The organism is Halomonas korlensis (genome assembly GCF_900116705.1).
GTDB lineage: Bacteria > Pseudomonadota > Gammaproteobacteria > Pseudomonadales > Halomonadaceae > Halomonas > Halomonas korlensis.
Genome location: NZ_FPBP01000010.1, coordinates 1 through 55,290, shown reverse-complemented (window position 1 = coordinate 55,290; position 55,290 = coordinate 1). Strand labels below are relative to the sequence as shown.

The 55,290-nt window shown below is 64.5% G+C and carries 56 protein-coding genes and 1 pseudogene (1 of these 57 only partly in view); 37 read left to right on the top strand and 20 right to left on the bottom strand.

What is annotated here, in order from left to right; translation table 11 throughout:
* A protein-coding gene (locus tag BM341_RS13560) for a 16S rRNA (uracil(1498)-N(3))-methyltransferase (protein WP_089796611.1) crosses the window boundary here: on the bottom strand, positions 1–461 show its 5' portion. The gene continues 253 nt to the left of window position 1, outside the view; 461 of the gene's 714 nt are visible here — the first part of the coding sequence; its start codon is at positions 459–461; its stop codon lies off the left edge, out of view.
* 100 nt (positions 462–561) lie between these two features.
* Here BM341_RS13560 and phaR point away from each other — a divergent pair, with 100 nt between their 5' ends.
* The 6 genes from phaR to coq7 all read left to right on the top strand — a co-directional run bounded on the left by phaR (position 562) and on the right by coq7 (position 4,824).
* A complete protein-coding gene (gene phaR / locus BM341_RS13555; protein ID WP_089796610.1) occupies positions 562–1,089 on the top strand; it encodes a polyhydroxyalkanoate synthesis repressor PhaR in 528 nt (175 codons plus the stop codon).
* A gap of 83 nt (positions 1,090–1,172) precedes the next feature.
* A complete protein-coding gene (purD, locus tag BM341_RS13550) occupies positions 1,173–2,459 on the top strand; it encodes a phosphoribosylamine--glycine ligase (RefSeq protein ID WP_089796609.1) in 1,287 nt (428 codons plus the stop codon).
* A 10-nt stretch (positions 2,460–2,469) separates the two neighbouring features.
* Positions 2,470–2,910, top strand: coding sequence for an acyl-CoA thioesterase (locus BM341_RS13545; protein ID WP_089796608.1), 441 nt, complete (start codon positions 2,470–2,472; stop codon positions 2,908–2,910).
* Positions 2,910–3,782 (top strand): phosphoribulokinase, encoded by an 873-nt coding sequence (locus tag BM341_RS13540; protein WP_089796607.1) that lies wholly within the window; start codon positions 2,910–2,912, stop codon positions 3,780–3,782. Before BM341_RS13545 ends, BM341_RS13540 begins: the two co-directional genes overlap by 1 nt.
* Positions 3,783–3,818: 36 nt before the next feature.
* Complete coding sequence (locus BM341_RS13535; RefSeq protein ID WP_089796606.1) at positions 3,819–4,160, top strand: histidine triad nucleotide-binding protein; 342 nt, start codon at positions 3,819–3,821, stop codon at positions 4,158–4,160.
* A gap of 19 nt (positions 4,161–4,179) precedes the next feature.
* Positions 4,180–4,824, top strand: a complete 645-nt coding sequence (gene coq7, locus BM341_RS13530) for a 2-polyprenyl-3-methyl-6-methoxy-1,4-benzoquinone monooxygenase (protein WP_089796605.1) — start codon at positions 4,180–4,182, stop codon at positions 4,822–4,824.
* A gap of 81 nt (positions 4,825–4,905) precedes the next feature.
* Here the strand turns inward: coq7 and BM341_RS13525 are convergent, their stop codons facing one another.
* The 3 genes from BM341_RS13525 to BM341_RS13515 form a co-directional block, all read right to left on the bottom strand.
* Positions 4,906–5,325: an OsmC family protein gene (locus BM341_RS13525; RefSeq protein WP_089796604.1), complete on the bottom strand. Its 420-nt coding sequence runs from the start codon at positions 5,323–5,325 to the stop codon at positions 4,906–4,908.
* Between the two features lie 68 nt (positions 5,326–5,393).
* Positions 5,394–6,065 (bottom strand): N-acetylmuramate alpha-1-phosphate uridylyltransferase MurU, encoded by a 672-nt coding sequence (gene murU / locus BM341_RS13520; RefSeq protein WP_089796603.1) that lies wholly within the window; start codon positions 6,063–6,065, stop codon positions 5,394–5,396.
* Positions 6,062–7,102, bottom strand: coding sequence for an aminoglycoside phosphotransferase family protein (locus tag BM341_RS13515; protein WP_175507872.1), 1,041 nt, complete (start codon positions 7,100–7,102; stop codon positions 6,062–6,064). Before BM341_RS13515 ends, murU begins: the two co-directional genes overlap by 4 nt.
* 159 nt (positions 7,103–7,261) lie before the next feature.
* Here BM341_RS13515 and BM341_RS13510 point away from each other — a divergent pair, with 159 nt between their 5' ends.
* From BM341_RS13510 to BM341_RS13475, 8 genes are all read left to right on the top strand, one after another.
* The gene (locus tag BM341_RS13510) at positions 7,262–9,706 is read left to right on the top strand and encodes an LPS-assembly protein LptD (RefSeq protein WP_089796601.1); all 2,445 of its coding nucleotides are present in this window, start codon (positions 7,262–7,264) and stop codon (positions 9,704–9,706) included.
* 57 nt (positions 9,707–9,763) lie between these two features.
* Positions 9,764–10,441, top strand: a complete 678-nt coding sequence (locus BM341_RS13505; RefSeq protein WP_089796600.1) for a SurA N-terminal domain-containing protein — start codon at positions 9,764–9,766, stop codon at positions 10,439–10,441.
* Positions 10,441–11,490, top strand: a complete 1,050-nt coding sequence (gene pdxA, locus BM341_RS13500; RefSeq protein ID WP_089796599.1) for a 4-hydroxythreonine-4-phosphate dehydrogenase PdxA — start codon at positions 10,441–10,443, stop codon at positions 11,488–11,490. The genes BM341_RS13505 and pdxA overlap by 1 nt, the downstream gene beginning before the upstream one ends.
* 114 nt (positions 11,491–11,604) lie before the next feature.
* A complete protein-coding gene (gene rsmA / locus BM341_RS13495; protein ID WP_089796598.1) occupies positions 11,605–12,423 on the top strand; it encodes a 16S rRNA (adenine(1518)-N(6)/adenine(1519)-N(6))-dimethyltransferase RsmA in 819 nt (272 codons plus the stop codon).
* Positions 12,420–12,818: a Co2+/Mg2+ efflux protein ApaG gene (gene apaG, locus BM341_RS13490; RefSeq protein ID WP_089796597.1), complete on the top strand. Its 399-nt coding sequence runs from the start codon at positions 12,420–12,422 to the stop codon at positions 12,816–12,818. The genes rsmA and apaG overlap by 4 nt, the downstream gene beginning before the upstream one ends.
* Positions 12,819–12,855: 37 nt before the next feature.
* Positions 12,856–13,686 carry a symmetrical bis(5'-nucleosyl)-tetraphosphatase gene (locus tag BM341_RS13485; RefSeq protein WP_089796596.1) on the top strand — a complete coding sequence of 277 codons (831 nt, stop codon included), beginning with the start codon at positions 12,856–12,858 and terminating at the stop codon, positions 13,684–13,686.
* A gap of 32 nt (positions 13,687–13,718) precedes the next feature.
* Positions 13,719–14,048: a thiosulfate sulfurtransferase GlpE gene (gene glpE / locus BM341_RS13480; RefSeq protein ID WP_089796595.1), complete on the top strand. Its 330-nt coding sequence runs from the start codon at positions 13,719–13,721 to the stop codon at positions 14,046–14,048.
* A 3-nt stretch (positions 14,049–14,051) separates the two neighbouring features.
* A complete protein-coding gene (locus tag BM341_RS13475) occupies positions 14,052–15,203 on the top strand; it encodes a tRNA nucleotidyltransferase/poly(A) polymerase-related protein (RefSeq protein ID WP_089796594.1) in 1,152 nt (383 codons plus the stop codon).
* A gap of 3 nt (positions 15,204–15,206) precedes the next feature.
* Here the strand turns inward: BM341_RS13475 and folK are convergent, their stop codons facing one another.
* Together folK and folB are read right to left on the bottom strand one after the other, a co-directional pair.
* Complete coding sequence (gene folK / locus BM341_RS13470) at positions 15,207–15,725, bottom strand: 2-amino-4-hydroxy-6-hydroxymethyldihydropteridine diphosphokinase (protein WP_089796593.1); 519 nt, start codon at positions 15,723–15,725, stop codon at positions 15,207–15,209.
* Positions 15,725–16,090, bottom strand: a complete 366-nt coding sequence (folB, locus tag BM341_RS13465; protein WP_089796592.1) for a dihydroneopterin aldolase — start codon at positions 16,088–16,090, stop codon at positions 15,725–15,727. The genes folK and folB overlap by 1 nt, the downstream gene beginning before the upstream one ends.
* A 531-nt stretch (positions 16,091–16,621) precedes the next feature.
* On the opposite strand from folB, the gene BM341_RS13460 reads away from it, so the two are divergent.
* Both BM341_RS13460 and plsY read left to right on the top strand, forming a co-directional pair.
* Entirely contained in the window at positions 16,622–17,050 is a 429-nt protein-coding gene (locus BM341_RS13460; RefSeq protein ID WP_089796591.1) for a hypothetical protein, read from the top strand.
* Positions 17,051–17,203: 153 nt separating this feature from the next.
* The gene (plsY, locus tag BM341_RS13455; protein ID WP_089796590.1) at positions 17,204–17,803 is read left to right on the top strand and encodes a glycerol-3-phosphate 1-O-acyltransferase PlsY; all 600 of its coding nucleotides are present in this window, start codon (positions 17,204–17,206) and stop codon (positions 17,801–17,803) included.
* Positions 17,804–17,853: 50 nt separating this feature from the next.
* On the opposite strand, the gene tsaD is transcribed toward plsY, so the two are convergent.
* Positions 17,854–18,891 carry a tRNA (adenosine(37)-N6)-threonylcarbamoyltransferase complex transferase subunit TsaD gene (tsaD, locus tag BM341_RS13450; RefSeq protein WP_089796589.1) on the bottom strand — a complete coding sequence of 346 codons (1,038 nt, stop codon included), beginning with the start codon at positions 18,889–18,891 and terminating at the stop codon, positions 17,854–17,856.
* A 290-nt stretch (positions 18,892–19,181) separates the two neighbouring features.
* Here tsaD and rpsU point away from each other — a divergent pair, with 290 nt between their 5' ends.
* From rpsU to rpoD, 3 genes are all read left to right on the top strand, one after another.
* Positions 19,182–19,397, top strand: coding sequence for a 30S ribosomal protein S21 (gene rpsU, locus BM341_RS13445; RefSeq protein ID WP_013333229.1), 216 nt, complete (start codon positions 19,182–19,184; stop codon positions 19,395–19,397).
* A 128-nt stretch (positions 19,398–19,525) separates the two neighbouring features.
* Positions 19,526–21,346, top strand: a complete 1,821-nt coding sequence (gene dnaG / locus BM341_RS13440) for a DNA primase (RefSeq protein ID WP_089796588.1) — start codon at positions 19,526–19,528, stop codon at positions 21,344–21,346.
* A gap of 238 nt (positions 21,347–21,584) precedes the next feature.
* Complete coding sequence (rpoD, locus tag BM341_RS13435; RefSeq protein WP_089796587.1) at positions 21,585–23,417, top strand: RNA polymerase sigma factor RpoD; 1,833 nt, start codon at positions 21,585–21,587, stop codon at positions 23,415–23,417.
* Positions 23,418–23,524: 107 nt separating this feature from the next.
* Here rpoD and BM341_RS13430 read toward each other — a convergent pair whose 3' ends face one another.
* Positions 23,525–24,184: a hypothetical protein gene (locus BM341_RS13430; protein ID WP_089796586.1), complete on the bottom strand. Its 660-nt coding sequence runs from the start codon at positions 24,182–24,184 to the stop codon at positions 23,525–23,527.
* 345 nt (positions 24,185–24,529) lie between these two features.
* Entirely contained in the window at positions 24,530–25,453 is a 924-nt protein-coding gene (locus BM341_RS13425; RefSeq protein WP_089796585.1) for a LysR substrate-binding domain-containing protein, read from the bottom strand.
* Positions 25,454–25,633: 180 nt separating this feature from the next.
* Here BM341_RS13425 and BM341_RS13420 point away from each other — a divergent pair.
* The 6 genes and pseudogenes from BM341_RS13420 (at position 25,634) to BM341_RS13395 (ending at position 32,042) form a co-directional block, all read left to right on the top strand.
* A pseudogene (locus tag BM341_RS13420) lies at positions 25,634–26,975 on the top strand (L-serine ammonia-lyase).
* A 317-nt stretch (positions 26,976–27,292) separates the two neighbouring features.
* Positions 27,293–28,066, top strand: a complete 774-nt coding sequence (locus tag BM341_RS13415) for an ABC transporter ATP-binding protein (protein WP_089796584.1) — start codon at positions 27,293–27,295, stop codon at positions 28,064–28,066.
* Positions 28,063–28,809, top strand: coding sequence for an ABC transporter ATP-binding protein (locus tag BM341_RS13410; protein WP_089796583.1), 747 nt, complete (start codon positions 28,063–28,065; stop codon positions 28,807–28,809). Before BM341_RS13415 ends, BM341_RS13410 begins: the two co-directional genes overlap by 4 nt.
* 86 nt (positions 28,810–28,895) lie before the next feature.
* Complete coding sequence (locus BM341_RS13405; RefSeq protein ID WP_089796582.1) at positions 28,896–30,113, top strand: ABC transporter substrate-binding protein; 1,218 nt, start codon at positions 28,896–28,898, stop codon at positions 30,111–30,113.
* Between the two features lie 55 nt (positions 30,114–30,168).
* Positions 30,169–31,056 (top strand): branched-chain amino acid ABC transporter permease, encoded by an 888-nt coding sequence (locus BM341_RS13400; protein WP_089796581.1) that lies wholly within the window; start codon positions 30,169–30,171, stop codon positions 31,054–31,056.
* Between the two features lie 2 nt (positions 31,057–31,058).
* A complete protein-coding gene (locus tag BM341_RS13395; protein WP_425431999.1) occupies positions 31,059–32,042 on the top strand; it encodes a branched-chain amino acid ABC transporter permease in 984 nt (327 codons plus the stop codon).
* 68 nt (positions 32,043–32,110) lie between these two features.
* Here the strand turns inward: BM341_RS13395 and gfa are convergent, their stop codons facing one another.
* The 8 genes from gfa to pqqA form a co-directional block, all read right to left on the bottom strand.
* The gene (gene gfa / locus BM341_RS13390; protein WP_245784274.1) at positions 32,111–32,824 is read right to left on the bottom strand and encodes an S-(hydroxymethyl)glutathione synthase; all 714 of its coding nucleotides are present in this window, start codon (positions 32,822–32,824) and stop codon (positions 32,111–32,113) included.
* 215 nt (positions 32,825–33,039) lie between these two features.
* Positions 33,040–35,607, bottom strand: a complete 2,568-nt coding sequence (locus BM341_RS13385) for an insulinase family protein (protein WP_089796579.1) — start codon at positions 35,605–35,607, stop codon at positions 33,040–33,042.
* The gene (locus BM341_RS13380; protein WP_089796578.1) at positions 35,594–37,438 is read right to left on the bottom strand and encodes an alpha/beta hydrolase family protein; all 1,845 of its coding nucleotides are present in this window, start codon (positions 37,436–37,438) and stop codon (positions 35,594–35,596) included. Before BM341_RS13380 ends, BM341_RS13385 begins: the two co-directional genes overlap by 14 nt.
* Complete coding sequence (pqqE, locus tag BM341_RS13375) at positions 37,435–38,586, bottom strand: pyrroloquinoline quinone biosynthesis protein PqqE (RefSeq protein WP_089796577.1); 1,152 nt, start codon at positions 38,584–38,586, stop codon at positions 37,435–37,437. The genes BM341_RS13380 and pqqE overlap by 4 nt, the downstream gene beginning before the upstream one ends.
* A complete protein-coding gene (pqqD, locus tag BM341_RS13370; protein ID WP_089796576.1) occupies positions 38,579–38,869 on the bottom strand; it encodes a pyrroloquinoline quinone biosynthesis peptide chaperone PqqD in 291 nt (96 codons plus the stop codon). The genes pqqE and pqqD overlap by 8 nt, the downstream gene beginning before the upstream one ends.
* The gene (gene pqqC, locus BM341_RS13365) at positions 38,866–39,645 is read right to left on the bottom strand and encodes a pyrroloquinoline-quinone synthase PqqC (protein WP_089796575.1); all 780 of its coding nucleotides are present in this window, start codon (positions 39,643–39,645) and stop codon (positions 38,866–38,868) included. Before pqqC ends, pqqD begins: the two co-directional genes overlap by 4 nt.
* Before the next feature lie 105 nt (positions 39,646–39,750).
* On the bottom strand, positions 39,751–40,680 hold the full coding sequence (pqqB, locus tag BM341_RS13360) for a pyrroloquinoline quinone biosynthesis protein PqqB (RefSeq protein ID WP_089796574.1): 930 nt from the start codon (positions 40,678–40,680) through the stop codon (positions 39,751–39,753).
* Positions 40,681–40,778: 98 nt separating this feature from the next.
* Entirely contained in the window at positions 40,779–40,850 is a 72-nt protein-coding gene (pqqA, locus tag BM341_RS13355; RefSeq protein WP_081786101.1) for a pyrroloquinoline quinone precursor peptide PqqA, read from the bottom strand.
* Between the two features lie 362 nt (positions 40,851–41,212).
* Between pqqA and BM341_RS13350 the strand changes: the two genes are divergently transcribed.
* The 8 genes from BM341_RS13350 to BM341_RS13315 all read left to right on the top strand — a co-directional run bounded on the left by BM341_RS13350 (position 41,213) and on the right by BM341_RS13315 (position 49,239).
* Complete coding sequence (locus tag BM341_RS13350) at positions 41,213–43,039, top strand: methanol/ethanol family PQQ-dependent dehydrogenase (protein ID WP_089796573.1); 1,827 nt, start codon at positions 41,213–41,215, stop codon at positions 43,037–43,039.
* A gap of 170 nt (positions 43,040–43,209) precedes the next feature.
* Positions 43,210–43,716 (top strand): c-type cytochrome, encoded by a 507-nt coding sequence (locus tag BM341_RS13345; protein ID WP_089796572.1) that lies wholly within the window; start codon positions 43,210–43,212, stop codon positions 43,714–43,716.
* Positions 43,717–43,803: 87 nt separating this feature from the next.
* Positions 43,804–44,664, top strand: a complete 861-nt coding sequence (locus BM341_RS13340) for a substrate-binding domain-containing protein (protein WP_089796571.1) — start codon at positions 43,804–43,806, stop codon at positions 44,662–44,664.
* On the top strand, positions 44,654–45,301 hold the full coding sequence (locus BM341_RS13335) for a carboxymuconolactone decarboxylase family protein (protein ID WP_089796570.1): 648 nt from the start codon (positions 44,654–44,656) through the stop codon (positions 45,299–45,301). The genes BM341_RS13340 and BM341_RS13335 overlap by 11 nt, the downstream gene beginning before the upstream one ends.
* Positions 45,302–45,432: 131 nt before the next feature.
* Complete coding sequence (locus BM341_RS13330; protein ID WP_245784273.1) at positions 45,433–46,620, top strand: ABC transporter substrate-binding protein; 1,188 nt, start codon at positions 45,433–45,435, stop codon at positions 46,618–46,620.
* A gap of 59 nt (positions 46,621–46,679) precedes the next feature.
* Positions 46,680–47,639, top strand: coding sequence for a PQQ-dependent catabolism-associated beta-propeller protein (locus tag BM341_RS13325; RefSeq protein WP_089796569.1), 960 nt, complete (start codon positions 46,680–46,682; stop codon positions 47,637–47,639).
* 8 nt (positions 47,640–47,647) lie between these two features.
* Positions 47,648–48,433 carry an ATP-binding cassette domain-containing protein gene (locus BM341_RS13320; protein ID WP_089796568.1) on the top strand — a complete coding sequence of 262 codons (786 nt, stop codon included), beginning with the start codon at positions 47,648–47,650 and terminating at the stop codon, positions 48,431–48,433.
* Positions 48,430–49,239, top strand: coding sequence for an ABC transporter permease (locus tag BM341_RS13315; RefSeq protein ID WP_089796567.1), 810 nt, complete (start codon positions 48,430–48,432; stop codon positions 49,237–49,239). The genes BM341_RS13320 and BM341_RS13315 overlap by 4 nt, the downstream gene beginning before the upstream one ends.
* 22 nt (positions 49,240–49,261) lie before the next feature.
* Here BM341_RS13315 and BM341_RS13310 read toward each other — a convergent pair whose 3' ends face one another.
* The 3 genes from BM341_RS13310 to BM341_RS13300 form a co-directional block, all read right to left on the bottom strand.
* Positions 49,262–49,666, bottom strand: a complete 405-nt coding sequence (locus BM341_RS13310) for a c-type cytochrome (protein WP_089796566.1) — start codon at positions 49,664–49,666, stop codon at positions 49,262–49,264.
* 5 nt (positions 49,667–49,671) lie between these two features.
* On the bottom strand, positions 49,672–50,037 hold the full coding sequence (locus BM341_RS13305; protein WP_089796565.1) for a hypothetical protein: 366 nt from the start codon (positions 50,035–50,037) through the stop codon (positions 49,672–49,674).
* Positions 50,038–50,150: 113 nt separating this feature from the next.
* Complete coding sequence (locus BM341_RS13300) at positions 50,151–51,041, bottom strand: LysR family transcriptional regulator (protein ID WP_089796564.1); 891 nt, start codon at positions 51,039–51,041, stop codon at positions 50,151–50,153.
* Between the two features lie 125 nt (positions 51,042–51,166).
* Here BM341_RS13300 and BM341_RS13295 point away from each other — a divergent pair, with 125 nt between their 5' ends.
* The 4 genes from BM341_RS13295 to BM341_RS13280 all read left to right on the top strand — a co-directional run.
* Positions 51,167–52,276 (top strand): S-(hydroxymethyl)glutathione dehydrogenase/class III alcohol dehydrogenase, encoded by a 1,110-nt coding sequence (locus tag BM341_RS13295; RefSeq protein WP_089796563.1) that lies wholly within the window; start codon positions 51,167–51,169, stop codon positions 52,274–52,276.
* Between the two features lie 24 nt (positions 52,277–52,300).
* A complete protein-coding gene (gene fghA, locus BM341_RS13290; RefSeq protein WP_089796562.1) occupies positions 52,301–53,152 on the top strand; it encodes an S-formylglutathione hydrolase in 852 nt (283 codons plus the stop codon).
* Positions 53,153–53,229: 77 nt separating this feature from the next.
* Complete coding sequence (gene mtgA, locus BM341_RS13285; protein WP_217646243.1) at positions 53,230–53,895, top strand: monofunctional biosynthetic peptidoglycan transglycosylase; 666 nt, start codon at positions 53,230–53,232, stop codon at positions 53,893–53,895.
* 61 nt (positions 53,896–53,956) lie between these two features.
* Positions 53,957–55,290 (top strand): NAD(P)H-dependent oxidoreductase subunit E (locus tag BM341_RS13280; protein ID WP_089796561.1); only part of this gene is annotated, 1,334 nt, incomplete at its 3' end.

Genomic DNA, 55,290 nt, shown 5'->3' with positions numbered 1-55,290 from the left:
AAGCCCTTGGCCAGGCTGATTTCCGGCAGGTGGGTATCGCGCGCCTGTTCCAGGCCCAGCACCAGATGATGACGGATCCGGTCGTCGCCAAGCTCAGGTGACTGCCAGTAGCTCTTTTCAACGCGGCGGCTATGCAACAGGGTGATATGCTTCACGCCGAGTGCCGTGGCGTGTTCGAGGCTGCGTGCCAGCATGCGTGGGCGTGGCAGGGCCAGGACCAGATGCACGGGCAAGGCCGGCGGTGGTGCCTGGTCGAGCTCGTCGATGGCAAAGCGTGCTTCCCGGGTGTCCAGCGACAGGAGTTCGCCGCGGCCGATGCCCCCACCCTCGATGCCCAGCGTGAGCCGATCGCCAGGCCGGGCGCGATGTACCCGACCGAGATGGTCGAGACGACGCGGGTCGCGTACCCGGGCGACGCCTTCCGCTTCGAGGTCGTCGGGCGAAAGCAGAATCAGGTTCATTGGGCCTCGTGATGCCGTTTTGCCTTGCATGGCGTGTGTCGCGGTGCACAATACCTGTTAAGAGGGCAAACGCCCACTTGTCATAACAAGGAGCAGCGCCGTGCGCGTGATTCGCAAGTATGCCAACCGTAGGCTCTATGATACCGAACAGAGCCGCTACGTGACCCTGGAGGACCTGCGTGGCTTGATTCTCGAACAAGTCCCGTTTCGGGTCGAGGACGCCAAGAGCGGCGAGGATCTGACCCGTACCATCCTGCTGTCGATCATCATCGAGCAGGAGCAGGCCGACGGCGATTCCGAAGTGTTCTCCAACGATCTGTTGGCGCAGTTCATCCGCGTTTACGACATGGCGCAACCGTTGCCGCTGGCTCGCTACCTGGAGCAGGGCACGCGGCTGATGATGGAGCAGCAGCAGCGCATGCAGGACCGGTGGCAGCAGGCAATGCGTCATTCGCCGATGGAATTGATGCGCGAACTGGCGGAGGAGAACATGCGTTTCTGGCAGAACAACATCAACCAGGCCGGCAAGGAAGAAGCCAGCAAGGAAGAAGCCAGCAAGGAAGAAGCCGGCAAGGAAGAAGCCGGCAAGGAAGGAGCCGAAGACGCGTCGAATGACAAGAAGCGCTAGCCGCGAAAGGCCTGCGGCAAGGCGGTAGCGAGGTCTTTCTGACATAATGCCGCGATGTTACGAGCTGCCAAAGGGCTGAAGGAATGAAGGTGTTGATCATCGGCGGTGGTGGCCGCGAACATGCGTTGGCCTGGAAGGTCGCGCAGTCACCCGAAGTAGGGGGCGTCTACGTGGCACCGGGCAACGCCGGAACCGCCGGAGAGCCGGGTGTGGAGAACGTGGCGATCGGCGTCGACGATCTCGATGGCCTGCTGGCTTTCGCCCGCGAGCATGAGGTGGCGTTGACCATCGTCGGTCCCGAAGCGCCGCTGGTCGAGGGCGTGGTCGACCGTTTTCGTGACGCCGGGCTTGCCATCTTCGGTCCGACCCAGGCCGCCGCGCAGCTCGAAGGCTCAAAGGCCTTCACCAAGGACTTTCTCGCCCGCCATGCCATCCCCAGCGCTGATTACCGTACCTTCACTACCGTAGCGCCGGCACTCGACTATCTCGCCGAGACAGGGGCGCCGATCGTCATCAAGGCCGATGGTCTGGCCGCCGGCAAGGGCGTGATCGTGGCCATGACCGAAGACGAGGCCACGGCGGCGGTTCGCGATATGCTCGAGGCCAACGCCTTCGGCGATGCCGGCGCCCGGGTGGTGATCGAGGAATTCCTCCAGGGCGAGGAGGCGAGCTTCATCGTCATGGTCGATGGCGAAAACGTCCTGCCAATGGCCACCAGTCAGGATCACAAGCGGGTCGGCGATGGCGATACCGGCCCCAATACCGGCGGCATGGGCGCCTACTCGCCGGCACCGGTGGTGACCGACGAGGTCCACGCGCGCATCATGGAACGGGTCATCCTGCCCACTGTGCGGGGCATGGCCGAGGAGGGCCATCCCTACACCGGCTTCCTGTACGCCGGCCTGATGATCGACGCCGCCGGCAACCCCAAGGTAATCGAGTACAACTGCCGCTTCGGCGACCCCGAGACCCAGCCGATCATGCTGCGCCTGAACTCGGATCTCACCACCCTGTGCCTGGCCGGTACTCGGGGAGCGCTCGCCGGCAAGCTATGCGAGTGGGACCCGCGGGCCGCCGTGGGCGTGGTGATAGCGGCTGGGGGCTATCCCGGCCGCTATCGTAAAGGTGATGCCATCGAAGGGCTCGACGCAGTAGAGGAGAGCGGCTGCAAGGTCTTCCATGCCGGCACGGCCGAGCAGGCGGGGCGTGTCGTTACCGCCGGGGGCCGAGTGCTCTGCGTGACGGCCCTGGGCAAGACGGTTGGCGAGGCGCGTGATCTGGCCTACCGCGGGGTGGCGAGGCTTCACTGGCCCGACGCCCTCTATCGTCGTGATATCGCCCACCGCGCCATTGCCCGGGAACCGGGCTGAAGGAGCGAGCATGGAACGCGTCAGACTGGAATTCCCCGAGGCCGACCTGGTGCACCGCCATCCGCTGACGGTGCGCATCACCGACATGAACTACGGTCGCCATCTTGGTCATGATGCCCTGGTATCGCTGCTTCACGAGGCTCGCGGCCATGCCTTGGCGTCGTTGGGTCTCAGCGAGGCGGACCTGGAGGGCCATGCCAGCGTGGTGGCGGATCTGGCCGTACAGTTCCAGGCCGAGGCTCGCTGGCCGGATGCGCTGATGGTGGAAACCGCCATTCCGGCTCCCCACGGCAAGGCGATCACCGCCTATCATCGCGTGCGGCGCGAAGACGATGGCCGCACCGTGGCCACGGCCCGGCTCAATCTCTTGCTGCTGGATCCCGCCAGTGGCCGACCGGCCGTGGTACCCGAAGCCGTGAGCCGGATGATCGCTCGGGCGGGAGGCGTCTGATGTCGCGGGAATATCCGATCATCGCCGTGACCGGCTCGTCGGGTGCCGGTACCACCACGGTCAAGCGTACCTTCGAGCGCATGTTTGCTCGCGAGGACGTGCACGCCGCTTTCGTCGACGGCGACGCCTTCCATCGCTACAACCGGGAGGAGCTGGCGCGGATCTTTCGCGAAGAGCCCGAGCGCAAGGACGAGCTATCGCACTTCGCGGTGGAGGCCAACCTGCTCGAGGAGCTCGAGGCGATGTTTCTCGAGTACGGCGAGCACGGCAGCGGTACCTACCGCCACTACATTCACGCCGAAGACAAGCAGATGATCGAAGGGGGTTACCGGGTGGGTACCTTCACCGAGTGGCAGGCGCTGCCGTATGGCACCGACTTGCTGTTCTACGAGGGGCTGCACGGTGGCCTGGTGACCGCCGAGCACGATATCGCCCGCCATGTGGACCTGCTGGTCGGGGTCGCGCCGACCATGAATCTGGAATGGATCCAGAAGATCGACCGCGACATCAAGATGCGGGGTTACTCCCACGAGGCGGTGATCGATACGATCCTGGGGCGCATGGGCGATTACGTGCGCTATATCCAGCCGCAGTTCTCGCGTACCCATATCAATTTCCAGCGGGTACCCACGGTCGATACCTCCAACCCCTTCGAAGTCCAGGATATTCCTACCGATGCCGAATCCTTCGTGGTGATCCGCTTTCGTGACCCCGCTACGGTGGACTTTCCTTACCTGCTGGTGATGATCCAGGATGCCTTCATGAGCCGGCCGCACACTCTGGTAGTGCCGGGGTCGCGACTGTCACTGGCCATGGAGTTGATTCTGGGACCACTGGTGCGTCATCTCTTGAATCAGCGACGCTTTCGCTGACATGCCACTGCCTGAATCCTCCAAGGAGACTCGACCATGGATTGCCTGTTCTGCAAGATCGTCAACCGTGAGATTCCCGCCGACATCGTCTTCGAGGACGATGAGGTACTGGCGTTCAACGATATCAACCCTCAGGCGCCGACCCACCAGCTGATCGTGCCCAAACAGCACATCGCCACGCTCAACGATCTCGAGGAGAGTGACCTGGCGCTGGTCGGCCGGCTAACGTACACCGCCGCCAAGCTCGCCAGGCAGCAGGGCTTCGCCGATGACGGCTACCGGGTGGTCATGAATTGCAACGACCATGGTGGCCAGACGGTCTATCATATCCACATGCATCTGATGGGCGGTCGGCGCTTCACGTGGCCGGCCGGATAACGGCATTCAAGAGGTTTCCATGACCCGCAAGCTCTCCCGTGCCGACCGCCTTGTCCACCATTTCGATGCCGCGCTTCGCACTCTGGTGCCTGGCGCGGCACCGGCCTCACGCCCTTCGCCGGCCACGCGCGACGTGCGAGACGGCCCGATGGAGACTGAAGAACGCCGTCACGCGGCGGGACTGATGCGCATCCACCATACTGGCGAAGTGTGCGCCCAGGCGCTTTATCAAGGCCAGGGACTCGCCGTCGGGCTGCCCGAACGGCGCGGTCAGGTGGAAGCGGCCGCCCGGGGGCAGACCAATCACCTGGCCTGGTGCTATGCCCGCCTGCACGAACTGCATGACCGCACGAGTCGTCTGACGCCGTTCTTCTATGTTGCCTCCTTTGGCCTTGGCGTTGCGGCGGGTGCGGCAGGTCATCGGGTCGGGCTCGGGGCGGTTGCAGCCACCGAGGAACAACTGGGCAAACTAGTGGATAAGCAGCTGGAGAGACTGCCGCGTGGTGATCAGCGTTCTCGCGCCGTGCTGCGTCAGATGCGTATCGACGAGGCGCATCATGCCCAATTGGCTCTCGAAGCCGGCGCCATGCGCTTCCCGACACCGGTCAAGGCCGGCATGTCGCTGGTGGCCAACGCCATGGCTGCCAGCGCCTACCGGATTTAAGTCGCGGCTTCGCGCGCCTTGCCCTGTAGCTCTCGATGGCCCTGTAGCCCTCGATGAGGCCCCTTAGCCCTCGACGGTCCCTTAGCCCTCGACGATAGTGAACGAGTGGCTGATTTCGACGCCACCCTTGCCGAGCATGATCGAGGCGCTGCAGTACTTGTCGGCGGAGAGCTCCACCGCCCGCGCGACCTGCTTTTCCTTCAAGCCGTTGCCACTGACGATAAAATGCACGTGAATCCGCGTGAAGACACTCGGTACGCTGTCGGCGCGCTCGGCCTCGACCTCGGCCACGCAATCGCTGACCGGCGCGCGGGACTTCTCGAGAATTTCCAGGACATCGAACGACGTGCAGGCGCCGAGCCCCATCAGCAGCATCTCCATAGGGCGCGGGCCGGTATCGCGGCCGCCATGATCGGGCGGGCCGTCGATTACCACGCTATGGCCGCTTCCGGATTCGGCGACGAACTGACGACCATCGGTCCATTTGACGCTGGCTTTCATAGATCGGCTTCCTTCGGTTGAATTCGCTGACAACAGGCCAGGCAGCATACCAGCTGGCGCGACGGTGCTCAGCCCCGCAGGTGGCGGTCGAGGGCGGCCAGACGCTCCGGGGTACCCACGTCGACCCAGTCGCCGCGGTAGTGGCGGCCGGCGACGCGGCCCGCGGCCATGGCATGGCGCAGCAGCGGTGCCAGCGCGAAGGCGCCCGGCGCTTGGTTAGCCACCAGCGCCGGGTCAATGACGCTGAGACCGGCGAAGGTGAGGCGTGGCGCGCCCGAGTCGTGTACCCGGCCTTCGCCGTCGAGACGGAAGTCGCCGGCCGGGTGGTGCGGCGGATTGTCGACCAGCACCAGATGCGCCAGGTCGTCGCCCAGGCCGCTCGGGCCGTCAAGTGCGCTGAGCGCCATGTCACACCAGATGTCGCCGTTGACCAGCAGGAACGGCGCCTCGCCGAGTAACGGCAGCGCGTTGAGGATGCCGCCGCCGGTTTCCAGCGGCGCCGCCTCGTGGCTCCAGGCAATGGTAAGCCCGAAGTCGCTGCCCTCGCCGAGGGCGGCGACGACCTGCTCGGCACGGTAGCTGACGTTGATCACCACCTCCTTGATGCCTGCCTCGGCCAGGCGCTCCAGGTGATGGACGATCAACGGCTTGTCCGCCACCGGCAGCAGCGGCTTGGGGCAGCGATCGGTGAGCGGGCGCATGCGCGTGCCGAGGCCCGCGGCCAGGATCATCGCCTTCATGAGTCTTCCCCCCGCGATGGGGCGGCCAGTCGCCGGGTCAGGGCGGGGCGGAAAACCTCGGCCAGCCAGTGGCGAAAGGCGCGGTGCTCGGGAAGATCCGCCAGGCTGTCGTCGAGATGATCGAGAAAGTGCGGCAGACGCTCTAGGTAACCCTCACGCCTGTCACGCAGCGTGAGCCGACAGAAGATTCCCAGCACCTTCAAGGCGCGCTGGGCGGCCATGGCCTGCACCTGTCGATGAAAAGTATCTTCCGTCACGCTGCCCGGCAGGCGGCCGTCACTTATCGCCGTTTGGCGGAACGCCTCGGTCCAGCCGGCGAAGCGGGCGGGTGCGAAGCGGCAGTAGCGCCCCCGTAGTAGCGAGATCAAGTCGTAGCTGATGGGGCCGGCCACCGCGTCCTGAAAGTCGATCAGGGTGAGCTGGTCGCCGTCCACCATCAGGTTCATGGCGTCGTAATCGCGATGCACCGTGACCACCGGTTGCGCGAGTGCCGAGGCGATCAGCGCCTCGTGCAGCGCGCTCCAGCCAGGCGGAGCGTCAATCTCCAGCCATGCGCCGAGACACCATTGCGGGAAGAGGTCGAGCTCGCGCCCGAGTAACGCCTCGTCGTAGCGCGGCAGCGCTTCGGCGGAGGCGCGGTTCTGCAGGGCGTGAAGCAGTTCAATGGCACGCTCATGCCAGCCCAGGGTGACCGGATGCGCCGCCTCGCGCAGGCAGTGCTGAAGCGGCGTGTCACCGAGATCATCGAGCTCGAGGAAGCCGGCCTCCAGGTCCACGGCATGCAGGCCCGGGACCGGCAAGCCGGCGGCCTGCCAGTGTCTGGCAATGGCCACGAACGGGCGACTGTTCTCATGGTCGGGCGGCGCGTCCATGAGCATGCGCGTTTGGCCATCGGGCAACGTCAGGCGGAAGTAGCGGCGAAAACTGGCGTCGCCGGCGGCAAGCTCCAGCGCGACGCGCCCCGGGGCGAGCGCGTGGCGCGTAGCGGCCCAGTCACGCAATTGTTGCAGGCGCAAGGGGGCAGTGGCGTCGGACATCGTCATCGGGCTCCTGGGTCGTGGTGCGGTTGACGGTTCCGTGGCGTCCCCGCATGCTGATTTGCCGTTCTCGCCGGCGGTGGCAGGCTTGAAGCCGGCGGGACAGGCAGAATGCGGCCTGTATAATACCGATTCATCTCGCCAAGGACATCGTGAAACATGGGCAAGCGACTCTCGTGGACGACCCTGGCAGGACTCGTCACTTCCGGCATGGTGAGCCTGCCGCTGTCGGCGGCGCCACCCGAGCCGTTGCCGGCCGATCAGCTCGATTGGCAACCCTGGGGAAGCGACCGTCCCGAGGGCGCGCTTTGCCGTGGCCGCTACGTGATGCCGGGCTATCGCCTGCCGGTCCCGGCGGACGAAAAGATCGCCAGCGAGGCCGACAGCGCCGATTACGGCGCGGATGGCGAAACCATCCTGGCCGGCGAGGTCGTGCTGCGTCGCAGTGACGCCCAGCTCGAGGCGCCGCGGGTCCGCGTTCCCGGCACGCGCGAGACGGCCTTTGCCGAGGGCCCGCTGGCGCTGCGCGACCGCGGTATCCTGGTACGCGGGGAATCTGCCGAGCTCTCCTTGAACAGCGATGCCGCAAGTATCGATAACGCCCATTATGTTGCCCATGAGCAGCGCTTGCGGGGCGACGCTCAGCGCCTGGCGCGTCTCGAGGATGGCCGCTACCGCCTCACCGAGGCGAGCTTCACCACGTGTGATCCGGGCGATAACACCTGGCGACTGGTGGGCAACGACATCCTGTTGGATCGCGAGACAGGGGTCGGCACCGCCAGGCATGCCCGGCTGGAGGTGGCTAGGGTGCCGGTGTTCTATTGGCCATGGTTGCGCTTTCCCATCGACGAACGACGCCAGACCGGGTTTCTCTGGCCGATGCTGGGCATCTCGCTCGACTCCCTGGACTATGCCCAGCCGTTCTACTGGAACATCGCCCCGAATCGGGATGCCACTATCACGCCACGCTGGATAACGGATCGCGGCCTGCTGATGGGCGGTGAGTATCGCTACCTGTACGAAGACAATGCCGGTCAGATCGAAGGGGCCTATCTTGCCAATGACGATGGCGGCTCCGACGATGATCGTTACGATGAGCCGCAGCGGTTCGAGGGCGAGGATCGCTGGTATGTGGATTACCGCCATGCCGGGCGCTTCGATGCACGCACCCGATATCGGCTGCGTTACGGCGCGGCCAGTGACGGGCGCTACTTCGACGACTTCGGTACCACGTTCGGCGAACAGGAGACCTCCAACCTGCCACGGCTGGCCCAGATCGACCATCGCGGCGACGTCTGGCAGCTTCAGGCGCGGGCTCAGGGCTTCCAGCGTCTCGAGGAGCCGCTGCTGGATCGCGAGAAACCCTTCTATCGCCTGCCTAGCCTGACCGCCAATGCCCGTTGGTCCCAGGACAGCGGCTTCTACCAGCAGTGGCGCTCCAACCTGACGTATTTCTGGCGTGACGTGGATGAAGCGGAGCTACCCGATAACCCCCGCTTCGATCGCGAGGCCGCCGTGGGCACCCGGCTGCATCTCGCGCCGGCCGCGGGCTGGCGCTTCGACGAGACCTGGGGGCATCTGGAACCGCGGGTCGAGTGGCTGGCGACCGCCTACGAGCTGGATTACGGCAACCGCGAGACCGACCGTGACACCACCCTGACCCGCAGCGTGCCGGTGAGTACCCTCGATGCCGGCCTGGCCTTCGAGCGCGAGCTCGACCTCGGGGGCCGGGGCTATCGCCAGACGCTGGAACCCCGCATGAACTATGCCTACGTGCCGGCCCGCGACCAGAGCGAGTTCCCCGATTTCGATACCGCCGAGCGGGCCTTTTCCTGGAACCAGCTGTGGTCGCCGTATCGCTTTTCGGGGTCGGATCGCGTCGGCGATCTCAACCGGCTGTCTTTCGGAGTCGATTCGCGCCTTCTGGAAGACGCCAGCGGACGCCAGCGCCTCGCCCTGGGCATCGGACAAGCGCTCTACTTCGAAGATCGCAATATCGACATGGCGGGCGACCCCGACACCCTGCCGTCCGAGAGCCGCGATGAGGACTACTACCGCGCTACCCGCGACCGTTCGCCGATCGTGACGCGCCTCGACTGGCAGATGACCGATCATTGGCGTTCGCGCTGGCAGTGGCTCTACGACGATGATCGTGAGCGAACCGAGAGCGCATCACTGGCCGTGCAGTATCGCGCCGATGCCGGTCATGTACTGAACTTAGGCTACCGTTGGCAACTCGAAGGCTTCGACCCCGGCCTGGAAGATGAGGACGTGCTCACTTACAACCGCGAGGAGTACGACCTGTCGTTCGCCTGGAAGGCCAGCCGGCAGGTTGATCTGATCGGTCGCGTGCTCTACGACAATACCAACGACCGCGCCCTGGAGCAGCTGGCGGGTGTTCAGTGGAACGACTGCTGCTATGGTCTGCAGCTGGTCTGGCGCGAGTGGGTCGATGACCGCGACACCGCGAATACCATCGAAGACGATTATGTCGACCGCGGTGTCTTCCTGCGTTTCGTGTTCAAGGGCCTGGGCGGGGTCGGCGGCGAAGCCGATAGCTATTTCGAGCAGGCCATTCCGGGCTATCGCGCCACGGCGTTCTGACGCGAGATGAGAGCGACTATTCAAAGACAGCACGATTCAACGAGAGGAACCAACGCTATGCCGAGTCGACGTACCTTGCGCAGTCGACGCATCGCCAAACTAGGCGCCAGCCTGGCCCTGGCGTTGTGCCTGGGCGCCTTGCCGCTTGCCAGCCAGGCACAGAGCAACTATCAGCCGCTGGAGCGCCAGTCGCTGGATCGCATCGTGGCGGTGGTCAACGACGGCGCCATCATGGCCAGTGATCTCGAGGAACGCGTCGCACAGACACGCAGCCAGCTTGAGGCTCGCGACGAGTCATTACCCCCGGAGCGCGTGCTGCGTGAGCAGATGCTCGAGCGCATGATCATCGAGGAGATCCAGCTACAGATGGCGCGTGACGCCGGGCTGTCGGTGGACGATACCGATCTCAACCGTCAGATGAGAAGTATTGCCGAGAGCAATGGCATGAGCCTCGAGCAATTCGCCGACGCCGTGGAAGCCGATGGCCTGGCCTTCGCCGACGTGCGCGAGCAGATTCGCCGCGAGATGCTGTTGAGCCAGGTCCAACAGCGTGAAATTGGCAGCCGCATCAACATCTCCGATCGAGAAGTGGAGCAGCTCATGGAAGAGCAGGGCGCCAGCCGGGAACAGGCGCGTCAGGCGCTGTTTCAGCGTCAGGCCAATGAGGAGTTGGACATCTGGATGCAGGAAATCCGCTCCCGCGCCTTCATCGATAATCGGCTCGCCGAACGCTGATGGCGGACGCTGGCGGTCCGGTACTCGCGCTGACCACCGGCGAGCCGGCGGGTATCGGGCCCGAGTTGGCCGTGATGCTGGCCGCCGACGCCGCACCGCCCGCGCGGGTGGTGGTCGTCGGCGACCCGGCACTGCTGGCCGAGCGCGCCGCCATGCTGGGTCGCAAGCTCGAGCTGGTCACGCTTGCGCCCGGTGATCCGATCCCGGCCCCACGGCAGGGGTTGCTGCCGGTCTGGCCGGTGGCGCTGCGGGCGCCTTCGCACCCGGGGGTGCTGGATGTTGCCAATGCCGGCTATGTACTCGAGACCCTCGACGCGGCGGTCGCCGCCTGTCATGCCGGTCACGCTGTTGGCATGGTCACGGCCCCGTTGCACAAAGGGGTGATTCTGGATGCCGGGCATGTTGGCTTCAGCGGTCACACCGAGTACCTGCGCGACCGCTGTGGCGTCGACGAGGTGGTGATGCTGCTGGCGACCGACAGCGCCCTGCATGCCCGCACGCCAGAGTGGCGGGGCGGCGGTGCGCTGCGCGTGGCGCTTGCCACCACACATCTTGCGCTGCGTGAGGTGAGCGACGCCATTACCGGGCCGCGCCTTGCGCGGGTCCTGCGCATCCTGCATGCCGATCTGTCTCGCTGGTTCGGGGTGAGCGCGCCGCGCATCGCCGTGTGCGGCCTCAACCCTCATGCCGGTGAGGGCGGTCATCTGGGCCGTGAGGAGCTGGACGTGATCATTCCCGTGCTGGAGGCTCTGCGGGCCGAGGGCATGGCGCTCGACGGGCCGCTGCCCGCCGATACGCTGTTCACCCCGCGCCACCTCGACGGCGTCGACGCGGTCCTGGCCATGTATCATGACCAGGGGCTGCCGGTGCTCAAGTATGCCGGCTTTGGTCGCGCTGCCAATATCACGCTGGGCCTGCCGCTGGTGCGAACCTCGGTCGACCACGGCACCGCGCTGGACTTGGCCGGGCGTGGCCTTGCCGATCCCGGCAGCCTGGAAGTGGCGGTGCGTCTCGCCGCTGACATGGCCCGCCGTGGCGGCTTGGCCTGAACGGGCCGGAGACCAGCCTCGCTGCTTTTATCAAGACCACCCATCCTCAAGCACCCCCATCGATTGCTCACGATCACCGTATACTCGTTCACTGCAATAAAAGGATCCGCCTGCATGGCCTCTCGCCCCCCGATTCATCGGGCCCGTAAACGCTTCGGCCAGAATTTCCTGCGTGACCCGGGCGTCATCGCGCGCATCGTGCGTGCCATCGGCCCGCGCGAGGGCGACCGGCTGGTGGAGATCGGCCCCGGCCAGGGGGCGTTGACCGAGCCGCTGGTCGAGGCCGCGGGCGGACGGCTCGAGGTGATCGAACTCGACCGTGACTTGATTCCCGGCTTGCGCGTGCAGTTCTTCAATTATCCGAACGTCGTGATTCATGAGGGCGATGCCCTCAAGGTCGACTACCGGTTTCTGCGTGGCGAGGGCCCGGCGCTGCGGGTGGTCGGCAACCTGCCCTACAATATCTCCACGCCGCTGCTCGTGCGCCTGCTGGAGGCAGGTGATGCCGTTGCCGACATGCATTTCATGCTGCAAAAGGAAGTGGTCGACCGGCTCGCCGCGGTGCCAAGCAGCACCGACTGGGGGCGGCTTTCGGTCCTGGCGCAGTATCACTGCCGCGTGGAGTCGCTGTTCACCGTGTCGCCCGCCGCTTTCGTACCGCGTCCCAAGATCGATTCCGCTATCGTGCGCCTGACGCCATACGCTGCACTGCCGCACCCGGCACACGACGAGGCGCTACTCTTCGATGTGGTGCGTCAGGCCTTCGGTCAGCGACGCAAGACGCTGCGCAACAACCTCAAGGGCCGCATCGACGCTGCGGCGCTCGAGGCGCTGGACATTGAGCCGGGACGTCGTCCCCAGACGCTCACGGTCGAGGAGTTCGTGCGCATCGCCAATCACCTGGTGGAAACCGTTACAGGAGAAACGTCATGACGCCGACGCCTTCCGAGCCGCTCGACCACGCCGTCCGTGTCGATGTCGAGCCGTCGTTCCGCCTGGACGAATCCGCTCCCGATGACCAGCGCTACGTGTTCAGCTACACGGTCACAGTGCACAATCATTCCGGGCATAGCGTCCAGCTGCTCGCCCGCTACTGGAAGATCACCCAGGGTAGCGGCAAGGTGCAGGAGGTGCGCGGCAAGGGCGTGGTGGGCCAGCAGCCGATGATTGGCCCCGGCCAGACCTTCCGTTATACCAGCCGGGCGATTCTCGACGGTCCGGTGGGCGTGATGGAAGGCGCCTATACCTGCGTGGAAACCGCTAGCCAACGCCCCTTCGACGTGGCCATCGCGCCTTTCCGGCTGGCCGGTCCCAACCAGGTTCACTGACCTTATCGTCGACCGACAAAAGCACAAGGATGCTGCCATGACGACCTATGCCATCGGCGACCTTCACGGCTGTCATGCCGAATTCGTCGAGCTTCTCGGCCGGCTCGACTTCGACCCGCGTCGCGACCGCTTGTGGTTGACCGGCGACCTGGTCAACCGCGGGCCCGAGTCGCTGGCCTGTCTGCGCGAGGTCATGGCGCTGGGGGAGGCCGCCGTGACGGTGCTTGGCAACCATGACATGCACCTGCTGGCCGTGGCCCGTGGAGGCGGCTCGCCGCGCGCCAAGGATACGTTGGCCGCTACCCTGGCGGCCCGCGATCGGGAGACATTGCTCGATTGGCTGCAGACGCGCCCCTTCATGGTCCAGGAAGACGGCCCGGGTGAGCGCGAGATCGTGATGACCCACGCCGGGCTGCCGCCTCGCTGGTCGCTGCACGCTGCGGCCGAGCGTGCCGGTGAGCTGCAGTCTCGGCTGGGCGGTGAGCGCGCCGGTGAGTTTCTCGAGCGGATGTACGGGAATGAGCCGGCCTGCTGGCGCGACGATCTCGAGGGGATCGACCGGCTGAGACACCTCATCAACGTCTTTACTCGCATGCGCTTCATCGATGCCGAGGGGTGCCTGGAGTTCGCCGCCAAGGAAGGACTGGATAGCGCGCCGGCGGGCTTTGCGCCATGGTTCCAGTACCCCCGCGATGACGACCCCTGGCTGCTGTTCGGCCACTGGGCGGCCTTGCAGGGCGAAACACCCGAGCGACGGGTGTGCGTCGAGGCGCTGGATACCGGCTGCGTCTGGGGGGGAGAGCTCACCGCCATGAACCTCGCCAGCGGGGAGCGCTTCAGCGTGCCTAGCCGGCAGCGCCATGACTGACGTGACCATGTCTCGATGAGGAGCAACGCACCATGATCCAGCCAAGCTTTCAACATCTCGATATTCCCACCCTGGGTGACTGGCTAGGCGGCGGCCAGTCACTCACCTTGGTCGATATCCGCGACCCGGTAAGCTTCGCGCAGGGACATATTCCCGGCAGCCGGCATCTGGACAGCGACAGCGTATCGACCTTGCTGGCGCAAGCCCCGCGGGAGCAGCGGCTGGTGGTGGTCTGCTATCACGGCCATTCCAGTCAGCAGGCCGCCGCTTGGCTTGCGGGACAAGGCTTCGCCGAGGTGTACAGCCTGGATGGCGGCTTTACCGACTGGGCGCACCGGCATCCCGACCGCGTGGAATCCTGAGCGATGAACATCGGCGAGGATCCACGCCTGCAGGGGCTTGAGGTCTATCGGGTCGGCGGGGCGGTGCGCGATGCTCGTCTTGGCTGGCCGGTCAAGGATACCGACTGGGTCGTGGTGGGGGCCACGCCCGATGCCATGCGACGCCGTGGCTTCAAGCCGGTGGGGCGCGATTTTCCGGTTTTTCTGCACCCCGAAAACCACGAGGAATTCGCCCTGGCGCGCACCGAGCGCAAGTCGGGCCACGGCTATACCGGTTTCGAGGTGCATGCCAGCCCCGAGGTGACCCTGGAGGACGATCTCGCACGTCGCGACCTGACCATCAACGCCATGGCCGAGACGCCCGAGGGCGAACTGGTCGACCCCTACGGTGGCCAGGCGGATCTCCAGGCCCGGTTACTGCGCCATGTCTCACCGGCCTTCGTCGAGGATCCCCTGCGGGTGCTGCGCACCGCGCGCTTCCTGGCCCGCTACGCCGGGCTGGGGTTCGTGGTGGCCGACGAGACTCGGACGCTGATGGAGCGGCTGGTACGCAGCGGAGAGCTTTCCCATCTGGTCGCCGAGCGAGTGTGGACGGAAACCGAGAAGGCGCTTGGCGAACCCTGGCCCGAAGTCTACTTCCAGACCCTTGCCGAATGTGGCGCCCTCGCGGTGCTGTTGCCGGAGCTTGCCGCCGACGGCACCGCCCTGGACGAGGCGCTGGGGCGACTGCACCAGCTGCCGGAAGACATGGATGCCGAGCCCGTTACTTGCTGGCGGTGGGCGAGGCTGGTGGAGCATCTTGGCGAGCCGCCCCGTCAGGCGCTGGCCGAGCGCCTTCGCCTGCCCAAGGCCCATGCGGCCTTGGCCCGCCAGGCCGCGATAACACGCAGGCTGCGCTTGGATACCGCTGCCGGCTGCCCGCTTGATGGGCAGCGGGTGATGGGTTGGCTTGATGCCATCGATGCATGGCGCCGAAGCGAGCGGGTGCCACCCTTGGTCAGCCTGGTGAGTCTGGATGACGCCGAACTCGCCCATGACTTGTCGCTTGCCTGGCGACTGGCCGCGCAAATTCTGCCCAAGGCGCTGTTGGCGGAGGGCTACCAGGGACGGGCGCTGGGCGAGGAGCTTGCTGCTCGGCGCCGGGACGCGATCGACGGGGCACTCGGTAACGGGTGAGCGTCAGCCCGCGCGCGAGATGAGTCGCCCATTCCAGACGAAATCGACCGGCCACAGTCGCTGGTCCTTTGCGGCAAAGGCGGCCCAGTGATCAAGGTAGGGCTTACCGGTGAGTGGGTGGTGGTCCTCCGGCAGCAACTCGGCCATGGGCTGCAGTACGAAGGCATGGTGAAGAATTTCGTCGCGGGGTAGCTCGACCCCGTCATGCCGGCCGGTCAGGGTGCCAACGGTCAGGATGTCGATGTCCAGCGTACGGGGGCTGTACTTGGGCCCGTCCTTGACGCGTCCATTGGCGGCTTCCAGGCGCTTGCACCACGCCTGCAGCGCGCCTACCGCCCAGCGACTCTCGAAGGCGACCACCAGGTTGTAGAAGTTGCGGCCGTCTTCGAAGCCTACCGGTTCGCTCTCGAAGACTCGCGAGACGGCGAGCGTACCGAAGGTCTCCGACAGGGCGTCCAGGCAGGCGCACACATGATGCTCACGCTCGATATTACTGCCGATGCTTACACTGATACGGCCCATCACTGGGTCTCCGGCTGGCGGCCACGCTGGATGCTTACGCCCACCGCGGCCGCTGCCGGCACGGCACCGGGCTTGCGCACGGTCAGGCGTAGCCAGGCGATAGCGAACTCCTCACGCAGCGTCTCGGCGAGGCGCTCGGCAAAGGTTTCGACCAGCGCAACGTCATGCTCGGCGGCGAAAGCGATGATGCGCTCGCAGATCGCCGCATAATCGAGGGTCAGGGCGATGTCGTCGCTTGCGGCGGCCGGGCGGATATCCGTGGCAAGCTCGAGATCGAGAAGTAGTCGCTGGGTAATGGTGCGCTCCCAGTCGTAGACCCCGATCACGGTATCGACGCCAAGCGACTCAATCAGTACAAGATCCATGGAGGTCAGGTCCCATCGTAACGGCATTAAATATGGTTTAAAGGCGATTGTACGTTACCCGATCGCTGGACGACAGACAGGGGGTTTCGGCCCAGCCGCCAGGATAACTAGCGGCGTTCACTTGATAATTCGTCAGGATTGGTTGTTTGCTGAATACTCACATTATGACTACTAAATAATGCAGGCGGTAAGGCGTCAAGGTTAATGCAAAGCTCCTGTTATCATAATGCCTTAACGATGATTTAATTATATAGGTGTATAAAATAATGCATTCTTAATTTTATAAGTTAACCGCGTTATTTTATGGATTTCTTCATATTTGTTTGTCGTGAATCAATTAAAAGTGGTGTTTCGTTGTTCGAAATTGGGTCTGTATGTAAGTTTGTTTTTATATAGCTATGTTTTTTGGTTATGTATTTCTTTAAGGCTAACAAAACAAAGGGACCCGGCTGGTAGTTAATGAGAACCCTGCTACAGTGCAAGTTCCCGGCGTAGGTTCTCCGGCCGTTAGCTACACAGTGAAGGTGTTATATGAGCAAAGAAACCATGGAAAAAGTTGTCGAGCAGTTTCAAAGCGCTATCGTGGAGCCGATGCGCGCTTATGGCTCGCTAACAACCGACTATTACGCCAGGCTCTTCGATTCCCAGTTTGATACCGCGCGCACCGTCACCGGGATAAGCCTGGATCAGTCCTGGCGGTGGGTCGGCATGGATGGCTTACCCAGCCCCCGGATATTATTGGAAGAGCAACAGCGAGCCTTTCAAGCCATCAGTGAATGTTTGCAAGGCGATGCCGAGACGCTGGTCGACCTGAACCAGGAATACCTAAGCAAGTTTCATAAGCTCAGTGAAGAAAGCATGCAAAAGAGCCAAGGCTTGGCTCGAGATAACACCCAGCTGATGACTGAAAATTTCAAGGAGAGCCAGAATTTCTTCGATGATACACGGCCGGCGGACTAGCCTCGGCCCCAGGTTGCCGCAACGCAATAGAATGAGGCAACATCCATTGCGGCGAGTGGGCAGGCCGACACATCTGCACTCGGCCTTCTTCGCTAAAAGTGACAGAATTGTACTCTCTGAGCACTGATGACGTTGGCGTGCAGGAGAGGGGCCATGGAAGCGCGATTTGACGTGATCCTGTCGCTGATGGCGGCTGGATATTTAAGCGGTACCTGGCTCGGTGCGTTGAGTGTCTGCCGTTGGGCCGGGGTGGGAGACCCGCGGTTGATGGGTTCCGGCAATCCGGGGTTTTCCAATGTGCTGCGTCTTCATGGTCGACGCCTGGCGCTGGCTACTCTGGTGGTGGACGTGGTCAAGGGCATGCCGGGGCTGTGGCTGGCGATGGCGCTCGGTTTGCCGCCCTGGGCGCAGGGACTGGTTGGCCTGGGCGTGCTGTTGGGGCATAGCTACCCGGCCTGGCACCGCTTTCAGGGAGGCAAGGGGGTGGCCAGTGCATTCGGCGTGATGCTGATTCTCACCCCTGAGGTGGCACTCATTTGCGCGGCTATCTGGGGGCTGCTGGCCTGGCGAGTCAACACGGCCGCTATCGCATCACTGGCCAGTGCCATGGCGGCGCCGCTTACCAGCGTTTGGCTGGCGCCGGAATATACCGGGGTGGTGATTGCCTTCACGATGCTGGTGCTGGTGCGCCACCTGCTCAATATCCGTCGCCTGGGGCGCGGCGACGAGCCGCGGCTGGATCGCTATCATTAGCCAGGGCTGGGTCAACCAAGTGGATGCAGCCACTCAACGTCGGCCAATCGTCAGGTACCGGCTGGCGCCGCAAGCGATGCCAGGGGCCAGCGCGGCACGGCCTGCATGATGCCGAGCTCGTCATGCTCGCCGGCAAGCAGGCGCTGGGCGCCTGCATAGGCGATCATGGCGCCGTTGTCGGTGCAGAAGCGCCCGCGCGGATAATAGGCGCGGGCGCCGCGTTTGTCCGTCTCGCGGGCGAGACGCTCGCGCAGCCGTGCGTTGGCGCTCACCCCGCCAGCAACGACCAGGCGCTTGAGCCCCGTCTGGTCGAGCGCACGGCGGCACTTGATGACCAGGGTGTCGACCACGGCTTCTTCGAAGGCACGGGCGATATCGGCGCGTGCCTGCTCGTCGAGGTCGCCGGCCGCCTCGAGCTGTCGGGTGGCGGTCAGGGTGTGGGTCTTGAGGCCCGAGAAGCTGAAATCGAGCCCCGGGCGGTCGGTCATGGGCCGAGGAAAGCGCAGACGCTTCGGGTCGCCCTGCTCGGCGAGGCGTGCGATCAGCGGGCCGCCTGGGTAATCGAGGCCCAGCATCTTGGCAGCCTTGTCGAAGGCTTCCCCGGCGGCATCATCGACCGACTCGCCCAGCAACCGATAGCGGCCGATGCCTTGCACATCCACCAACTGGGTGTGGCCCCCCGACACGAGCAGCGCCACGAAGGGAAAGGCGGGCGGTTCGTCCTCTATCATCGGCGCCAAGAGATGGCCTTCCATGTGATGTACGCCGAGCACGGGTATGCCCAACGCCCGGGCCATGCCGTGGGCCGTGCTGGCGCCGACCATCAGCGCGCCAACCAGGCCAGGCCCGGCGGTGTAGGCGATGGCGTCGAGGTCGGTGCGCGTCAGGCCAGCCTCGTCGAGCACCTGCTGGATCAGCGGCAACAATCGTCGAGTGTGGTCGCGAGAGGCCAGTTCGGGCACCACGCCCCCGTAATCGGCGTGCATGGCGACCTGGCTATAGAGGGCGTCCGCGACAAGGCCGCGTTTGCTGTCGAAAAGGGCGACGCCGGTCTCGTCGCAGGAGGTTTCGATGCCCAGTACGCGCATGAGGAATGGCTCGTCAGTGCTGGAAAGGCCTCTAGTCTACGTGTTTCGCGCGTTCGGCGGCAGGGTTTGCAGCCGCTGACCTATTGATTCGGTTTGCAAAGCCTCGGGGTCGGGTCTAAACTACTGTGCGCTGCAAGACTGGGTCGTGCGCCTAGGAGTATTTTCTCGCAAGTTCATGTATCGTCTCGGCTCGCCTGGCGACTCGAGAATGTCATGCGTTCTGGCGAGCAAGCTCCGGCAAGGCGTGCGTACAAACCGAACTCAAGTTTCCTAAGGTAGGTGAGTGCTTAATGCCTTCTGTTAAAGTACGTGATAACGAGCCGTTTGACGTCGCGCTGCGTCGCTTCAAGCGTTCCTGCGAAAAGGCCGGTGTGCTTTCCGAAGTCCGCCGTCGTGAGCAGTACGAGAAGCCGACCGCTGAGCGCAAGCGCAAGGCGGCAGCCGCCGTCAAGCGTCACGCCAAGAAGCTCCAGCGTGAGCGCAAGCGTTTCGAACGGCTCTATTGATCCGTACTGGGGCCGGCTTTCGCGTCTCGCGTGAGTCGACTCAAGAGGGATGCCAAGCGGCCACCAATCGGTGGTCGCTTGTTTTTGCGTCTCGGGGCATTTGCTAACTACCACGAAGGGTTGCCTGAATGGCCGGTCAGATTCCCCAGCGCTTCATCGATGACCTGCTGGCCCGTGTCGACGTGGTCGAGGTGGTCGGCGAGCGCGTGACGCTCAAGAAGGCCGGGCGCAACCATTCCGGCCTCTGTCCCTTCCATCAAGAAAAGTCGCCGTCGTTCACTGTCAGTGCCGACAAGCAGTTCTATCACTGCTTTGGCTGTGGTGCTCACGGCAACGCCCTGAGATTCTTGATGGAATATGACAGGCTGGGGTTTCCCGAAGCGGTGGAGCATCTTGCCGGCCGGCTGGGCATGGAGGTGCCTCGCGAGGGGGCCGACGATCCGCGTGCCCAGGCACGGGAGCGCAAGCGCAAGGAAGGCGTCAATCTGCTGGAACTATCGGCATCGTTCTTCCGTGAGCGGATGAAGATGCCGGAGGCGGTCGGCGCCCGCGACTACCTATCGAACCGCGGCCTGTCGGACGAGATTGTCGGTGATTTCGGCATTGGCTACGCCCCCGACGACTGGGAGGGGCTCAAGCGTCACCTGACCGAGCGCGGGATCAATGAGGCCGTGCAGATCGAGTATGGCCTGCTGGTACATCGCGAGGACACGGGGCGTACCTACGATCGTTTTCGTGATCGGGTGATGTTCCCGATTCGTGACATCAAGGGGCGCACCATCGCCTTCGGGGGACGTGTGCTGGGCGATGCCAAGCCCAAGTATCTGAATTCCCCCGAGACGCCGGTCTTCCACAAGGGGCGTGAGCTTTACGGGCTCTTTGAAGCGCGCCAGGCAAGCAACCGTCTCGAGCGGCTGGTGATCGTCGAAGGCTATATGGACGTGGTGGCGCTGGCGCAGTTCGGTATCCGCAACGTGGTGGCTACGCTCGGCACCTCGACCAGCGAGGATCATCTCAGCCGCCTGTTTCGGCTGGTGGGCGAGGTAGTGTTCTGCTTCGACGGCGATCGTGCCGGTCGTCAGGCGGCCACTCGGGCGCTGGAAACCGTGCTGCCGTTGATGATCGATGGCCGGCAGGCGCGTTTCCTGTTCCTGCCCGAGGGCGAGGACCCGGACACCCTGGTACGCCGTGAAGGCACGGCCGCCTTCGAGGATCGCATCACCTGTGCAAGCCCGCTGTCCGAGTTTCTCTTCGACCAGGCGGCGAGCGGCCGGGACCTGTCGCGCGTCGAGGAGTGCGAGCGCTACGCCAGCCAGGTCCTGGCAGCACTCGGCAAGTTGCCGGAGGGTGTGTTGAAGTCGTTGATGCTGGGGGAACTCTCCCGGCGCACCGGCGTCGACCAGTCACGCTTCGAGCTTCTGATGGCACGAAACGGATCGACGGCCGACGAGGCGAGCGATGCGTCGTCACCCTTGGTGGGCGAGCCTGCACCACCGCCCCGGGGCAAGGCGCGGTCGGTGCGCGGCGGCTCGTTGAGCCTGGTGGCGCGCGCCCTGCAGTTGCTGGTTCATGAGCCGGGGCTGGTCGAGCGCCTGCCCGACGACGACGCCTGGTGTCCTGCGGATGACGGTGACGGTGGGCTCTGTCGAGAGGTGATCAAGCTCTTGCGGGCGGGCCGTTATCGCAGTGCCCAGGTGCTGTTGGCGCATTTTCATGGCACGCCCGAAGGGGAGCGTCTCGCGGTGCTGGCGCGTCGGGAGCTGCTGATACCCAAGGCGGCACGCGGTGCTGAACTGGATGGCTTGATCGAGCACTTTCAGCGCCATCAGCGGCGCCGGTCGCCTCGCGAAGAGTTCGATGCGCTGTTGGACAAGGAAAAGGCGGGGGAGCGGCTCACCCGTGAGGAAAAGCAGCGTCTGATGATGTTGCTAAGCGAACTGCGAGGGTGATGGTGGCGTCAAAGAAGTAGCAGGAAATTGGCGCAGGGGTTGAAATATCTCCTACCATCACCATTTAGAAGACATTGTCATTATCGGCACAACCGAACAACCTAACACACCTGAATGACCGCGCAAACGGATCGAACTGGCAGCAAGTGGCTTTCTGCCGCTATACTGTTCGGCTTATCGAGTTTCAACGCCTCAGTACTTCAGGTGCTTCATTCTTCTTCGTCGAGATAGGGTTTCTATGGCTGGAAATGCGCAGCAGCAGTCACGTCTGAAGGAGTTGATCGCGCGCGGCAAGGAACAGGGCTACCTGACCTATGCCGAGGTCAACGACCATCTTCCCGAGGATATCGCCGATCCCGATCAGGTGGAAGATATCATTGGCATGATCAACGACATGGGCATCAGCGTCGTCGAGGTGGCTCCCGACGAAGATACGCTCATGATGTCCGATCACTCCACGGACGAGTCTGCTGCCGAGGAGGCCGTGGCGGCCCTGGCGGCAGTCGAAAGTGACGTGGGCCGTACCACCGACCCGGTGCGCATGTACATGCGCGAGATGGGCACGGTCGAGCTGCTCACCCGTGAAGGTGAGATCGAGATCGCCAAGCGCATCGAGGAGGGCACCCGTGAGGTCATGTCGGCGCTGGCCTACCTGCCGGGTGCGGTCGAATCGATCCTCGATGCCTACGACCACACTCAGGACGAAGAGGCACCGGGCCGGCTGTCCGACCTGTTCTCCGGCTTCATCGATCCCGATGAGGGCATCCCCGGGGTGGCCGAGGCCGAAGTGCCCGAACCCGAGCCGGCAAGCGAGCTGGACGACGAAGATGAGGACGCCGAAGCCGAGGAAACCGTCGGTGGCCCGGACCCCGAGGAAGCCAAGGCGCGTTTCGAGCAGATTCGCCAGCAGAACGAAGCGGTTCAGGCGGCCATCGAGACGCACGGGCGTAGCGCCAAGGAAACCAAGGCCCAGCAGGCGCGTCTCGCCGAGCTGTTCTCGCCGATCAAGCTGGTGCCCAAGCACTTCGAGCGCCTGGTCAACCAGGTGCGCATCAGTGTCGAGCAAGTGCGTGCCCAGGAAAAGGCCATCATGCAGCTGTGCGTCAAGAAGGCGCGGGTGCCTCGCAAGACCTTCATCAAGGCCTTTCCGGGCAACGAGTCGCGTCAGGACTGGCTGGATGATTTCCAGAAGGCGAGTCCTCGTTACGCCGACCGTCTGGAGCCGCTGCGAGGCGATATCACGCGTGCCCAGCGCAAGATTGCCTTCGAGGAGGCAGTCGTCCAGTTGCCGGTAACCGAGATCAAGGAGATCAATCGTCGCCTCTCCATCGGCGAGGCCAAGGCGCGCCGGGCCAAGAAGGAGATGGTCGAGGCCAACCTGCGTCTGGTGATCTCGATTGCCAAGAAATACACCAATCGCGGCCTGCAGTTCTTGGACCTGATTCAGGAAGGCAACATCGGCCTGATGAAGGCGGTCGATAAGTTCGAATACCGCCGTGGCTACAAGTTCTCGACCTACGCCACCTGGTGGATTCGCCAGGCGATCACCCGCTCGATTGCCGATCAGGCGCGCACCATCCGTATCCCGGTGCACATGATCGAGACGATCAACAAGCTCAACCGTGTGTCACGCCAGATGCTGCAGGAAATGGGTCGTGAGCCGACGCCGGAAGAGTTGGGCGAGCGCCTCGAAATGCCCGAGGACAAGGTGCGCAAGGTGCTCAAGATCGCCAAGGAGCCGATCTCCATGGAGACGCCCATCGGCGATGACGACGACTCGCACCTGGGCGATTTCATCGAGGACGGCACCATCCTGCTGCCGATCGACCTGGCCACCGGCGAGGGCCTGATCGAGGCGACCCGCAACGTGCTTGGTGGCCTTACCGCGCGCGAGGCCAAGGTGCTGCGGATGCGTTTCGGGATCGACATGAACACCGACCACACCCTGGAAGAGGTCGGCAAGCAGTTCGACGTTACCCGCGAGCGAATCCGTCAGATCGAGGCCAAGGCGCTGCGCAAGCTTCGCCATCCTAGCCGCTCGGAGCCGCTGCGCTCCTTCCTGGACGAATAGCTTCCACGAACCGCGAACGGTTGACGCTCGACCGAAACGACAACGCCCACAGCCTCGGCTGTGGGCGTTGTCGTTCTGGGGTGAGGGTCCGCTCAGACAGTTTACCCTTACGGAGTTGCGAGCCGTGCGAGGTGCCAACGCCTGGCCAGTAAGGCGAGCTCGATGATAGCGATCAGGATCAGCGTATAGCCGAAGAGCTCGACCACCTCCTCGGCGGCATCCTTGAAGGTGCGCTCGTAATGCTCGCCGAGGATCGCCATCCAGACCTCGCTGCGTCCATAGAGCCGCGAGAATACATAGGTCGTCAGAAATCCGGCGGCGAACAGTCCGAAGGAAAGGCTGTTGGCATAGCGTTCGAATTCCTCGATGAAGGCATACCGGCGACGAATTACCAGAAACAGGCAGGGCAGCACAACCAGGCCAACCAGTAACTGCCAGGCGCCATCGAAGACATAGGTGTCGAGATGCGCGTCCTGTTCGCGGATCAGCGAGCTGAAGACGAAGGCGAACAGTAGCAGGGTGACGGTAGGTAGGATCTTGAAAGCCTGACGGGTGTATAACAATAGCGCCGATGCGGACAACAGCACGACCGACTGCGTCAGTTCGGTGAAACCTCGCTCGGAAAAACGTATCTCGGGTTGCTGGAGCGCTTCGTAGTAGACGCCCTGCATCATGCCAGCGACCAGCAGGATGTAGAGCAGGGCGCGCAGGCAGGTGGCACCGAAGCCGATGGGCCAGGACTGGCCGGGAGTGAAGCGATCAGGCATCGATGAGTTCCCTGTATTCAATGACATGCAAGGGCCTGTTGACGTTTCATGCACGGCCGCGCCGGAGCCCGTTTTTGTGCGGGGCAAGGCATGAGGAGAGTGGTTTGATTGTTTCAAATGAACGACGAATAACGCCGCACCGTGCGAAAACGGGCCCGGCCCTTCGAGTTGCGCGGCAAATGGCACCATGCCGCGTTGCGGGATTTGACAAGGGAACCACCCTTCTCTGCATCCCGCGCCTTGCCTGGCGCCATTTGGCGCAGCAACGCGGTTCGCGCTGAAACGTCAACAGGCCCTAGCGTGGCTTCATTGTAGCGTCATCGATCCGTACTGCCCATGCCTCGCTCAATCCGCTGCCGAGCGTCGCGCCTCTTCCACGATCCAGTCATGCACCGCCAATACGCGGCGATCATCCAGGGCGCCAGCGGCGTGCACGAGCCCATAGCGCATCCCTGTAGTCACCCGCTGCGGAAAGGGCGCGATGAGCGCGCCGCTGCCCAGCTCGCCGCTGATCAGCCTCTGGCGGGCGATCGCCACGCCCATGCCGGCAGTCGCGGCCTCCATGATCAGCTGATGCCGGTTGAAGGTGTAGCCACGGTGCACATTGATATGCGCCGCATCGATGGCCTGAAGATAATGCTCCCATTCGGCGTAATCGTGGCTGCCTCGCCAGGCGGTCACGTCGTGCAACAGCGGGTACCAGGCGAGGTCCTCGGCCCGCCGCAGGGGCGGTCGGCCGCGCAGCAGCCCCGGCGAACACACGGGGAAGATCCGCTCCTCCATCAATGGCGTGATCGCAAGCCCTGGAAGATGGCCGTCATTGAGGTCGATAGCCAAGTCGAAGTCGCCATCGCGCAGCGAAATGCTGCTGTCCTCGGCGATAACCTGCAGTTCGATATCGGGAAAGCGCGACTGTAGCCGCGGCAGGCGAGGCATCAGCCAACGATTGAGAAAGGAGGGGATCGAGCGCAGACGAATGACGCCGCTCATGACCCCCGAGCGCAGCCGTTTCACCTCGAGGCCCACAGCCTGGTAAGCCTGGTCCACTACGGCGGCGAGCCGCTTGCCCTCCTCGGTGAGCTCCAGCTGTCGTGGCCGACGGCGAAACAGTTTGAAGCCGAGCCGTTCTTCCAGCTGCTTGATCTGCTGACTCACCGCCCCGGTCGTGACATGTAACTCCTCGGCGGCCCGGGTGAAGGACAGGTGGCGTGCGCTGACCGCGAAAACCTTCAGCCAGGCATGGGTCTGGGCGTTGAGATGACGGCTCATGGTTGAGTTCTACTAAACTTGAGACAAGGTATTATCCATTGTCTCAACAGGCAAGCGCCTTGAACATAGCTTGATGGTAGTTATCAGATAGCCTGTCATGCACGATGCTTTAGCAAGGCTGATGTATCGTGATCGAGCCGTGTGAATGGCGATGCACGTAATCGCCCGGGAGTCAGCAAGATGTCCATCAGTGTGTTTGATCTGTTCAAGATCGGTGTCGGGCCCTCGAGCTCGCACACCGTCGGCCCCATGCGGGCCGCCTTCGACTTCCTCGGTGAGTTAACGGCGCGCGACCTGGTCGAACGGGTGGCGCGCGTCGAGGTCCAGCTCTTTGGTTCGCTGTCGGCGACGGGGATCGGCCACGGCACCGATCGGGCGGTGATCATGGGCCTGATGGGCGAGCGGCCCGACCGCATCGACCCGGCGATCATCGGCCCCGCCATCGACACCCTGCGCGCGTCCGATTCGCTGCTGCTGGCGGGTGACCACGCGATCCCCTTCCGCTGGGCGCGCGACATGCAGTTGCACGAGGAGAGCCTGCCGTTTTTTTGTGTGCTACCGCAACACCTACTACTCGGTGGGCGGCGGCTTCGTCATCGACGAGGCCCAGGCGAGTTCCGGTCAGCTCGATAACGACGCCAGCCAGTTGCCCTACAACTTCCAGACCGGCGACGAGCTGATGCGCATGTGCCGGGAGAGCGGGCTGCGCATCAGCGAGCTGATGCTGGAAAACGAGAAGACGTGGCGCAGCGAAGCCGAGATCCGCCAGGGCCTGCTGACGATCTGGGCGGCGATGCAGGACTGCGTCAGGCAGGGCATGGAAGCCGAGGGCGTATTGCCCGGCGGGCTCAACGTCAGGCGCCGCGCCAAGTCGCTGTACCAGCGCATGCTGGCCAGCGAGGACGACCACTCGCTGATCGCCTCGACGATGTCGGCCATGGACTGGGTCAACCTCTACGCCCTGGCGGTCAACGAGGAGAACGCCGCCGGCGGGCGCATGGTCACCGCGCCCACCAACGGTGCGGCGGGCATCATCCCCGCGGTGCTGCACTACTACATGCAGTTCCGTCGTGGCGCCAGCGAGCGCGACGTGGTGGCCTACCTGCTCACCGCCGGCGCCGTGGGGGTGCTGTGCAAGAAGAACGCCTCGATCTCCGGCGCCGAGGTGGGCTGCCAGGGCGAGGTCGGCTCGGCCTGCGCCATGGCCGCCGCCGGCCTCGCCGAGCTGATGGGCGGCAGCGTGGGTCAGGTGGAAAACGCCGCCGAGATCGGCCTGGAGCATAACCTGGGGCTGACCTGCGACCCGGTGGGTGGCCTCGTTCAGGTGCCCTGCATCGAGCGCAACGCCATCGCCTCGGTGAAGGCGATCAACGCCGCGCAGATGGCGCTGCGCGGCGACGGCGAGCACTTTATTTCACTCGATAAGGTGATCCGCACCATGCGCGACACCGGCGCCGACATGCAGGACAAGTACAAGGAGACCTCCCGCGGGGGGCTGGCGGTCAATGCCATCGAGTGCTGAGGAGGCCGATAAAAGGTGGCTCGAGTTGACGCTGACATGGCGCCGCGCGATTTCCGTTCAGGGGGTCGCGCTTTTGTTTGCAAGCTATTGAATTCCTGAAGGCCTACGCCATTGGTCGAGTTCGGTGTTTCTGCGGTTGCCGAGTCGTCGCTCGTCCTCTAGTTTACGTTGACGTAAAGGTTATAGCTCTGGGCCGAGGCGCAAGAACCCGGATCCGATGTCGGCAACGTTCTCATAATAGTACCGGCCGGCGTCGCCAGAACAACGACAACGGTACGACAACGGCGGATCGCCTCGCGATCCAGAGAGGATCCCACATGACCCAGCCATTCATACTGGAAACTCGTGGATTGACCAAGGAATTCCGCGGCTTCACCGCCGTGGATGATGTCAACCTGCAGGTCCAGGAGGGCCATATCCATGCCCTGATCGGCCCCAACGGGGCCGGCAAGACCACGGTCTTCAACCTGCTGACCAAGTTCCTGCCGCCCACCCGCGGCGAGATCCTCTACCGCGGCAAGCCGATCACTGGCATGAAGGCCAACGAGATCGCACGCCTCGGCCTGGTGCGCTCGTTCCAGATCTCGGCGGTGTTCGCCCACATGACCGCACTGGAGAACGTGCGCGTGGCGCTGCAGCGCCCCCTGGGCACCTCCTTCCACTTCTGGAAGTCCGAGAAGAGCCTCGCGCCCCTCAACGCCCGCGCCCTGGCGCTGCTCGACGAGGTGGGCCTTGCCGACTACGCCGACGTGCTCACCGTGGAGATGCCCTACGGTCGCAAGCGCGCGCTCGAGGTGGCCACTACCCTGGCGCTGGACCCCACCATGATGCTGCTCGACGAGCCGACCCAGGGCATGGGCGCCGAGGACGTCGACCGCATCGTCGAGCTGATCCGCCGCGTGGCCAGGGGCCGCACCGTGCTGATGGTCGAGCACAACCTCAGCGTGGTCAGCCGGCTGTGCGACCGCATCACCGTGCTGGCCCGCGGCAGCGTGCTGGCCGAGGGCGATTACGCCAGCGTCTCCGCCGACCCGCGGGTCAGGGAGGCCTACATGGGCAGCGAGGCAGCGCAAGAGGAGACCCACGCATGAACCAGGCCGCCGAGACGCTCACCGATTACCCCGACCTCGAGGGCGCCGAGATGCTGCGGGTGCGTAACCTGAACGCCTTCTACGGGGAATCGCACATCCTGCACGGCGTCGATTTCGACGTGAAGCGCGGCGAGCTGGTGACCCTGCTGGGGCGCAACGGCGCCGGGCGCAGCACCACCCTCAAGGCGATCATGAACATGGTCGGGCGGCGCACCGGCTCGATCGTGATCAACGGTAACGAGACGCTGGGCATGAAGCCCCACCGCATCCCGCGGCTGGGCATCGGCTACTGCCCCGAGGAGCGCGGCATCTTCGCCAGCCTCGACGTCGAGGAGAACCTGCTGCTGCCGCCCACGGTGCGCTCCGGTGGCATGTCGATCGACGACATCTACGCGATGTTCCCGCACCTTTACGAACGCCGGCGCAGCCAGGGCACCCGGCTCTCCGGGGGCGAGCAGCAGATGCTGGCGATGGCGCGCATCCTGCGCACCGGGGCGCGGCTGCTGCTGCTCGACGAGATCACCGAAGGGCTGGCGCCGGTGATCGTCCAGGCGCTGGGCGAGGTACTGGTCAAGCTCAAGGCGCGCGGCATGACCATCGTGCTGGTGGAGCAGAACTTCCGCTTCGCCGCGCCGCTGGCCGACCGTCACTTCGTGATGGAGCACGGCCGGATCATCGAGGAGATCGGTGCCGCCGAGCTGGCCTCGCGGCGCGATCATCTCAATACCCTGCTGGGGGTGTGACGGTGCTACCGTCCGCCCGGCAGATTTACCACCATCGATCGGTACCACAACAACAAGCCGCCCATTCGTGGGCCATGGAGAAAATCATGACGTTCAATCGCAACACCCTTGTCTCAAGCATCGCCCTTACCGCCACGCTCATGGCCACCGGCGCCCAGGCACAGATGAGCGATAATGCCGTGCGCATCGGTTATCTTGCCGACATGTCCGGTACCTACCGCGACCTCGCCGGTCCCGGCGGTCTCGAGGCCCTGCAAATGGCTGTCGAAGACTTCGGCGGCGAGGTCAATGGTGCACCCATCGAGGTGTCCAGCGCCGATGATCGCAACAGCGCCGATGTAGGCGCCAACACCGTGCGGGAGTGGTTCGACACTCAAAACGTCGACCTGGTGGCGGGTCTGGTCGCATCCTCCGTGGTCATCGCCGCCACCAAAGTGATCGAGGATAACAATGGCCTGGGCATCGTCTCTGGCTCCGCGGCTTCCAGTATCACCAACGAGCACTGCACCCCGAACCACATCCACTGGGTCTATGATACCTACCCGTTGGCCAACGGCACCGCCAAGGCGGTGGTGGAGCAGGGCGGCGACACCTGGTTCATGCTCACCGCCGATTACGCCTTCGGTCATGCCCTGGAGGCCGACGTAACCAGAGTGGTAGAGGATAATGGCGGCGAGATCGTCGGTACCATCCGTCACCCCTTCCCGACCAGCGACTTCTCCTCTTACATCCTCCAGGCCCAGGGGTCCGGCGCCAAGATCATCGGCCTGGCGAATGCTGGCGCCGACACTGTCAACGCCATCTCCACCGCCAGCCAGTTCGGCGTGGTCCAGGGCGGACAGCAGCTCGCCGGCCTGCTGATCTTCCTCAATGACGTCCATGCCATGGGACTCGAAGATACCCAGGGCCTGCTGCTTACCACCGGCTGGTACTGGGACATGGATGACCAGTCCCGCGAGTGGGCCGAGCGTTACTTTGAGCGCACCGAGCGTATGCCGACCATGGTCCAGGCGGGCATCTACTCCAGTACCATGCACTATCTGGAAACCGTGGCCGAAGAAGGCACCGACGACCCGGAGACCATCCGCGCAGCCATGGCCGAACGGCCGGTCGAAGACTTCTTCTCCCGCAATGGCCGCATCCGTGAAGACGGCCGCATGGTTCACGACATGTACCTGGCGCGGGTGAAGTCCCCTGAGGAGTCCACCGGCGAGTGGGACGTCTACGAGATCCTGTCCACCATTCCCGCCGAGGAGGCCTTCCGCCCCCTCGCCGAGAGCCAGTGCGAGCTGGTCACTAACTGAGCGGACAGGGCAGGGCGGCGGCCCTGGCCGCCGCCCCTGACGGGAGGTCCATGACATGACAATGATTTTCGGGGTGCCGTTGGCGGTGTTCATGGGCCAGCTGATGCTGGGCCTGATCAACGGCGCCTTCTACGCCCTGCTCAGCCTGGGGCTGGCGGTGATCTTCGGCCTGCTGAAGATCGTCAACTTCGCCCACGGGGCCATGTACATGCTCGGCGCCTTCGCCGCGCTGCTGGGCCTGCAGACCCTGGGGCTCAACTACTGGCTGGCGTTGCTGCTGGTGCCGCTGCTGGTGGGGGGGCTGGGCATGCTGATCGAGCGCTACATGCTGCGCCGCATCGCCCACCTCGACCACCTCTATGGCTTGTTGCTGACCTTCGGCCTGGCGCTGATCGCCGAGGGCACCCTGATCAATTTCTTCGGCGTCTCGGGGTCGAGCTATCCCACGCCCACCGCGCTGCAGGGCGGGTATAACCTGGGCTTCATGTTCCTGCCCATCTATCGTGCCTGGGTGCTGCTGGCGGCGCTGGTGGTCTGCCTGGGGACCTGGTTCATCATCGAGCGCACGCGCCTCGGCGCCTACCTGCGGGCCGGCACCGAGAACTCGGCGCTGATGCAGGCCTTCGGCGTCAACGTGCCGCAGCTGGTCACCCTGACCTACGGCTTTGGCGTGGCGCTGGCGGCCTTCGCCGGCGTGCTGGCCGCGCCGCTCTACCCGGTGTCGCCGACCATGGGCTCGAGCCTGCTGATCGTGGTCTTCGCCGTGGTGGTGATCGGCGGCATGGGCTCGATCCTCGGGGCGGTGCTCACCGGCCTGGGCATGGGGTTGGTCGAGGGCCTGACCAAGGTCTACTACCCCGAGGCGGCCAACACCGTGATTTTCCTGGTGATGGTCCTGGTATTGCTGGTGCGCCCCGCCGGCCTGTTCGGCAAGGAGGCATGACCATGTCCCACACGACTGCGCTTACCCCCGCCATGAAGCTTCAGCGGCGTGCCAAGCTGCGCCGCAATGCCCTTTACCTGGTCCTGATCGCCATCGGCCTGGTCGCACCCTTCGTGGCGTACCCGGTGTTCTTGATGAAGGTGCTGTGCTTCGCGCTGTTTGCCTGCGCCTTCAACCTGCTGCTCGGCTATGCCGGCCTGCTCTCCTTCGGCCATGCCGCCTTCCTGGCCACCGGCGGCTACGTCACCGGCTTTCTGCTCTCGAGCTACCCGGGGCTGACTCCGGAGCTCGGCATCCTGGCCGGGACCCTGGCCGCCGTGGTGCTGGGTGCCCTGTTCGGGGCGCTGGCGATTCGCCGCCAGGGCATCTACTTCGCCATGGTGACCCTGGCGCTGGCGCAGCTGGTCTTCTTCCTGTTCGTGCAGTCGCCCTTCACCGGCGGCGAGGACGGGTTACATGGAGTGCCGCGGGGGGCGCTGTTCGGCCTGATCAGCCTGCGCAGCAACCTGGCGATGTACTACTTCGTGTTCGCCGTCTTCCTGATCGGTTTCGCCATCGTGCAACGCGCCGTGCACTCGCCCTACGGGCAGGTGCTCAAGGCGATCCGCGAGAACGAGCCGCGGGCGGTGTCGCTGGGCTACAACGTCGACGCCTACAAGCTGCTGGCCTTCGTGCTCTCCGCGGGCCTGGCCGGTCTGGCCGGCGCCACCAAGACGCTGGTGTTCCAGCTCGCCTCGCTGACCGACGCCCACTGGCACATGTCCGGCGAGGTGATCCTGATGACCCTGCTGGGCGGGGTGGGCACCCTGTTCGGCCCGGTGGTCGGCGCCGGGGTGGTGGTCAGTCTGCAGACCCAGCTGGCGCAGTCGCCGCTGGGCAACTGGGTCAGCGTGATCCTTGGCACCATCTTCGTGCTCTGCGTGCTGAGCTTTCGCAGCGGCATCGTCGGTGAGATCCAGAAGGTGGTGAAGAAGAACTTCAAATAGGTTTATGGAGATAAAACACTATCGGGCGTCCCGCGGGACGCCCGATAGTGTTTGTGTGATAGCTGGTGTCACAGCACTCCCTTGGCCTTGGCCGTATGAATGGCGATAGTATCCATCAGCGGTGGCGATAGGCAGTCATAGGGCTCCAGACCCAATTCCTTGAGCCTGCCGCGTACCTTGTCCATGTTGTCGGGATTGGCGCCCGACTCGATGATCGAGGAGACGAAGGCAGCGAACTCCGGCGCCGCCCAACCGGTGTCGTCTGAGAGTTCCGTGTGGATGAAGTCCAAGCCGTGGAAGGGGTGGTCGGTATTCTCGATGCGGCCAAACATGTGGACCCCGCACTGCTTGCAGGCATGACGCTGGATAGCAGCCGAGGTATCGACAACTTCCAGTTTGTCCTCGTTGGCGGTGACGCTGAGGCTGTCGCGAGGTACCACGGCGACCATCGAGAATAAACTTCCCTCAGGCTTCCAGCACTTGGTGCAGCCACACACATGGTTATGGGCGGCCTGTGCCTTGACGGTCACCTCGACGGGGTTGTCGACACAGCGGCAATGCAGGGTTCCACCGTTGAAGCTATCACTACCGGCACGCAAGCCGCCATCCACGGCGGGATGGATCTTGATATCGTTCATGGTGGCGGCTTCTCCGGTGGTGGCGGCTGCTGCGGAAGACGTTGGTGCCGTGGGCTCGGGTCGGTCACGGCCCTGCTGAGGCGTTGCCGAGTGTGCCGCCCCCTGGCCACCGAACCAGCGCTTCAAGGTATCCATCAGGCTCATGAGCTTCCGCTCCTCTTGTAGTCTTGTCAGCATGGCGATTACCTGCATTGTTGTGGATCAAGCGATACCTGTCGCTCACGGTGCCTTCATCTTTCGTGGTGAAGAACGAATAAATTATGATTCCGATTCTCGCTACCGGTACAGGGCCGTACGTTAATGCTGCTGCTGTCAGTCTAGGTGAGCGACGGCGCGCCGATTGTTCGGTAGCAGCATTACTACGTTGCTGGTGGGCAACGTTGCTGGGGCGGGAAACATGGCGAGGCGGGCGCGTGGGCCCACCAGCGCATCGCCAGCGCGCCGCGTGCCAACGCCGACGCCAGGCCCTCGAGGTCGGCCGCGGTGAGCGAGTCGAGGGCAGCGCGTTCCTGCTGCCAGGGGGCCAGGCGCCAATCCGGGGGGGGGGCGGAGTCGGACGGTGACCGGCGCAATGCCTGCCAGGCCCGCTCGATGGCCTCGCCCTGGGTTTCCGGCGGCCCCTGCCGCGCAAGCAGGCCACGACGCAGCCGCTCCAGTTGCGGCCCCTCCAGCTGGGCCAACCTCACGGCATCGGCATCGAGAAACGCGAGGATGGCCTGATGCAGCGTCTCGACCGAGGCCTTGGGCGACTGCACGACATAGCCCAGTCTCGGCCAACCCGACGACTCCCGGTAGCGCACCGCCGCGACATAGCCGAGACCGCGCCGCTGGCGCATCTCCCGATGGAAGGCGGCGTCATGGCAGTGTGCCAGCAACTGCAGCAGCCAGCGCATGCGAGGGCCGTCGTCGGCTCCTTCGACCTCCAGCATCACTGCCCGGTCGTCTCCTTGCGGGGCGAGCCAGGTCATTGCCTGGTCATTACCTTGCAGTGCATCGGGAGGCGGAGATGCGCCCCCGGCGCGAGACAGCCGCTCGGCGAAGCCTTTGGCCGTGCACTGTGCCTCCCGAGTTCCCATCTCGCCCCGGGCCCAGCAGAGCAGGGCGGGCATGGCGCCAGACGGACACGGCGGTGGGCGTGTTTCCAGATGACCCAGCATCTGCTGGGCGAGCAGGCCGCTGGATGAGGCGGGGCCTGTCGGCGCCGTCACGGCACTCGAGGCCATCCAGTCGTCTAGGGCCTGGTCCACCAGCGAGGCGAGACCGGCGGGGCTGCCGCGGGCCATCAGCCAGTCACCCCTGGCGTCACTGCCCAGGGTAAGCGCCTGGCCCCTGGCGTCGGCCGCCTGGCGCAGGGCCAGGGTCCGGCGCTGCCAGGCACGCAGGCGCGCGTCATGCCCCGCTGCAGCGGCGGACCACCCCAGGCACCAGCCGGTCTCGCCCTCGAGGGTCGGCCAGTCCAGGCCATCCCACCACAGCGAGAGACGAGCATCCCGGTAGAGCAGCCCGGCTGTCGGCCGATCGTCGGCTTCCTGGCCGGGGGGTCGGCCATCCTGGTTCCGGCGCCGGGGATGGGGGGCAGGTACTTCGGGCAGGGCCAGGGCGGGGGAGGGACAGGAGAGGTCGAGGGGGCGCCAGGGGGTCGCGGTTTCCTCGGTGTGGCGCCAGGCCCCGGTAGGCCTTTCGGCGCCCTTCCGCCACAGCAGCCGGCACTGTTCCGGGGCGAGCCACGCTGACAGGGCGCGGCGTTCCCGGTCCATCGGCGAGGAGGCGCTGATATCGGGGCGAAGGCTCAGTTGTCGGGCCTGCTCCCGGGGCCAGGCATCGAGGTCGACTACGGCACGCGGCGCGGGGGCAATGACGTGACCCCGACATGCCTTCCGAAGGGCTTGCTGACAGGTGGCCACCAGCGGGGCGATATCCGCTGGGGGTTCCACGAGCTCGATTGCCAGGCACAGGGCCGGACCGGTGCCCTCGGGGGGCGTGGAGGCCTCCAGCGCCTGGACCGCATAGGCCTGCTGCAAGGTGGCGGCCAGGGCGCCATCGTTGAGCTGCGAGGCAATCGCCTGCAGCGGGATAGCGCAGGCATCGGCAAGGGTCTCCGGCAGTGGCCACAGCAGTTCCAGGGTGCTGGCAGCGTGCAGGCTCGGTTCATTCGGGAGGTGCCAGGACACCCCGCGTGGCGAGGCCCAGCGCCAGCGATCCGGGGACGGCGTGTCGGTCGTATCGGCGGCCGTCGCCGGGAGCTGGCGGCCATGGCGTTCGAGCAGGCCAAGCTGCTCGTCCGTCGACTGTGGGCCGAGCATCACCAGGGCCATTCTTTCGGCACGGTAGTGGTGGGCATGAAAGGCCTGGAGGCGTGCGACCAAGTCGCGAGGGTTGCTGCCGAGGGTGGCACGGTTCCCGGCGTGGCAGGCCGCGGCCGGATGGCTGGGGTCGAACAGCCGGCCCAGCGCGGCCAGGCGATGCAGCGCCGGGTCGTCCAGGCGGGCCCGGAACTCGGCATCCAGCACCTCCACCTCGTCGACGACAGCGTCGGGGTCGAGGCGGGGGTAACCGAGCAGGTCGACCAGTCGCGCCAGGCCTGCCTCGGCGGCATCTACAGGAAGGTGCAGGTGGACGTCGGTGACCCCTTCCCCGGTGTGGGCATTGTAGCGCCCCCCCAGAGTGCCGACCCAGCGGGCCAGCGTGCTCCTGCCGGGCCAGCGGCCACTGCCCAGGAAAAGCCCGTGTTCCAGCAGGTGAGCCAGGCCCCGGCAGTCGGGCGGGTCATCGAGATACCCCACGCCGGCCGCGCCGACCAACCGTGACTGGCGAGCACGGGGGACCTGTGCCGCCATGATCCACAGGCCATTGGCGAGACGCCGTGAGGCCACCCGGCTGTCGGGTGGCAGACCGACGGAAGCCAGGGCGGACTCAGCCTTGCCCATCGCCCTGCTCCAGGAAGAAGTGCATCTCGGCCGCTATCAGGCGGCAGCGATTGTGCGGCTGGCGGATGCCGTGCCCTTCGTCCTCGAACAGCATGACGCGGGCCGGGACGCCGCGGCGACGCAGTGCCTCGGCCATGGCTAGCGTCTGTTCCGGCACCACCACGCTATCGCGTTTGCCCTGGAAGAAGATGACGGGCGTGGTGAAGGCATCGAGCCGATTGATCGGGCTGCGGGCCCGCTGGGTGTGCGTATCCCCGAGCAGCCAGTCGAGGTAGCCGGACTCGAAACGGTGGGTCCGGGTGGCCAGGTGTGGGGCATCGGTGACGCCGTAGAGGCTGGCGCCGGCCCGGAAGAGAGTGGAAGTCGCAAGCAGGTTGAGTACGGTGAAGCCGCCGGCACTCTGGCCCCGCACGAACAGCCGGGCGGGGTCGGCCAGACCACGGGCGACCAGGGACGTCGTCAGTGCGATCACATCCTCGACGTCGATGCGGCCCCACTCGCCGGCCAGGCGCTCGCGGTAGGCCCGTCCGGCATTGGCGCTGCCGCGGGGGTTGATGTCGGCCACGGCAAAGCCGTGCGCCGTCCAGTAGTGGACCAGCGGATCGAACACCGGGTAGCAGGCCGAGGTGGGGCCGCCATGCACGCGAACGATCAGCGGCGGTGGCCGGGCCGAGGAAGCGCTGGGGTTATAGACGAAGGCCGGGACATGTTCGCCGTCGGCCACGGGGGCACGCAGCGTCTGTGGCAAGGGGGGATGCGCGGGGGTGGGCAGGCCGAGGAGTGTCTCCTCAGCACGGGTCGTCAGGTTTACGCGTGACAGACGTGCCGCGTGCCGTGCCCCCTGGGTAATGGCGTACAGCCAGCCATCGGCATGCGCCAGGCCCGCCAGCCGGCTGGCGTCGCGTAGCACTCGGGCGTATTCACGACCCTGGTCATCGGTGAGCAGTATCCGGGCTGCCCCCTCCTCGAAGGCCATCAGCACGCCCTGGTCGACGGCGGGCCACAGGTGCTGGCACTCCCCGAGCTGCCAGGGAGTCGAGGCGTGGTCGGCCTGCCGCGTGCCGAGCCGCTGGATCTCCAGCGACTCGGCAGGACCGGTCACCCGATACGGCTGCCACCAGCCCCCGTGGTCGCTGAGCACGATGAGCTCATTGGCCGCGGTGAAGCGGGGTTGAGTGATGGCGGCGCCGGCTTCCCAGTGGGTCAGCTCATGCAGTTTGCCCTGGACGTCCAGCCTTGCCTGGCGCAGACGCGAGCGCTGCCAGGGCATATCCCCGAGGTCCCATCCGACCCAGGCGAGCCGGGTACCGCAGGGGGAGAGTGCCGGCGCGCCATAGAAGTCGGCGCCGGTATCCAGTACCTGGCGGCGCTTTCCATCCAGGGCGACCAGGCGTTGGCGGGCATCGCGGCCCTGGCCGCTTTCCTCCACGGCGAGCAACCGTTGGCGTTGCGGGTCGGGCGTGAGTCCGCCATAACGGCTGTCGTGCCGCGACCACCAGGGGCGGGCCTCACCGCCGCTCAACGGCTGTCGGTGAAGGGTCTGACTGTCAGCTTCCACGAAGATGGCGTGCTCATCGAGGCAGGCCAGGGCACCACCCCCGTAGCCGTTGACGCGACTGGCGATATCCATGGGCTCAGGGCTCAGTGCTTGCGGCCTGCCATCCTCGAGCCGGTCATGCCACTGCCACAGCCGACGACTTCCCGTTTCGGGATCGGCAGTCAGCCAGAGGACGCCCCGGGGGGTGGCACGCAGGTCGGCCAGGCCATCGGCGGGCAGCGCCGCCCGGCGCAGCAGGGCGTCATGCGGCTCGCCGGCCGGAGAAGCCTTCATGACCGGCAGAACACCCTCGATTCGTGAGCATTGCGTGGCGTCAGCTCCCCTGCCGAGCGGGTGTCGCGCTCCGCCTCGCGGCGGGCGGCCTCAACCAGATGGTGGTCCGGTGAGAGATCGCACACCGGGTCGGTGGCGGCGGGATCGCCGGTGAGCAGGTAGGCCTGGCAGCGACAGCCGCCCACATCCCGGTGGCGCTCGTCACAGCTGCGGCAGGGCTCCAACATCCAGGCATCGCCGCGATAGCGGTTGAAGGCCTCGCTCTGGTACCAGATCTCGCGCAGCGGGCGCTCGCGCACCGTGGGGAAGCGCATCGGCAGCATGCGCGCGCTGTGACAGGGCAGCACGGCGCCGTCCGGCGCCACGGTCATGAAGATCGACCCCCAGCCGCCCATGCAGGCCTTGGGGCGGTCATTGTAGTAGTCGGGCACCACGAACAGCAGCCGCATGTCGCGGTCGCGTTCGGCGAGGCGCTCGCGCCAGCGTGCGGTGGTGGCCTCGGCAACCTCGAGCTGCTCGCGGCTCGGCAGCAACCCCTCGCGATTGAGCTGGGCCCAGCCGTACATCTGGCAGTTGGCGAGTTCCACGGCGTCGGCGCCGAGTTCGTCGCACAGGGCGATGATCTGATCGAGCTGGTCGATGTTGTGGCGGTGCAGGACCACGTTGAGCACCATGGGGTAACCTGCAGCCTTGACGGCCCGCGCCATGGCCAGCTTCTTGCCGTAGGCCTTGCGCGAGCCGGCCACCGCCGCGGCGACATCAGGGTCGGAGGCCTGCAGGCTGATCTGGATGTGGTCGAGCCCTGCCTCGCGCAGCGCCTCGATGCGCGACTCGTCGAGTCCCAGGCCGGAGGTGATCAGGTTGCTGTAGAAACCCAGTCGACGGGCCTCGGCCACCAGGGTCTCGAGGTCCCGGCGAACCAGTGGCTCGCCACCCGAAAAGCCTAGTTGTACGGCCCCCATGGCACGCGCCTGGGTCAGGGTGTCGATCCACTCCGCGGTATCGAGCTCCTCCTTGACCGCGGCGAAGTCCAGTGGATTGGAGCAGTAGGAACACTGCAGCGGGCAGCGATAGGTCAGCTCGGCGAGCAGCCACAGCGGGGCGCCGGTCTGGCCGTTGGTGGTTACGGTGTCGGTGCGGTCAGTCATGATGGATCCACCCTTGTTGCGCGGCGTCGACCATGAACTCGTGGACGTCCTCGGCGATGGCCGCGGGGGGAGCGTCAGGGAACTGCACCTGCAGGGTCGCGATCACCGCGTCCACGTCCCGTTGCCCATCGAGCTGGGCGAGGATGGCGCCGGCGGTGTCGTTGAGCTGCACCATGCCCTCGGGATAGAGCAGCACGTGACGCTGCTGGGTCTCTTCCCACTGCAGGCGCCAGCCGGGCCGCAGGCGGCAGACGCTGCGACCGTCGATGGAGGCTTCGCTCATGACAGCCCCCGGTGATAGACGCGCCGGTCGGTGACGCTATGGTAGGGCGCCCGGTCGAGTTGGTAGGCGAGGGTCATGGCGTCGAGCATCGACCAGAGCACGTCGAGCTTGAACTGCAGAATGTCCAGGGCGCGTTGCTGGGCGGCAGCGGTGGTGCAGACCGCCAGCGCTACTTCCAGGCCATGCTCGACATCACGGCGCGCTTCCTTCAAGCGCTTGCGGAAGTAGCCATAGCCTGCCACGTTGATCCAGGGATAGTGGGTCGGCCAGGTATCCAGGCGACTCTTGTGAGCCGCCGGGGCGAATAACTCGGTAAGCGAGGAGATCGCCGCCTCCCGCCAGTCGGCACGACGCACGAAGTTGACATAGGCGTCCACGGCGAAGCGCACGCCGGGGAGCACGTGCTCTTGGGACCAGAGCTCGTCGCGGCTCAACCCTACCGCCTCGCCCAGGGTCAGCCAGGCCTCGATGCCGCCGCCATCCTCGCCATGCCCGTCGTGGTCGAGCAGCCGCTGGATCCAGCGACGGCGGGTGGCGGCGTCGGGACAGTTGGCGAGCAGGGCGGCATCCTTCTGGGGAATGTTGATCTGGTAATAGAAGCGGTTGGCGACCCAGCCACGCAGCTGCGCGGGGGTAGCACGCCCCTCGGCCATGTCCACCTGATAGGGGTGGTGGATATGGTAGTAGGCCCCCTTGGCCATCAGGGCCTCTCGGAAGGCCTCGGGGCTCAGGGCATCCCCCTGCGAACTCGCCAGCGGCGAGGCGATACTTGTCATGTGTGGCTCCTCTGTCGTTGTGGCTGGGCGTGCCATGACTGCTTCAGGGATGACAGCAAGCGCAACGCCAGTCCCTGACGTGAGACGCGGCTGGTTCACACGGGTTCACACGTCCAGCCGCAAGCCATCGAAGGCGACCTCGACTCCCTGATGGATCAGGGTGGCACGTTCCTGCGACCCTTCGTCGAGGATCGGGTTGGTGTTGTTGATATGGATCAGTACCCGACGGGTGGTGGCCGGCAGGGCAGCGAGTTCGGCCAGCAGACCCTGCTCGCCGGACAGCGCCAGGTGACCCATGTCGCGGCCGGTGGCCTGTCCGACACCGGCACGCAGCAGCTCGTCGTCACGCCACAGGGTGCCATCGACCAGCACGCAGTCGGCCCGGCGCAGGAAGCCGCGTACCCGATCGTCAAGCTCGCCGAGCCCGGGCGCATAGAAGAGAGTGGTGCCGCGGCGGCGATCCTCGATCAGCAGGCCGATATTGTCGCCTGGGGTCGGGGCGCCACGACGCGGGGAGTAGGGCGGTGCGTTGCTGGTCAGCGACAGGGCGGTAAAGGTCAGGCCCGGGCACGCTGGCACCTCGAAGGTGGCCTCCAGATGCTCGCCGTCGACCGCGATGGGATGCCAGACCAGGCCACCCTGCCAGTGCTTGAGCATGGTGAAAAGCGGAAAGCCACTGCTCAAGTCCTGGTGCACGTTGGGTGTGCACCAGACGTCCAGGGGGCAACCCTCGCGCAACGACAGCAACCCCGTGGCGTGATCGATCTGGCCGTCCACCAGCAGGGCTCCCGCGATACCGCTGTCCCTTGGCACACGCCTGGGATGCAACTCGGGATTGCTGGCCAGTTGGCTGCGGATGTCCGGCGAGGCATTGCACAGCAGCCAGCGCTCGCCGTCGCTGCTGATGGCGATCGATGACTGAGTGCGCGGTCTGGCCTCGATGCTGCCCTGTCGAACACCATGGCACAGCGTGCAGTTACAGTTCCATTGCGGAAAACCACCCCCCGCCGCCGCACCGAGCACCAGTACCTGCATGGATAATTTCCTGTCCCTGAGCCTGTCCCCAAACGACAGGGCTGACGTCCCTTGCTAGGGACGTCAGCCCAAGTTGTTCCACCGCGTTGAGCGTAGCGTCAGCGATTGGAAATATACAGGGTTACTTCGAAGCCAAGCCGTAAGTCGGTATAAGCGGGTTTGGTCCACATGGGACACCTCCGTGAGATAGATGGATGTTGTAGAGCTTCCACATCTCAGTAAAGCACAGAACAGCAGCGCCACCTTGCTACTAAAGTCATGCGTCTGGGGCTTGGACGCAAACTATCGACGGTCGGCACCGTGCCAGGCGTGGCCCCATGCGGCTGGCCTGGACATATGACAGGATTGTTGCTGCAGGGAAAAACTCTTTTGACTGCATGCAGGTGCTGAATTCTTCCTAGTCAACGCTAGTGGTATCCACAAATGTGCTAGACATTCATATGTCACTGCCTGAAACAGAACCCATAACCACAATCACAACGAGATGTGCCGCTACCCAGGGCACATCTTGCAGTGCAACGGAGACAACGCCATGCTTCGCTACCCAGGTCTCGTGATGACGGCTGCCGGATTGATGGCCGCATCCTTGGCGCATGCCAACCAGAATCAACTCGACCTCCAGCAAAATCCCGACTTCTGGGCCACTCAGCTGGGCAATTACCAAGGTAATCGCTACAGCCAACTGGACCAGATCAACCGCGACAACGTCCAGGACCTGCGTGCCCAGTGGCAGTTTTCCACCGGCGTACTGCGGGGACATGAAGGCGGGCCGCTATATGTCGGTGATGGACGGCTCTACATCCATACCCCCTTCCCCAACAAGGTTTTTGCCCTGGATCTCGAGGACGAGGGACGCATCGTCTGGAGCTACGAGCCGGACCAGGACTCGCGGGTCATCCCGGTCTATTGCTGCGACACGGTCAACCGCGGCCTGGCCTATGCCGACGGTAAGCTTTTCCTCAATCAGGGTGACAATACCGTCATCGCGCTGGATGCCGAGTCGGGCGAACTGCTCTGGGAAGCCGAGAACGGCGACCACACCGAGGGCGAGACCATGACCATGTCGCCGCTGGTGGTGCACGACAAGGTCATCGTGGGCAACAGCGGTGGCGAGTTCGGCGTCCGCGGCCACCTGACCGCCTATAACGTCGAGACTGGCGAGATGGAGTGGCGCGGTTACTCCCAGGGCTCCGACGATGAGGTGCTGCTGGACCCTGAGACCACTACCATGCTCGGCGAGCCGATCGGCGAGGCCGACCTGGGAATCTCCACTTGGCCGGAAGGCGAGTGGGAACGCGGTGGCGGCGCCCCTTGGGGCTGGGTCACCTATGACCCGGAGCTCGACCTGATCTATTACGGGACCGGCAACCCCGGCACCTGGAACCCGGAACAGCGCACCATCGATGGTGAGCCCGCCGACAACAAGTGGGCGATCACTGTCTTCGCCCGCGATCCCAATACCGGTGAAACCAAGTGGGTCTATCAGAAGGTCCCCTTCGATGAGTGGGACTATGACGGCGTCAACGAAAACCAGTTGATTGATGTCGAGTTTGAGGGCGAGCAGCGCAAGGGGCTGGCGATCATCGACCGTACCGGCTTCGGTTTCCTGATGGACCGCGAGAGCGGCGAACTGCTGGTTGCCGAGAAGTTTGCCCCGGAGACCAACTGGGCGGACAGCTATGACCTTGAAACAGGGCGTCCCAACGTCAGCGAGGAGTTCAGCACCTTCCGGCAGGGGGTCGATGTTAATACCACCAACATCTGTCCCACCGCCATGGGCGCCAAGAACATGCAGCCGAGTGCCTACTCGCCCGAGACCGGGCTGCTCTATGCCGGCATCAATCGCATCTGCATGAACTACGAACCCTTCGAGACCGAATATGTCGCCGGCCAACCCTATGTAGGGGCGACCTTGACCATGATGCCCGCACCGACTCAGGAAGGCGACATGGAAGGTCGCATGGGTAGTTTCATCGCCTGGGATCCGGTCGCTGGCGAGACCGTCTGGGAAATCGATGAGCGTTTCGCCGTGTGGAGTGGGGCCTTGGCCACGGCCGGTGATCTGGCCTTCTACGGCACCCTGGAGGGTTACATGAAGGCGGTGGACATCGAGTCCGGCGAGGAACTGTGGCGCTTCAAGACGCCGTCCGGGATCATCGGCAACATCAATACCTTCCAGCACGAAGGCAAGCAGTACATCGGTGTCTTGTCCGGGGTCGGGGGCTGGGCCGGTATCGGCCTCGCGGCAGGACTAGAAGACCCCGAAGAGGGGCTGGGGGCTGTGAGTGCCTTCTCCGCCCTTAAGGACTATACCGAACTAGGCGGAATACTGACCGTATTTGCCCTGCCGGATGCCTGATCGTTCGATCAGATACCATCGATGGCACGAGGCTGGAGGCCTCGTGCCATTTGATGCTCCAGTTATCGCATTCCCAACTACAAAATGGTAATTGCCATCGGAGCTTCTTTCGAGGCTTACTGCTGTATTAGCGACGTAACGTACAACATCATAACGCTCGAGGAGATCGCATGATCTTGACCAGGACCCCGCGGCAGCTCGGTGTCGACGTCCTAGGCACCCTAGGAATCATGTTTCTCATGGCCACTGGTGTCACGGCCCAGGCCGCTGGCAACGAGGTAGAAAAAGCTTCGTCACAGCCGGTGGCCGGCCCCGGTGACTATACCGTCATCAACGGCAAGGTCGATCAAGGCACCTACGATGGCTACATTGCCTATACCCGTTCCTGCATGGCCTGCCATGGTCCGGATGGGCTGGGGTCTTCCTTTGCCCCGAGCCTGATCCAGGCCGCCGAGCGGCGCAGCTTCGGAGATTTTTCCCACACCGTTGCCAGTGGTCTGGAAATCCAGCCCGGCAGGGTTATGCCCTCCTTCGCCGACGATGAGTATGTTCTGAACAATATCGAGAACATCTACAGCTATATGAAGGCACGCGGTGCCGGAGACCTCGGCCGGGGTCGCCCCAAAGTGATCGAGGAGGAAGTGGCAGCGAACAAGAATAATGGAGAACAAGATTGAAGTGGCCGGTGCTACTGGCTTTTTAGACAAGACAACCGTGGTCCAGTGGCGGTCGATCATGGAAGACGATGGGGAAGGAGGGGGCGAATGCGTATCGATGCGGGGCGGAAGGGGCAGGCCATGGTGGGCTTGCTGGCTTGCCTGGCCATGTTCGCAGGTGATGTACGGGCCGACCTGCCCGAACTGACGCAACGCGATCGGCTGCGGGTCTGTGCCGATGGTAACAACCTGCCCTTCACCAACGAAGCGGGTGAAGGGTTCGAGAACCGCATCGCCGAGCTGCTGGCTGATGATCTAGGCCTTCCCCTGGAGTATGTCTGGGCCCCCCAGGTGATGGGCTTCGTGCGCAACACTCTGGAGCTGCGCCTCTGTGACGTGATGATCGGCGTCGCTGCCGGTTATGGCTTCGTGCAGAACACTAATGACTACTATCGCTCCATCTATTCGCTGGCGGTGCCCGCGGACACCGATCTGGACGTGTCTTCGCTGGATGATGAGGCCCTGAAGGGCCGACGCATCGGCGTCGTTTCCGAGACCCCACCGCTGGTGCCGTTGCGTCGAGTCGGCGCCCGAGTGGAGGGGTACGCGCTGCAGACCGATACCCGGGCGAGGACGCCGGCCAGAGAAGCCATCGAGGACGTGGCGGCCGGCAGAACCGACGGTGCGGTACTCTGGGGCCCGATCGCCGGCTACTACGCGGCGCGCCAGACGCCGCCATTGAAAGTGGTCCCGCTGGTCGACGATAGCACCGATGCTCGCCTGGATTACCGCATCACCATGGGCGTACGGCAGGGAGAACCGTACTGGAAAGACACCCTCAATGACTTCATCGATCGGCGTCAGGACGAGATCAATGCCATTCTTGTCGACTATGACGTTCCGCTTCTCGACCGGCACGGTCAGCTGATCCAACCCTTTGCCGCCTCGGGAGGCCGGGATGAAAAGTGACAAGCGGGTCACGGGCTTGGCGCTGGGCCTGACGATGATAATTCTGGGTCTCGGGGTGCCGGATGCCCGCGCGCAGCGAGCGGCCACCGGGCCGCCGGATTGGCCCTGTGTGCAACGCCTGATCCCCGAGCTGGCCTGGGGCACCATCTGGACCGGACCGTCCCCCGAGGCACTGGAGCGTTCCTGGTGGGAGGACGAGGAGGTCGGTCGCGTGGTGCGCTTCGCGACCGCTCGCGAGACACCGCGTGAAGAGGCCCTCCAACGCGTTCACGATTTCGTCGCGCAGGTGGCAGGCCAGCCGGAGGCCGATCGCGAAGAGCGCCTGACGCTGCTGTTTGCCGGCCTGTTCGAGCGCATCGATCGTGAACGCAGTCGCATCATCGAACGCATCCGCAGTGCATCGCGGGGTCAGGTCAAGCGGCTGGATCGACTCACGGTACTGGTCGATGAACTCGAGGTCCTGCGCGCCTCGAGCGAGGCCAGCGGCGCCGACATCGAGGAGCTACGAAAGGAGCTGCACTGGGAACAGCGAACCTTCCAGAAGCGCCAGCAGCTCCTGCCGGTAATGTGCGAGAAACCCTCCCTGCTCGAGGAGGAGCTGAGCCGGATGGTGAGAGTGATCCGGTCCGAGCTTTAGTAGGTAGAAATTAGTAAGTAGAAGAAAGCCCAGCAGGTTCAAACCATAAAGAATAAGGACACCGCGTGCAGGCATTCGATGACGGGACAACAAGGCTTGGGACCAGGCGAGGAACAGCAGGATGGCTATTGTTGGGGCTGACCATGGTGACCTTGGGGCTGCCCGGCATGGTTGGTGCTCAGGAAGGCGACCAACAGGCTGAGACCCTCACCGTGGGGTACCTGGGGTTGGAACCTGACGACGAGTTGGAGCCCTTGTCGGTGCTCGACCCGGTCCTCGACGACGAAGGGCGGCAGGGGGCACGCCTGGCGATCAACGACAACAATGCTACCGGCCAGTTTCTGGGTCAGCGGTTCGAGCTGGCCGAGGCGATCGTACCCCGCGACGGCGAGATACTTGAAGGCCTGGACGAGCTGATCGAGCAGGGCGCCGACTGGATACTCAGTGACTTGCCCCGGGAGGCTCTGGAAGAGGTGCTGGGCGCGTCGGCCCTGGGCGATCGCGTGGTCTTCAATGTCTCGGCCCGCGACAATGCGCTGCGCAGCGATGCCTGTCACGCCAATCTTTTCCATACCACCCCCAGCCGCCGCATGCTGGCCGATGCGCTGGCCCAGTTCCTGGCCTATAAACAGTGGGATCGCTGGGCCCTGGTTCATGGCAATACCGACGAGGATCGATTGCTGGCCGAGGCCTTTCGTGAGTCGGCCGAGCGTTTCGGCCACGACATCGTTGGCGAGAAGATGTGGCCCCATGATCCCATGGCAAGACGTGCCGAGGGGGGATTTCATGCCATACAGCGCGAGATTCCGGTCTTCGTGCAGGATATCGATGAGCATGACGTACTGGTCATCGCCGATGAGAACGACTATTTCGGCGAGTACTTTCCCTATCAGGGCTGGCTGCCCCGGCCGGTGGTCGGTACCCAGGGCCTGATCGCCACCGCCTGGCACCGTGCCCACGAGTCCTGGGGGGCTGTGCAGTTGCAGCGGCGCTTCGAGGATCAGGCCGGGCGCTCGATGACGCCGATCGACTTCGCGGCCTGGCTGGCCGTGCGCTCGCTGGGGGAAGCTGCGGCAAGGACCGGCTCGGTGGCACGCGGCGAAGTCCTCGACTACATGCTCAGCGAGGAGTTCGAACTGGCCGGTTACCTGGGACTGCCGGTGAGTTATCGCACCTGGAACCATCAACTGCGCCAACCGATCCTGGTGACCGGGCCGCGCATGGTGGCCTCCGTGTCTCCTCAGGAGGGCTATCTGCATCCGCGCTCCCCCATGGACTCATTAGGGGCTGACGAGGGGGAATCGACATGCCGTTTCTGATCAGATCATTCGCATCACGGGCGCAACGCCTTGGTCGCACGGCGCTGGGGCCTGCTCTCATGGGGCCTTTCCTAGGGGCAGCGCTGGTGCTGTTGCCAGCTCTTGCCTTGGCCGAACGTGTCTTCGTCTCCAACGAGAAGGACAACACTGTATCGGTGATCGACGGCGAGACCCTGGAGGTGGTCGAGACCATCAAGGTCGGGCGCCGGCCGCGTGCCATGGCCTTCAGCAGCGATGGCAGCCAACTGTTCGTGGCGGTGGGCGATGACGAGGCCATCGACATGATCGATCTCGAATCACTGGAGGTCGTAAGCAGCCTGTCCTCTGGCGAGGATCCGGAGGTGATCCGGGTCGACCCCAATCGCTCCTACGTCTATGTCTCCAACGAGGACGACAACATCGTCTCGGTACTGGATTATGAGCAGCGCAGGCTGGTGACGGAGATTCCCGTGGGCGTCGAGCCCGAGGGAGTGGGAATAAGCCCCGATGGGAAATGGCTGATCGCGACCACCGAAACCTCCAACATGGCGCATATCGTCGATCTGGAGGCGATGGAGGCGGTCCATCATCGGCTAATGGGCGCGCGACCCCGGCATGCCGAGTTTACGGCCGATGGCTCGGAGGCCTGGGTCTCCGCGGAGGTCGGGGCCACGGTGTCGATCCTCGATATGCAGGAGACGTTCGATGTCGCCCACACGATCCGCTTCGATGTGCCGGGGGTGCCCCGGGAGACCGTGCAGGCGGTGGGTGTGGCACTGACCTCGGACGGGCGCTATGGCTTCGTCGCCCTGGGTCCCTCCAACCGGGTTGCGGTGATCGACCAGCAGAGCTATGAGGTGCTCGACTACCTGCTGGTGGGGCAGCGTGTCTGGCACCTGGCCCTCAATGCTGACGAGAGTCGCCTCTATACCACCAACGGGGTGAGTGGCGACGTCACCGTGATCGATGTCGACGACCTCGAGGCGATCCGCTCGATACCCGTGGGCCGCTTCCCTTGGGGGGTGGTCGTCGAGCCGTGACCCAGGCGATGGCTACGACAGGCGTCCTAGAGCAAGGCGAGCGGGACGAACCGCCGGGTGACGAGCCTGCCCTGAGCGTGCGGGATCTCGGGTTCAGCTACAGTGGCCAGCCGGTGCTGGAGTCGCTGTCCTTTGTCCTTCGGGCGGGGGAGTTCGCGGTGCTGCTTGGCCCCAACGGGGCCGGCAAGACCACGCTGTTCTCCCTGATCACCCGGCTCTACGCCTATCGCCAGGGCGGGATATGCATTGGCGGCCATGACCTGAATCGCCATTCGGTCCAGGCTCATGCTCGGATGGGGGTGGTATTCCAGCAGCCCACCCTGGATCTGGACCTCACCGTCAGGCAGAACCTGACCTACCATGCCGCCTTGCACGGCATGGCGCCGGCCGAGGCGAGGCGACGTGCCTCGCTGCAGCTTGCTCGGGTGGGGTTGCAGGACAGCCTGCGGCAGCGCGTTCGCCACTTGTCCGGAGGCCAACGTCGGCGCATCGAGATCGCCCGGGGCCTGCTGCATGATCCGCAGCTGTTGCTGCTGGATGAACCCACGGTGGGTCTCGACATCGCATCACGACGCGCTCTGGTGGACCATGTCCACCAACTGTGTCGTGAGCAGGGCGTGGCCGTGCTGTGGGCCACTCACCTGATCGACGAGGTCCATCCTGACGATCGGGTGATCGTGCTGCATCGTGGCCAGATTCGCGCCGATGGTAGCGTTACCGAGGTAGTATCACATGCTGGCAGTGCCTCGATCGGCGAGGCCTTCGATCGACTGACCCAGGGGGCCGCCCGATGAACCTGGCGCGCTACGGGCACTGCCTTCGTGGGGTGGTCAGTCGTGAACTGCTGCGCTTCGTGCACCAGCGTTCGCGTTTCGTGGCCGCACTGGTCAGGCCGCTGGTGTGGTTGTTCGTATTTGCCGCCGGTTTCCGCATGGCGCTAGGTGTGGCCATGACCGAGCCCTATCAGACCTACGTCCTCTATGAGGTCTATATCGTCCCGGGGCTGGTCGGCATGATTCAGCTCTTCAACGGCATGCAGAGTTCGCTGTCGATGGTCTACGATCGCGAGATGGGAAGCATGCGTGTCCTGCTGGTCAGCCCCTTCCCGCGCTGGTATCTGCTGGTCAGCAAGCTGCTGGCCGGCACTCTGGTATCGATCGTGCAGGTCTATGTGTTCCTGGCCATCGCCTATCTCTATGGGGTGCAGGCGCCGCTGGCGGGCTATGTGCTGGTGTTGCCGGCGCTGGTGGTGACTGGCTTTATGGTCGGGGCCCTAGGCATGCTGCTGTCGAGCTTTGTGCGTCAGCTGGAGAACTTCGCCGGCATTATGAATTTCGTGATCTTCCCAATGTTCTTCCTTTCCTCGGCTCTCTACCCCCTCTGGCGGATCCGCGAGGGCAGCTATCTGGTCTACCAGCTCGCCGCCTTCAACCCCTTCACCTATGCCGTGGAAATGATCCGTTTCGCGATGTACGAACGCTTCCATGCCGAGGCCGTCTCGATCTCCCTGGTAACGACGGTCGTGCTGCTGGGGTTGGCGATTCTCGCCTATAATCCAGCGCGGGGCATGATGGCGCGCAAGGGAGGCAGCGGCGAGTAAGTGGCGAGTAAGTGGCGAGCAACTAAGGCGCTCCGACATGCCGTAAATAAATGATCAGCGCCTGTCGAGCGTCCTCCGGCAGCCCCCAGAACACCATGCGTGTGCCCGGCAGGTAGGCATCCGGGTCAGTCAGGAAGTGGTCGAGGGTCTCGGGGGTCCACACAAGCTGTGCTTCCTGCAGGGCTGCGGAGTACCCGAAGTCCGCGACCTCACCGGCGCGGCGCCCGACCACGCCATGCAGGCTGGGGCCAGCGATGTGCCTGTCGGGTGTCAGCGAGTGACAGCCCCGGCACTGGTTGCGGAAGACCCGCTCGCCCTGGGCCAGTACGGCATCGTCTGCCAGCACCGCAGGCGGGGCACAAAGCATCATCAGCGCGGCGCCGAGGGAAGGTATCAGCCTGGCGGCAATCGGGATATGCCGGATCATGTCGCTCAGAAACAGCGCAGGTCGGCTTCGGCCTGCACGCTGCGGAAGTGGTTCAAATCCTCTTGCATGCTGCGTTCCGTGCGGAACAACATGCCCAACTCGCCGGGTTGATCCTGCATGCCCATCACGGTCCTCGTGGCTTCGAAGTCCTCATGGGGCATGAGCTCGGCAATCACGTCGATGCTGCATGAGCACTTCTGCATCACCAGATAATCCTGGCCATTGGCTGCCATGCAGCCGAGAACGTAGTCGACGCGGGTTTCGGTGGGGTAGTCATTGGCCAGGGTCAGGGGGGCTGCAAGAAGCGTCACCGCGAACAACGCCATGGCGACAATCGGTGCAGCACCCGTGCGGAAATTGGCGTTATTCATCTAATACCTCGCACGTGATGGTGGTTGAATGCCGAGTATGGCATGCCTTCAAGCTATGGTACTTTGCGGCATTTTGCCAACGCGGCGGATGCCTCGGGAACTTCCTGCCGGGCTCATCGACGCACGGGCAGCAGTTCACCGATATGCTCGATCAGATAACCGATAAACTGATGTACCTTGGGAGAGCGGTGGCGATGGCGTGGGTAGACGGCCCATACCGCGGTATCGTCGTGACGGTAGGCATCGAGCACCGAGACCAGCTCACCGCTGGCCAGGTAGGGGTCCACATAGTAGTCGGGCAACTGAGCCAGTCCCAGGCCCTTCAGGGCGGCATCGAGCAGGGCCGGTCCCGAGTTACCCTCCCAGGGACCCTCGACCCTCACTTCGCGGCGCACTCCGTCGACATCGAATCGCCAGAGGTCGCGTGAGCCCACCAGGCAACGGTGGCGGGAGAGCTCCGACAAGGTATGGGGCTGAGGCATCCGGGTAAAATACTCCGGGGAACCGACCACGTACTCGTGGCGTTCGCAGATACGCCGGGCAATCAATGTCGAGTCCCTGAGCGTGCCCATGCGGATGGCGATGTCGTATCCTTCGTCGATGATATCTACCTGGCGATTGGTGAAGTGCAGGCGGATCTCGAGTTGCGGATGCTGGCAGAGGAAATCATTGATCAATGGCGCGATGAAGCGCTCACCGAAGGTGGTTGCCGAGGTCAATCTGAGCACGCCCTTAGGTTGGGCCTGTAGGTCGTTGATCGCCGCCTCGGCCTCGCGAAAGCCGTCGAACAAGTGATGGCAGTGCTCGTAATAGAGGGCGCCGGTGTCGGTGAGGCGAATCTGCCGGGTGGTCCGATAGAGCAGAGTCGTCCCCAGTTGGTTTTCCAATTGGCTGACCAGGCGGCTGACATGGGAGTTCGAGACCTTGAGGTGTCGAGCCGCGGCCGCGAAGGTGCCCAGGCGTACCACTTCTACGAAGGCTTCGATCCTGTCCCAGCGTTGCATCGTAGCCTCTCCTGCGCGGACTGTTGCTCTATGACAACAATATCATGTGTTTGATGCAGTTTCTCTCAAGGCGTCGAATTGCCTAGACTGACAGCAGGATCAACACACCGAACGAGGAAGAAACCATGAAGTCACGTGCCGCCGTTGCCCTGGAAGCGGGCAAGCCGTTGGAACTGGTCGAAATCGACGTCGAGGGTCCCAAGGCTGGTGAAGTGATGGTGAAAATCGCTGCCACGAGTGTTTGCCATACCGATGCCTTTACCCTCTCTGGTGCCGACCCGGAAGGCAATTTTCCGGCGGTGCTGGGCCACGAGGGGGCCGGCGTCGTGCAAGAGGTAGGCGAGGGCGTCACCAGCGTAAAGCCTGGCGACCACGTCATCCCGCTTTATACCGCCGAGTGCGGCCAGTGCAAGTTCTGCCTCTCGGGCAAGACCAACCTGTGCGGTGCGGTGCGCGCCACCCAGGGCAAGGGCGTGATGCCGGATGGCACCTCACGCTTCTCGCTGGATGGCAAGATGCTGCACCACTACATGGGCACCTCTACCTTCAGCGAGTACACGGTGCTGCCCGAGGTCTCGCTGGCCGTGGTCTCCAAAGCGGCGCCGATGGACAAGATCTGCCTGCTGGGCTGCGGCGTAACCACCGGCATTGGCGCGGTGATGAACACCGCCAAGGTCGAACCGGGCGCGACCGTCGCCGTCTTTGGCCTGGGCGCCATCGGCCTGGCGGTGATCCAGGGCGCGGTAATGGCCAAGGCCTCGCGGATCATCGCCATTGACGTCAACCCGGAGAAGTTCAAGCTGGCCGAACAGTTTGGCGCCACCGATTTCGTCAACCCCAAGGACTACAGTGACCCCATCCAGCAGGTGATCGTCGATCTCACCGATGGCGGCGTCGACTATTCTTTCGAGTGCATCGGCAACGTCAACGTCATGCGCTCGGCGCTGGAGTGCTGCCACAAGGGCTGGGGCGAGTCGGTGATCATTGGCGTGGCCGGGGCTGGCGAGGAGATCTCTACACGGCCCTTCCAACTGGTCACTGGGCGTGTCTGGAAAGGCTCGGCGTTCGGGGGCGTCAAGGGTCGCACCGAGCTGCCGGGCTATGTGGATCAGTACATGAATGGCGAGATCAACATCGACGACTTCATCACTCAAGATATGCCTTTCGAGCAAATCAACGAAGCCTTTGAATTGCTGCACCGTGGCGAAAGCATCCGCACCGTGCTTCATTATTGAGCCACCGATCAGGAGTTTAACCTCATGACCATGACCGAACACCTCGAGCTGGTCTCGGCCAACAAGAGCTTCGGTGGCTGGCATAAACGCTATCGCCACCGCTCACGGGCGCTGGACTGTGAGATGACATTTTCCATCTACCTGCCCCCCCAGGCCGAGAATGAACGCGTACCCCTGCTGTGGTGGCTTTCGGGGTTAACCTGCACCGACGAGAACTTCATGCAAAAGGCCGGCGCCCATCGCGTCGCCGCCGAGCTCGGTATCGCTATCGTCTGCCCGGACACCAGCCCGCGCGGCACCGACCTGCCGGGCGAGCATGACAGCTTCGACTTCGGCAGCGGCGCTGGTTTCTACGTCAACGCCACGCAGCTGCCTTGGAAGAAGCACTACCGCATGTATGACTACGTGGCCGAGGAGTTGCCCTCGGTGGTGCGGCAGCACTTTCCCGTCAATGGCCGGGAATCGATCAGCGGCCATTCCATGGGTGGCCATGGGGCTCTGGTCATGGCGCTGCGGCGTCCCGGGCATTACCGCTCGGTATCGGCGTTCGCGCCGGTCGTCAACCCGTCCGAGTGCCCCTGGGGACAGAAGGCCTTCAGTGGCTACCTGGGCGAAGATCGTGGCAAGTGGACCCAGTATGATACCTGCGAGCTGGTGGCTCGAGGCGCCTCGAGCCAGCCGCTGTTCATCGACCAGGGCGAAGCCGACGACTTCCTCGAGGAACAGCTCAAGCCCGAGCGACTTGAAGCGGTATGCGCCAAGCACGATCATCCGCTGACTCTGCGTCGTCAGCCGGGTTACGATCACAGCTACTTCTTCATCGCCTCGTTCATTGAGGAGCATCTGCGTTATCACGCGAAGCGGCTCAAGGGTTGAACCCCTTTCGCCCGTCAGCGCGCCACGGGTCGGTGACGCGCTCGCTGTGGTGGCAGCGCGGGCTGCGCATCCTGGTCATGACCGGTATCGGCTTCGTGGCGCTTTCCTTGTTGCTGGTGCTGCTGTTTCGCGTGGTGCCGGTATTCGGCTCCATGGTCATGCTCGAACGCAAGGTCCAGTCCTGGGTTGCGCAGGAGCCGATCCGCATCAAACACCGCTGGCGACGCTGGGACGCACTCTCCGATAACGCCAAGCTGGCGGTGATTGCCACCGAGGATCAGCGTTTTCCCAACCACTTCGGGTTCGACCTCGATCAGATGCGTCGTGCTCTGGAGGCCAGCCGCAACGGTAACCGCCTGCGTGGCGCCAGCACCATCACCCAGCAGACCGCCAAGAATCTCTTCCTGTGGACCGGGCGAAGCTGGGTGCGCAAGGGGCTGGAGGCTTGGTTCACCGTGCTGATCGAAGTGTTCTGGCCCAAGAAGCGGATTCTTGAGGTCTATCTCAATATCGTCGAGTGGGACAACGGCGTGTTCGGCCTGGACGCCGCCGCCAGACATTATTTCGGCGTCACCGCCGATGGGCTCAGCCAGGTCCAGGCCAGTCGCCTGGCGGCCATCCTGCCCAACCCTCGCCACTGGAGCGCCTCCCAGCCCAGCGCCCATATCGATCGGCGTAGCGCCTGGATCCGCCAGCAGATGGCCAACCTCGGTGGGGCGAGTTACCTGGAAAGACTGCGCTAGGCGAGCCAGGCTGAAGGCCAGGCAGACGAGCGTTCCGCCCCGACAACATGACGAGCCCGCCATGACAGAATCGACCGCCAACCCCCAGCGCCGTTTCCGCGGCAGGCCGCGTGGCCGCGAGCTGCCCCCCGTCGCCCTGGCCGCGCTGCGCCAATGGCTCGGCGACGAGCGTGTCGAGCCCGCGCTGCGCCACCGCGACCGGTTGATCGAGCACCTGCACGTGATCCAGGACGCCCACGGCCACCTGTCGCTGGTCAACCTGCGGGCGCTTTCCGCTTACATGAATCTGCCGATGGCCGCGGTCTACGAGACCGCGACCTTCTACGCCCACTTCGACGTGGTCCACGACGACCAGGCGCCGCCGCCGGCGGTGACGGTGCGGGTCTGCGACTCGCTGTCCTGCCAGCTGGCCGGTGCGGCGACGCTGCAGGCCGAGCTCGAGGCCGGCGTCGACCCGGCCGCGGTGCGCGTGGTGCGCGCGCCCTGCATGGGCCGCTGCGAGACCGCGCCGGTGGCCGAGGTGGGCCACCACCACGTGCTCTACGCCACCCGCGAGGGCGTCGAGGCGGTGGTCGACACCGGCCACTACCATCCCGAGGCGATCGTCTGGCAGCGTCTTGCCGAGTACCGCGAGGCCGGCGGCTACCGGCTGCTCGCCAACTGCCGCGAGGGACGCGTCAGCGTCGAGGCGCTGATGAATGAGCTCGAACAGGCCAACCTGCGCGGTCTCGGCGGGGCCGGCTTTCCCACCTTCAAGAAATGGCACTTCGTGCGCCAGGAGCCCGGGCCGCGCTACTGCGCGATCAACGCCGACGAGGGCGAGCCCGGCACCTTCAAGGACCGCGTCTATCTCGAACGCGCGCCGCACCGCTTTCTCGAGGGCGCGCTGGTCAGCGCCTGGGCGGTGGAGGCCGAGGCGCTGTATATCTACCTGCGCGACGAGTACCCCGGGCTGCACCGGGTGCTGCACGCGGCGATCGCCGAGCTCGAGGCCGAAGGCCTGGTCGCGCCGGGCTATATCGTGTTGCGCCGCGGGGCCGGCGCCTACATCTGCGGCGAGGAATCGGCGATGATCGAGTCGCTGGAGGGCAAGCCCGGCAAGCCGCGCCATCGCCCGCCGTTCGTCGCCCAGGTGGGGCTGTTCGGCCGCCCGACGCTGGTCAACAACGTCGAGACGGTGTATTGGATCCCGCGGATCTGGGAGAAGGGCGCCGCCTGGTTTGCCGGCCACGGCCGCCACGGCCGCTCGGGGCTCAGGAGCTTTTCGCTCTCGGGTCGCGTCAAGCGCCCCGGGGTGCACCTGGCGCCCGCCGGCATCACGCTCAACGAGCTGGTCGAGGAGTATGGCGGCGGCATGGCCGAGGGCCACGCGCTGGCCGGCTACCTGCCGGGCGG

Excerpts from the sequence above, each read along its gene's own strand:
- purD (WP_089796609.1), top strand. The coding sequence starts at position 1,173 with ATGAAGGTGTTGATCATCGGCGGTGGTGGCCGCGAACATGCGTTGGCC.
- BM341_RS13525 (WP_089796604.1), bottom strand. The coding sequence starts at position 5,325 with ATGAAAGCCAGCGTCAAATGGACCGATGGTCGTCAGTTCGTCGCCGAA.
- BM341_RS13410 (WP_089796583.1), top strand. The coding sequence starts at position 28,063 with ATGAACCAGGCCGCCGAGACGCTCACCGATTACCCCGACCTCGAGGGC.
- folK (WP_089796593.1), bottom strand. The coding sequence starts at position 15,725 with ATGGGCCGTATCAGTGTAAGCATCGGCAGTAATATCGAGCGTGAGCAT.
- BM341_RS13350 (WP_089796573.1), top strand. The coding sequence starts at position 41,213 with ATGCTTCGCTACCCAGGTCTCGTGATGACGGCTGCCGGATTGATGGCC.
- rsmA (WP_089796598.1), top strand. The coding sequence starts at position 11,605 with ATGGCCTCTCGCCCCCCGATTCATCGGGCCCGTAAACGCTTCGGCCAG.
- gfa (WP_245784274.1), bottom strand. The coding sequence starts at position 32,824 with ATGAGCCTGATGGATACCTTGAAGCGCTGGTTCGGTGGCCAGGGGGCG.
- BM341_RS13515 (WP_175507872.1), bottom strand. The coding sequence starts at position 7,102 with ATGTCCGACGCCACTGCCCCCTTGCGCCTGCAACAATTGCGTGACTGG.
- BM341_RS13425 (WP_089796585.1), bottom strand. The coding sequence starts at position 25,453 with ATGAGCCGTCATCTCAACGCCCAGACCCATGCCTGGCTGAAGGTTTTC.
- pdxA (WP_089796599.1), top strand. The coding sequence starts at position 10,441 with ATGGCGGACGCTGGCGGTCCGGTACTCGCGCTGACCACCGGCGAGCCG.
- BM341_RS13315 (WP_089796567.1), top strand. The coding sequence starts at position 48,430 with ATGAACCTGGCGCGCTACGGGCACTGCCTTCGTGGGGTGGTCAGTCGT.
- BM341_RS13505 (WP_089796600.1), top strand. The coding sequence starts at position 9,764 with ATGCCGAGTCGACGTACCTTGCGCAGTCGACGCATCGCCAAACTAGGC.
- BM341_RS13305 (WP_089796565.1), bottom strand. The coding sequence starts at position 50,037 with ATGAATAACGCCAATTTCCGCACGGGTGCTGCACCGATTGTCGCCATG.
- BM341_RS13400 (WP_089796581.1), top strand. The coding sequence starts at position 30,169 with ATGACAATGATTTTCGGGGTGCCGTTGGCGGTGTTCATGGGCCAGCTG.
- folB (WP_089796592.1), bottom strand. The coding sequence starts at position 16,090 with ATGGATCTTGTACTGATTGAGTCGCTTGGCGTCGATACCGTGATCGGG.
- BM341_RS13545 (WP_089796608.1), top strand. The coding sequence starts at position 2,470 with ATGGAACGCGTCAGACTGGAATTCCCCGAGGCCGACCTGGTGCACCGC.
- pqqD (WP_089796576.1), bottom strand. The coding sequence starts at position 38,869 with ATGAGCGAAGCCTCCATCGACGGTCGCAGCGTCTGCCGCCTGCGGCCC.
- rpsU (WP_013333229.1), top strand. The coding sequence starts at position 19,182 with ATGCCTTCTGTTAAAGTACGTGATAACGAGCCGTTTGACGTCGCGCTG.
- BM341_RS13475 (WP_089796594.1), top strand. The coding sequence starts at position 14,052 with ATGAACATCGGCGAGGATCCACGCCTGCAGGGGCTTGAGGTCTATCGG.
- pqqE (WP_089796577.1), bottom strand. The coding sequence starts at position 38,586 with ATGACTGACCGCACCGACACCGTAACCACCAACGGCCAGACCGGCGCC.
- pqqB (WP_089796574.1), bottom strand. The coding sequence starts at position 40,680 with ATGCAGGTACTGGTGCTCGGTGCGGCGGCGGGGGGTGGTTTTCCGCAA.
- dnaG (WP_089796588.1), top strand. The coding sequence starts at position 19,526 with ATGGCCGGTCAGATTCCCCAGCGCTTCATCGATGACCTGCTGGCCCGT.
- BM341_RS13345 (WP_089796572.1), top strand. The coding sequence starts at position 43,210 with ATGATCTTGACCAGGACCCCGCGGCAGCTCGGTGTCGACGTCCTAGGC.
- mtgA (WP_217646243.1), top strand. The coding sequence starts at position 53,230 with ATGACCGGTATCGGCTTCGTGGCGCTTTCCTTGTTGCTGGTGCTGCTG.
- BM341_RS13340 (WP_089796571.1), top strand. The coding sequence starts at position 43,804 with ATGCGTATCGATGCGGGGCGGAAGGGGCAGGCCATGGTGGGCTTGCTG.
- murU (WP_089796603.1), bottom strand. The coding sequence starts at position 6,065 with ATGAAGGCGATGATCCTGGCCGCGGGCCTCGGCACGCGCATGCGCCCG.
- BM341_RS13325 (WP_089796569.1), top strand. The coding sequence starts at position 46,680 with ATGGGGCCTTTCCTAGGGGCAGCGCTGGTGCTGTTGCCAGCTCTTGCC.
- BM341_RS13510 (WP_089796601.1), top strand. The coding sequence starts at position 7,262 with ATGGGCAAGCGACTCTCGTGGACGACCCTGGCAGGACTCGTCACTTCC.
- plsY (WP_089796590.1), top strand. The coding sequence starts at position 17,204 with ATGGAAGCGCGATTTGACGTGATCCTGTCGCTGATGGCGGCTGGATAT.
- apaG (WP_089796597.1), top strand. The coding sequence starts at position 12,420 with ATGACGCCGACGCCTTCCGAGCCGCTCGACCACGCCGTCCGTGTCGAT.
- BM341_RS13485 (WP_089796596.1), top strand. The coding sequence starts at position 12,856 with ATGACGACCTATGCCATCGGCGACCTTCACGGCTGTCATGCCGAATTC.
- BM341_RS13335 (WP_089796570.1), top strand. The coding sequence starts at position 44,654 with ATGAAAAGTGACAAGCGGGTCACGGGCTTGGCGCTGGGCCTGACGATG.
- BM341_RS13295 (WP_089796563.1), top strand. The coding sequence starts at position 51,167 with ATGAAGTCACGTGCCGCCGTTGCCCTGGAAGCGGGCAAGCCGTTGGAA.
- BM341_RS13405 (WP_089796582.1), top strand. The coding sequence starts at position 28,896 with ATGACGTTCAATCGCAACACCCTTGTCTCAAGCATCGCCCTTACCGCC.
- BM341_RS13380 (WP_089796578.1), bottom strand. The coding sequence starts at position 37,438 with ATGAAGGCTTCTCCGGCCGGCGAGCCGCATGACGCCCTGCTGCGCCGG.
- coq7 (WP_089796605.1), top strand. The coding sequence starts at position 4,180 with ATGACCCGCAAGCTCTCCCGTGCCGACCGCCTTGTCCACCATTTCGAT.
- fghA (WP_089796562.1), top strand. The coding sequence starts at position 52,301 with ATGACCATGACCGAACACCTCGAGCTGGTCTCGGCCAACAAGAGCTTC.
- BM341_RS13300 (WP_089796564.1), bottom strand. The coding sequence starts at position 51,041 with ATGCAACGCTGGGACAGGATCGAAGCCTTCGTAGAAGTGGTACGCCTG.
- BM341_RS13540 (WP_089796607.1), top strand. The coding sequence starts at position 2,910 with ATGTCGCGGGAATATCCGATCATCGCCGTGACCGGCTCGTCGGGTGCC.
- BM341_RS13395 (WP_425431999.1), top strand. The coding sequence starts at position 31,059 with ATGTCCCACACGACTGCGCTTACCCCCGCCATGAAGCTTCAGCGGCGT.
- pqqC (WP_089796575.1), bottom strand. The coding sequence starts at position 39,645 with ATGACAAGTATCGCCTCGCCGCTGGCGAGTTCGCAGGGGGATGCCCTG.
- BM341_RS13430 (WP_089796586.1), bottom strand. The coding sequence starts at position 24,184 with ATGCCTGATCGCTTCACTCCCGGCCAGTCCTGGCCCATCGGCTTCGGT.
- BM341_RS13320 (WP_089796568.1), top strand. The coding sequence starts at position 47,648 with ATGGCTACGACAGGCGTCCTAGAGCAAGGCGAGCGGGACGAACCGCCG.
- glpE (WP_089796595.1), top strand. The coding sequence starts at position 13,719 with ATGATCCAGCCAAGCTTTCAACATCTCGATATTCCCACCCTGGGTGAC.
- BM341_RS13535 (WP_089796606.1), top strand. The coding sequence starts at position 3,819 with ATGGATTGCCTGTTCTGCAAGATCGTCAACCGTGAGATTCCCGCCGAC.
- BM341_RS13385 (WP_089796579.1), bottom strand. The coding sequence starts at position 35,607 with ATGGGCAAGGCTGAGTCCGCCCTGGCTTCCGTCGGTCTGCCACCCGAC.
- BM341_RS13415 (WP_089796584.1), top strand. The coding sequence starts at position 27,293 with ATGACCCAGCCATTCATACTGGAAACTCGTGGATTGACCAAGGAATTC.
- tsaD (WP_089796589.1), bottom strand. The coding sequence starts at position 18,891 with ATGCGCGTACTGGGCATCGAAACCTCCTGCGACGAGACCGGCGTCGCC.
- BM341_RS13310 (WP_089796566.1), bottom strand. The coding sequence starts at position 49,666 with ATGATCCGGCATATCCCGATTGCCGCCAGGCTGATACCTTCCCTCGGC.
- BM341_RS13460 (WP_089796591.1), top strand. The coding sequence starts at position 16,622 with ATGAGCAAAGAAACCATGGAAAAAGTTGTCGAGCAGTTTCAAAGCGCT.
- rpoD (WP_089796587.1), top strand. The coding sequence starts at position 21,585 with ATGGCTGGAAATGCGCAGCAGCAGTCACGTCTGAAGGAGTTGATCGCG.